The following is a 55,745-nucleotide window of genomic DNA, read 5'->3' on the forward strand; positions in this document are numbered from 1 at the left end:
GCTCGCCCGGGCGGGTGTTCAGAGGCAGCTCCACCCCCGCGGCCCCCCCCCCGCCTTTCGACGGGCAAAAACCCTTCACGGACGCCCCCCCCCCCCCGCCCCGGGGTCCGGCGGGCGGGCGGCGGCGGACGCAGGGGTGGGGGGCGGCCGTCAGGGCCGGTGTTCCTCCTGCTCCGCGGCCTGCTTGAGGGCGTCGAGCCAGGTGACGAGCGACGCGTCGAGCGCGGCGGCGAGGTTGTCCCGGTCGGCGTCGACGGGTTCGCCGGCCCAGGACTCCCGGGTGCGGACCACGACGCCGTCGCCGTCCTCGGTGAAGGTCCACTCGTGCACGCCGGTGATGCCGTGTGCGGGACCGCCCCAGAGGATGCGGTGCGCGGTGTCGACCGCGTAGACGGTGGAGTCGATAGACATGCCCGCGGTCACCCAGTGGAAGGTCGTCCCGGGGGCGACCGGGCCGTCGAGCCGGGCCCGGGTGATGGCGGACAGCCATGCGGGCCAGCCGCCGATGTCGGTGTGGAGCTGCCAGATCCGCTCGACCGGGGCGGCGATCCGGATGGTGTGGTCGGCGATGACGGGGGCGTTCTCGTCGATGGTCGTGGGGTACGTCATGGGATGTCTCCTCGCTTTCGGGAGCCCGGGCCGCCGCCCGAGGGGGAGAAGGCGGCGGCCCGGGCGGTTTGGGGGTACCGGGCGGTGCGGCGGTCAGGCGGGTCAGGCGGGTCAGGCGGGTCAGGCGGGTCAGGAGGGCAGGCCGGTGTCGGGGATCCAGTCGCCGTGGATGCCGGCGGGAACCCTGCGGGGCAGTTCGACGGCGGCCACGGTGCTCAGGTCGCCCGCGTCCAGGACGAGCAGCTCCGAGGCGTCGGCCGCGACGTCGCTGACGATGGTGAGCAGGTAGCCGTCGTCCTCCGCGCTCCCGCCCTCGGCGGGTACGAAGACCGCCTCGCCCGGCATCCGGCCCTCACCGTGCGCGAGCAGCGTCTCCCGCCCGGTCCGCGAATCCAGCTTGACGGTGTGGTAGCCCGACAGGCCCGCGCCCGGGAACGCGATGGCGTAGCTGTAGCGGTGGTCCGAGCCGGTGCGGGCCTCGTTGATCGACGGGAACTCCGTGACCAGTTCGCCCAGGGACTCGGCGGTGACCTTGCCCGTGGCCGGGTCGACCGTCCACCGGTGGAAGGTCGACCCGGCGTCGGGGCTGGTGCCGTAACCGGGGGCGCCGACCCACCACTTCCACGAGCTCTCCCAGGCGGACCGGTCGAAGCGCGGTGCTTCGAGCACGATCCGGCCCCGCGGGTCGGTGTGGGCGTTGGCGACGTGCAGCAGCGCGGCCTGCTCGGGCGCCTCGTACCAGGTGGTCCTGCCCCCGGCGCGCGGCACCACGCCGATGCGCAGCGGGACGTCGTCGTGCCAGCGGTAGGGGATGCCGGAGTGCTCCGCGTGGTCGAAGACCACCGGCGAGTTGATGAAGACGACGTGCTCGCGGGTGATCGCGAAGTCGTGCATGAGCGACGGCCCGGAGCCGTCGACCACCTTGGAGCGGACGATCGCGCCGGAGGCGTCGGCCACGTAGTAGGTCAGGAACGGTGCGAAGGGGCTGTAGCTGAAGAAGTGCAGTTCGCCGGTGTGCGGGTCCTCCTTCGGGTGTGCGGTCATCGAGCTGGTGAGCTTGCCGCCGAAGTCGTGGACGCCGATCGTTTCGAGGTCGGCGCTGACCTCCCAGGGCAGGTTGGCCTCCTGGAGGGCCAGGTAGCGGCCCCCGTGGAAGATGATGCTGGTGGCGGCGGCGCTGACTTCGAGTTCGGTCCCGGTGAAGGGGACGCCGTCGAGGAACGGGGTGCGCACCCAGCGGTTGCGGTACCACTCGGCCCGCCCGTCCCGCAGGCGCACCCCGTGGAGCATGCCCTCGCCGCGGAACCAGTGGGTGGGCGTGACGCCCGGCTTCGGGTTGTGGCCGTTGCGGAAGTAGCGGCCGTTCAGCTCGGGCGGGAGGGTGCCACGCACCTTCAGATCGCGGCCGGTGATCTCGTCGGTGACGGGGGCGAAGTGGTCGCTGATGTACGGCTTGGCGAGTGACATGGTCAGGCCTTTCGGGTGGAGAGGGCCGAGATGATGAGCGTCAGGGCGGCGCAGGCCAGGAAGGCCGCACCGGAGGAGGGGAGCAGGGTCAGGAAGGACAGGCCGACGGCTCCGCCGATCTGCCGGGTGGCGTTGACCAGCCCGCCCGCCAGGCCGTTGTCGGCGGCCGGCACACCCGTGGAGGCCGCCGCGGTGAGCCGTACGAAGGAGGTCCCGAGGCCGGCGCCGACCAGGAGCGAGGGGCCGAGCAGGTTGGCGATGAAGGTGCCGTCGGCCGGGGTCCGCGAGAGCCAGGCCAGTCCGGCCGCCAGGGCCAGCAGGCCGAGGGGGAGCACGCGCCGGGAGGAGACCCTGCCGGTGAACCAGGAGGAGAGGGTGATCACGAGGGCGAGCGGCAGCTGGGTCAGCCCCGCCTCCAAGGGCGAGTAGCCGAGGGTGCGTTGCTGGTAGAGGGGCAGGAAGTAGAACAGCCCGAGCCAGACCGCGCCCAGCAGCGCCATCAGTACGCTGGGCGCCGCGACCACGCGCATCCTGGCCGGCAGCAGCGGGGCGGCGGACCGCCGCTGGAGCACCGCGAACAGGCCGAGCAGCGCCGCGCCGGCCACGGCCGCCGGCCAGGGGCCCGACAGGCCGTAGGCCAGGGCGAGGAGCCCCGCCGTCACCGTCACCGTGCCCGGCACGTCCAGGGTTCCGCCGCGCGGCCGGTCGGCCCCGACGAGCAGCCGGGTGGCCACCAGTACAGCCGCGGCGAGGGGCACCATCACGAGGAACACCGCGCGCCAGCCGTACAGTCCGGTGAGCAGGCCGCCCAGCAGCACGCCCGCCGCACCGCCGGCACCGGAGACCGCGCCCCACACTCCGAGCGCGGTGCCGCGCCGGTCCCGGCCGGAGTAGAGCGTCAGGACGAGGGCCAGTGCCGTGGGTGCCAGCAGGGCCGCGCCGGTTCCCATCGCCGCCCGGAAGGCGATCAGCGCCGTAGCCGTGGGTGCCAGGGCCGCGCCGAGGGCGGAGAGGGCGAACAGGCCGGTGCCGAGCAGGAACACGCGGCGGAGCCCGTACACGTCGCCCGCCCGGCCGCCCGGCAGCAGCAGCGCGCCGAAGACCAGGACGTAGGCGTTGACGGTCCACGCCTGGCCCGTGTCGGACAGGCCCAGCCCGGCCCGGATCTGCGGCAGGGCGACGTTCACGATCGAGGTGCTCAGCACGACCAGGAACTGGGCCGTGGCCAGAACTCCCAGCGGCAGCCAGCCGGTGGTGGCGGTTCGTCGCAGTGCGGTGCGGGTCATGGGTAGACCTTCGCAACGGGCGACCACCGCTCGCGTCGGCAGTCATCACCTACACGCCCCACGGCCCCTTGCACAGGACCCGTAGGCGGAACACGGCCGCGCCGCAGGGGCGTTCACACCGCGGCGGCACCGCCGGGCGGTGATCATCCCCGGTTCCCCCACGGCCCGCGACCGCATAGGTTTTCCGACATGCCCACGACACACACGGATGTGCTGATCGGCCGTCAGGACGAGACGGACCGCCTCGACGCACTGCTCCAGGCGGCACGGGAGGGCCAGGGCGGCGCCCTCGTCCTGCGCGGCGAGCCGGGCATCGGCAAGAGCGCGCTGCTGCGGCACCTGGAGCGGTCCGCGCCCGGATTCCACGTCATACGCGCGTCCGGCACGGAGTTCGAGACGGAGCTGCCGTTCGCCGCACTGCACCAGCTGCTCACGCCCGTGATGGGCGGGCTGACGGCGCTGCCCGCGCCGCACCGCAAGGCGCTGGAGATCGCCTTCGGCCTCGACACCGGCGCACCCGATCCGTTCCTGGTCGCCATGGCGGCACTGGGCCTCCTGGTCGAGGCCGCGCAGGAACGCCCGGTCCTCTGCGCCGTCGACGACGCGCAGTGGCTGGACCAGTCGTCGGTCAAGGCGCTGGCGTTCCTGGCCCGACGCGTCTCGGCCGAGCCGGTCGCCCTCGTCCTCGCCGCCCGTGAACCGGTCCTGCGCCCCGAACTGGACCAGCTGCCCGGCCATGCGCTCCGGAGCCTCGGCGAAGCGGACGCCCGGGCGCTGCTGGCGGCCGCGGTCCGCGCCCCCCTCGACGAGCGGGTGCGCGACCGCATCCTGGGGGAGGCGCGCGGCAACCCCCTCGCGCTGGTGGAGCTGCCCAGGACCGCCGGACTCGCCGGCATGGCGGGCGGATTCGCCCAGCCCGACACGGTCCCCGGCGTGATCGAGCAGAGCTTCCGCTCCCGCCTGGAACTCCTGCCGCCGGCGGCGCGGCTGCTGGTGACCCTCGCGGCCGCCGAACCGATCGGCGACCCCGGTCTGCTCTGGCGTGCCGCCGAACTCCTGGGCATCGACGCGACCGCCGTCGCGCAGTCCGTTCCGCTGGTCGACTTCGGCACCCGCATCCGCTTCAGCCACCCCCTCGCACGCTCGGCGGCCTACCTCGCCGCGGCACCGGAAGAACGCCGCAGGGCGCACGAGGCGCTGGCCGCCGTGACCGACCCGGAGACCGACCCCGACCGGAGGGCCTGGCACCGCGCCCAGGCCAGCGCCGGACCGGACGAGCAGGTGGCCGCCGAGCTGGAGGCCTCCGCCACCCGCGCCCGCGAACGCGGCGGCATCGCCGCGGCAGCGGCCTTCCTCGAACGCGCGGCCGAGCTCACCGCCGACCCGGCCCGACGTGCCGAGCGGGTCCTCGCCGCCGTCGAGGCCACGCTCTCGGTGGGCGACTTCGACACCGCGGCCGGCCTGCTCACCACCGTCCGCACCGATGACCCCGGCCAGGAGGCCAGGGCCGACCTGCTCCGCGGCAGACTGTCGTTCGTCCGCCGCCGCGGCGACGAAGGCCCCACCGCGCACCTCCTCCGCGCCGCGGCACGCCTGGCCGCCACCGATCCCGGCCGGGCGCGCGAGTGCTACCTGGACGCCTTCGAGATGGGCCTCCTCCTCGGCGGCCTCGACCAGGTGGCGGAGGCCGCCGGGAACACCCCGCCGGAGGACGGTTCGCCCACCACGGCAGCAGCGGTCCTGACGGGCCTGATCAGCCTGGTCGGCGACGGCCACCAGGCCGCGGGAGAGATCCTCCGACCGGTGGTCGCCGACGCCGACGACGAGGTGTGGGCACGACGGCCCTCACTGGGCTTCATGCTGGCGACCGAACTGTGGAACTTCGACACCCTGCAAGGCGTCGCCGCCCGCGCCGTCGCGGCCGGCCGCGAGTCCGGCTCCTTCCACGCCCTGCCCATCGGACTGGCCATGCGGGCCACGGCGAAGGCGCACACCGGCGACTTCGGCTCCGCCATGGAGCTGATCTCCGAAGAGGAGGCCATCGCCGACGCCACCGGGGCGGCACCGCTCGTCTACCCGCGCCTCCACCTGGCAGCACTGCGCGGGCGCCGCGCGGAGGCCCTCGAACTCTTCGCCTCGGTCGAGCACCGGATGAGCCTCAGCGTGCAGTGGGCGACGGCCGTGCTCCACAACGGCCTGGCCGACTACGCGACCGCGCTCCGGGCGGCGAAGCGCGCGGTCGACCACGGCGCGGTCGGCACGGCGGGCCTCGCCCTGCCCGAGCTGGTCGAAGCAGCCGTACGGTGCGGCGAGCCCGAAGCCGCCGCCGAGGCCCTCGCCGCCCTCCAGGAGCGCACGCGGACCGGCCGGCACGCCTGGGGCCTCGGCGTCGAGGCCTACACGCGGGCCCTGGTGACCGGGGACGAGGCCGCCTACCGGGAAGCCCTCGGCCTGCTCGGCGACGACCGGCTGGTCGTCTACCGCGCCCGCGCCCACCTGCTCTACGGGGAGTGGCTGCGCCGCCAGGGCCGGCGCCGGGACGCCCGTTCCGCGCTGCGGCAGGCGCACGGGTCGCTCTCCGCCCTCGGCATGGAGGCCTTCGCCGAGCGGGCCGCCGGCGAGCTGCGCGCCACGGGAGAGCAGGCCCGCAGCCGCACCTCCGAGGCCTCGGACCAGCTGACCGTGCAGGAGGTGCACATCGCGCGCCTGGTCGCCGACGGCGCCACCTCCAAAGAGGTGGCGGCGAAGCTGTTCCTCAGCCCGCGGACGGTCGACGCGCACCTGCGCAACATCTTCCGCAAGCTCGGGCTCACCTCACGCAGGCAACTGCGGGACCTGCCCGGCATCCGTTAGGCACAGGGTGGTCGCCGCCGCCTCCGGTCCGTTGACCGACGCCACGGGGCCCGGCCAGCAGAGTCCGTACTTCGCCCGGTAGGCCTCCGAGACCCGCCGGACGAGCCCGGAGTCGCCCACCGGCCGCAGGGCGACGGGCAGCCGGCCCGACGCGGTCTCGATCCGGACGTCCGCCCGGCCCAGGACCCGGCGGTACCAGGCGCTGCGCCGCCCGAACGCGGACCGGACGTAGGCCCGTCCATCGACCAGCACCATCCAGAGCGGCCTGGCCGACCACCGGCCGTCCTCGTGCCGTGTCCACAAGACGATCTCCACGGGGTCCTCGAAGGTGTCCATGTCCCCACCTTCACGGCAGGGCACCCGCGTACGCGTCGGTGGTCATCGCCTAGATGCCCGGCCGGGCCCCGGGGCCCGGCCGGACCGGGGGCTCAGGAAGGCCGGGGTCCCGCCGCTCGGCGGAGGCGGTTGGCGATCGCCAGTCCCAGCCCCTCCTCCGCCGGCAGGGACGCGACGATGAGGTCGCACCCCCGGTCGTCCAGCTCGCGCAGGAACCCGTACAGCCCGCGCGCGTAGGCGGCCGGCGAACCGGGGACCTCCACCACGGCGTGGGCCTTAACGTCGGAGCTGTCGAGGGGCCGCGGAAGGAGCAGGCCCACCCGGTGCCCCTGCTCCTGCGCGCGTTCCGCTTCGGCGACGACCGTGCCCGGCTCGACCAGGACCACCCGCGCGCGGGGCGCGTAGTGCGAGGGATGCTGGCCGGGCACGCGCACCTCGCTCGTCGAGGGCACGGCGAGCGGGAAGCCCAGGACCGCTTCGAGGTCCTCGCGCGTCACCCCGCCGGGCCGCAGGATGCTCGGAACGTCGCCGGTGACGTCCACGATGGTCGACTCGACGCCGACCTGGCAGGGGCCGCCGTCCAGCACGCAGTCCACGGCCTCACCGAGTTCCGCGGTGACGTGGTCCGCCGTGGTGGGGCTGACTGAGCCGAAGCGGTTGGCCGAGGGGGCCGTCACCCCGCCGCCGAAGGCCGCCAGCAGTTCCAGCGCGACGGGGTGGTCGGGCACGCGCACGGCAACCGTCTCCAGCCCGCCCGTCGCCTCCAGGGGCACCCGGTGGCCGCGCCGCAGCACCAGCGTCAGCGGCCCCGGCCAGAAGTTCTCCGCCAGCAGGCGCGCGGTCGGGGACACCTCCTCGACCCAGTCGTCCAGCTGCTCCGCGCCGCCGATGTGGACGATCAGCGGATGGGAGGACGGGCGTCCCTTGACCTCGAAGATCCGGTTGACCGCGTCGGCGTTCTCGGCGTCGGCACCGAGACCGTAGACGGTCTCGGTCGGCAGGGCCACCAGGCCGCCGGCGCGCAGCACACCGGCCGCCGCGGCGATATCAGTCGTTCTCGTCGTCACCCTCGCGATTCTCCCACCACCGCGCACCCCTCCGTCCCGCGCCCCGGGTGCCTCCCGCTTTCGAGCAGGCCCGAGCCCGAGCAGGTCACCGGCGGGGGAGACACCCGATCGGCCCCCGGGACGGGGCTGCCGGCGGAGGGCGGTGCGACGCTGGGGGTGAGGAGGCGCGTGCGGTGGCTGTCATGGACTCCCTGGTGCTGTTCGCCCCGTTCTTCGTGCCCGTGATCAGCGGCCTGGTGGGCGGGGCCAGCCTCCTCATCCGGGACCGGCGCGAGGCGCGGAGCGCCGACCACCACTACCGCCGGCAGCTGGAGAAGGCGCAGCTGGAGATCCAGTTCATCACCGGCTGGATGCAGGCCAGGGACCAGGCGGGGACCACCGTCCCGAATCCGGATGCGGCCCCGGACCCGATCACCTGGCTGGACGACTGCTACGCATCGGTGCACCGCGCCAAGACGGACACGGGGGCCCGCCACCGGACGGGGCCGGTATCGCTGCGCCGCCTGCTCCTGCTGGGGGAACTGAGCGGCCCCGCGAAGACCATGCGGGTCGTGTACTGGATCTCCCTGGCTCTGTTCAACGCGGCGCTCGCCTGGTGGGTGAACGCACTGGTCTCCGGTGTACCGGGCTTCATGCACGACGAGGGCGTCGACGAGTCCGAGGAGATCGGGTCGTACCTGGCGGTGGCGTGCTTCTTCTTCGTGCTGTCGGCCGTCATGTGGGTGTGGACGGTGCACCTGGGCGCGGCGGAACCGGAACAGGTCTACCGCAAGCGCATCGACTCGGACGCCTGGGCCCGGCAGGAGGACCAGAGGCGCGAGGCCGCCCGCGCAGACACGGATCGTGCGGACACGGATCGTGCGGACACGGATCGTGGCGGGCCCGCGCACTGATCCGCGCGACGCGTCAGCCGGTGGTCGAGGCCCCGTCACCGAACGCGGCGGCGAGTGCTCGCGCGATGAGTTCCGGGAGCTCCGTCTCTCCGTCGTCCTCGGCCCAGCGCGTCAGTGCCGTGTGCATCGCGGCCAAGCAGGCGCCGGTCACGGCCTGCGCGTCGAACAGGGCGTCGTCATCTGCGGTGTTGATGGCGAGGGCGTCCACGACGGCCTGCTGCAGCGCGTGTTGGCTGTCCAGGTGCCGGGCCCGCAGTGCGGGAGTGGAGGTCATGAGCCGGAGGCAGTCCAGCAGGAACCGGTCGTCCGCCACCGGTCCGGCCCCCCGGCTCCCCGTCAACGCCGCCGCCGCGTCGACGAGGGCGCCGCCGACGCGTCGCACGAGGGGATCCGCCGTCGACGATGCGGCGACCCGCTCGGCGATGGCCCGCGCCGGCTGCTCCACGAGGACGAGGTCCTCCTTGGTGGGGAAATGCCGGTACACGGTCATGGCCGAGACACCGGCGGCCGCTGCGACTTCGGCCACCGTCACCGCGTCGTAGCCGCGCTGGGTGAACAGTCGCACCGCGTGCTTCTGGATCGCGCCCCGCGTCTCGGACCGCCGTCGTTCCCGCAGGGTTGGCTGACTTTCCTTCATATGGTAGACACTACCACTATGTTAGTGACTAACACATGCGAGGGGGTGGCATGCGGGGTCTGACCGGCAGGACGGCTCTGGTGACGGGGGCGTCGCGCGGCATCGGGCGGGCGATCGCGGCCCGCCTCGGGGCCGAAGGGGCCATGGTCATCGTGCACTTCGGCACGGACGGGAGCGGGGCGGCGGCAACCGTCGAGGAGGTGGAGCGCGCCGGCGGGACCGCACGGGCCGTCCGGTCCGAACTGGGCGTGGACGGCGACGTCGAGACGCTCTTCGCCGGAGTCGGGGCCGCCCTGGCCGGCCGGCCCCTCGACATCCTCGTCAACAACGCGGCGGCGGCGCCGGCCGGCCCGCTCGGCGTGACGACCAGGGCGGAGTTCGACCACCTGTTCGCGGTGAACGTGCGGGCGCCGTACTTCATCGTCGAGCGCGCGCTGCCCCTGCTGCGTGACGGCGGCCGGATCATCACGGTCTCGTCGGTGGCGACCCGGATGGCCAACCCGGCCCAGACCTCCTTCGCGATGACGAAGGCCGCGGTCGAGACGATGAGCAGGACGCTGGCCCAGCAGACCGGGACCCGGGGGATCACCGTGAACGCGGTCGCTCCCGGTGCGACCAGGACGCCGGACAACTCCGCGGTCTTCGACGACGTGCCGGACCTCGCCGAACGGATCGCCGGCATGACGGCGCTCGACCGGCTCGGCGGGCCCGGCGACGTCGCCGACGTGGTCGCCTTCCTCGCCTCCGACGACGCCCGCTGGATCACCGGCCAGGTCATCGACGCGAGCGGCGGTCTGTTCCTCGGCCCGCGCCTCTGATCAGCCGAGGCCGGTGGCCGGCTCGGTCGCGTAGCGGCTCATCGCGTCGATGGCGGCCCAGGGCGTCAGAGGCCGGCCGGCGGCGAGCTCCTCCTGGAGGTCGCGGAAGTACTGCACGTACAGGTCGGGGGTGAACGTGCTGAGCATGACGGCGGGTTGGCCGGTCAGGTTGGCGAAGGTGTGCGGGACGCCGGGCGGAACCACCACGAGCGTGCCCGTGGCGGCGTCGTGCTCCTCGTCCCCGACGGTGAACCGCACCGTCCCGGACAGGACGTAGAAGCCCTCGTCGTGCCGCCCGTGCCGGTGCTGCGGCGGCCCCTGGGTGTGTGGGGCGAGGACCGACTCGGCGATCGCGAGGCGGTGCCCGGTGTTGCTGTCGTCCTCCAGGACCCGCATGCGCGTGGTGCCCAGAACGATGATCTCGCCGTCGCCGGGACCCACCACCGATACGGCGGGGACGGGCTGCGGCGCGTGGGCCTTCTCTTCTCCAGTCATGCCCACCAGTGCACCGCCGGGGTGCCACCCGCGTCCAAGACCCGTCCCGCGGCGCCGATACCGCACGGGTACCGTCGCAGGGTGGAGCTACGGACCCTGCGCTACTTCGTGGCCGTCGCCGAGGAACTCCACTTCGGCCGCGCCGCCACCCGACTGCACATGAGCCAGCCGCCCCTGAGCCGGGCGATCAAGCGCGGACCTGGCCGCGGTCCCGCTGGCCGACATGACGCCGAGCCGAGTGGTGGCGGTGTGCAACGCGGGCGACACCAACCCGTTGATCCGGTCCTTCATCGACACCGCGGCAGCCGCCTACCGCCGCTGAGCGCCGCCGGCCGGCCCTGCCACCGCTCCTGAACCCTTCACGCCGTGGGACAGTGGCCCCATGACGTGGTCGCCCGATCCCGACGCCCTGCGCGGACGCGTCGCCGTCGTGGCGGGAGCGACCCGCGGCGCCGGCCGGGGCTTCGCGGCGGCGCTGGGCGAAGCGGGCGCGACGGTGATCTGCACGGGCCGCAGCAGCGTCAGGGGACGGGACGGCTCCGACTACGACCGGCCGGAGACGATCGAGGAGACGGCGGACCTGGTCTCGGAGCTCGGCGGAACCGGCATCGCCGTCCAGGCCGACCACCTCGACCCCGAGCAGGTCCGGCGTCTGGCGGGGCGCCTCCGGGACGAGTACGGACACATCGACGTCCTGGTCAACGACATCTGGGGGGCCGAACTCCTCAAGGGCGGTCCCGCGCAGTGGAACACACCGGTGTGGGAGCACGACCTCGACGACGGCCTCCGGATCCTCCGGCTCGCCGTCGACACGCACCTGATCACCGCCCACCACCTCCTGCCGCTGCTCATCGCCCGGCCCGGAGGCCTGCTGGTCGAGGTGACCGACGGAACGACCGGCATCAACGCGTCCTGGTACCGGATCTCCGCCTTCTACGACCTGGCCAAGGCGGCGGTGAACCGGCTGGCGTTCTCCCTGGGGCACGAGCTCGCCCCCTACGGAGCCACCGCCGTCGCCGTCACCCCCGGCTGGCTGCGGTCGGAGATGATGCTCGACAACTTCGGCGTCACCGAGGCCACCTGGCGCGAGGCCCTGGCACCGGGCCGGGCCGGCGGTCTTCCCACCGCGCCTGAAGGCTTCGCACGGTCCGAGTCGCCGCGCTACGTGGGACGCGCGGCCGCGGCCCTGGCCGCCGATCCGGAACGCGCCCGCTGGAACCAGAGATCGGTCACCTCGGCCGAACTCGCCCGGGCCTACGGGTTCACCGACATCGACGGCAGCCGGCCGGACGGCTGGCACGACGCCTGATCCCGCCGGAGTTGGGCGCAATGCCCCCGATCGTCCCTGTACCGATCCTGCGGGCTTCCTTAGGGGAACCTGAAGAACCCCCTCCGCGGCACGATGTGCCCTGATCACCGGCCTAGGCTCGGCCGTACTTCCCGTCCCCTCTCCAGTGAGGTGTTACCGGCATGAGCCGCAGCCGTACCCCCGCGACCCCGTCCCGTGCAGAGGCCCGCCGGAAGAAGGCGACGCGCACCCGCATCGTCCTGTCCGTCACCGCGGCCGCCGCGGTGGTGGCGGTCGGGGTCGCGGTGGCCGACTCGGGCGGTGACGACCGCAAGGACCGGCAGGCTTCCGGAGCCGCGTCCGATGCGGGACCGTCGCAGCCGAAGACGGACACCAGCGACCCGGCCCCGGCCGGGAGCCCCTCGGCCCCGGCGTCGGCGAGCGCGAGCCCCAGTACGAGCGCGAGTGCGAGCGCGAGCCCCGGCCCCGGCTCCTCCGGGCCGGCCGCACCCGGCGACGGCACGCGGCCCGAGAGCGCGCCCGATACCTCGGGGGCCGACCGGCCCGCCAAGCCGGCGCAGGGATCCGCCCCCACCAAGGGCAGCGGCTCCGCCGGGACTTCCGGCGGCTCGGGCTCCGGCTCCGGTTCGGGGTCCGGTTCGGGCTCCGGCTCCGGCTCCGGTTCGGGCTCAGGCACCGTCAACGGGGACGCCGAGTCCGCCGTCCTCGCCCTCGTCAACAAGGAGCGGGCCGCCGCCGGATGCGGTCCCCTGACGGTCGACGCGAAGCTCAGCTCGGCGGCCCGGGCGTACAGCGACACGATGGCCCGCAGCGGCGTCATGTCGCACACCGGGCCCGACGGGTCCACCATGACGAGCCGGGTGGAGGCGGCCGGCTACAAGTGGTCCGGCCTCGGCGAGAACATAGCCCGCGGGCAGAGCGACGCCGCCGCGGTCATGTCGGCCTGGATGAACAGCTCCGGCCACCGCGCCAACATCCTCAACTGCTCCTTCAAGGAGATCGGGATCGGCGTCCACAAGGGCGACGGCGGCCCCTGGTGGACCCAGGACTTCGGCACCCCGAGGTAGTCCGTCCCGCCCGCCCCTCACCCCCCACTCCCAGAGACCTCCACGCGCCCGCCCCACGGGGCCGTGGACGTCCACGTCCCCCTGCTCCGGCGGTCAGGGGGACGTCGGCGTTCACCGGGCACGCCCCGGCGCGCGACCGTTGCCGCAGCGAAGCCGGCACGGTGGAGGCGGCGCCGGTTACGCGCCGCGCCGCGCGTCGGCCACTATGGGGCCCGTGCCCCGAACTCCGCGCTACCTGCTCATATGGCTGTCGTGCACCGCCGCCAGCGTGACCGCCGTCCTCGCGACGGTCCAGTTCGTGGTCGGGTCGACCAGCCACAAGCCCCCGGCCGCGCGTTCGGCCCCGGTCGTCATCGACACGCCCCCCGCATGGCAGGCGGGGAGCCCCGGCCCGGAGCAGGCCTCCCCGACCGCGAGCCCTTCCACCAGCCCCTCGCCGTCCGCGACGCAACAGCCCCCACCGACGCCCCCCTCGCCCAGCCCCGTCCCCGCCAAGGCCTCCACCGAGGCCCCCCTGACCGGCGCGCCCCGGCCCGGCGTCGACTGCGAACGGGGCGGGGCGGGTCTGCACACCGTTCCCTCGCAGGGCGGCAAGGTCACCGTCCGGTACGGGAGCCGGGGCGTGTGCCTGATCTCCGCGGTTCCCGGCCTGGGCTTCAGGACGACCACCGCGCAGACCTCCGACGACACCCTCACCGTCACCTTCAGCAACGACGGCCACCGGTCGGAGATCACGGCGACCATCACACCGTCCGCCAAGGCGAGCGTCCGCGAGAGCTCCTTCTGACGGCCCTGCTGCTCCCTGGGACGGGGTGCGGTGCAGCGGAAGGTGAGCTGTTCCTTAGGGGAACCTGAAGATCGCCCCGAGCCGGTTCCACGGGGCCCCGGCGGCCCTATGCTCGCGTCAGCCGAGCGGCCGCCGGCGCCGGGGCACGAGTCCCCGTGCGACGCCGGCCCCGGTTTCACCGCGCCGGGACGCGCCTCGCCGTCCCGTCTTCCCAACCTGCCCTGGGGTCTTCGCCATGAGCTCTCGCATGCTCCGAACCGTCCGCTCCGGACATCGCACGACGTCCTCTCCCTCACCCCTCGCCCGGCGCCTCCCGCTGGTCGCCGCCGCCGTGGTCGTGGCCGGACTGGCCACCGCGTGCGGCCCCTCCCCGGCACCCGCCGGCTCCGCCGCGCGGGCCGGCACCGGGACGTCGGCTCCGGCCCTGCCCGCGGACGGGACGGCCCCGGGCGCGTCCCCCGAGACGTCCACCACCGCCTCCGCCCCGCCGTCCCCCTCGGCCTCCGCCTCCTCTGCCTCCTCCGCCCCGGCATCCGCGTCCGCCGCCGGCGCGTCACCGGGCACCACCCGTGGCGGCGGCGGCAGCGCAACAGGCTCCGGTCCGGGTTCCGGTGGCGCCAAACCGGCCTCCGCCGCCCCCGCGCCCGCCAAGGTGCCCGGCCCCGGCTACGACGGTTCGGCCGACGCCCGGGCACTGATCGACGCGGCCCTGCGCGCGGCCAAGTCCGACGGCCGGATGGTCCTGCTCGACTTCGGGGCCAACTGGTGCGGCAACTGCAAGGCCGCCGACAAGGTGTTCGCCCAGCCCGCCACCACGGCCCTCCTCGCGGACGGCTACCACCTCGTCAAGGTCGACATCGGAGGCAACAGCTCCGCCAACTCCGCGCTGCTGCGCAAGTACAGCCCCTCGGGCGGGACCTACACGATGCCCGTCCTGGTGGTCGTCTCCCCGTCCGGCAGCACACGCGTCGACACCCACGCCACGGGCAACCCGCCGCTGACGGCCGACGGCATCAACACGTTCCTGCACAAGTGGGCCCCGTGAGACGGCGGGTGCGCACGGCCGTCCCGGTCGCGGTCCCGGTCGGCGTCGGCCTGTCGGTGGCGGCGGCCCTGCTGCTGACCGGCATCGCCACGGACGGCTCCGCCCCCGCGGCCGCCGGACCCCCGCCCGCCGCCGGACCCCCGCCCACGGCGCGCTTCTCCGAGAACGGCGTCACCGTCACGCTCTCCGTCTCCGGCTGGCAGGCCGCGAAGGGGACCGGGACCCTCACCGCCGTCTTCGCCCCCGAAGCCGCCGGGTTCCACCTCTACAGCACCGCCCTGCCGCCCGCCGGCGTCGAGGGCGTGGGCCGCCCGACCGCCGTGACCGTCACCGGAACCCTCGCGGCGGACGGCCCGCTGACGGCGGCACAGGCGGAGCGGACCGTCCGGCTGCCGGGGGTCGGCGCCCCGGTCCCCGTCTACCCCGACGGCCCGGTCACCACCACCCTCCCCCTCCGCGCATCGGGCAGCGGAAGCGCGACGGTCCTGATCGGCTACGCGAGCTGCAGCACGCGGGACGGCTGCACCATCCCGGTGTCCGACCACCCCGTCCGGATGCGCGTCACCAGCGAGGGGCCGGCCTTCGTCACGCCCTGACCGCCTTCCCCACCGGGCCCAACCTCTAAGGTGTCCGCATGCCGAGCGTCCTGGTCGTGGAAGACGACCCCAGCATCCGCCAGTCACTGATCGAGGTCCTGGCCGAGCAGGGGTACGCCGTGCGCAGCGCCGCCGACGGCTTCGGCGCACTGCGCGAGGTCACGCAGGCCCCCGTGGACGCGGTGGTCCTCGACCTCGGACTGCCCGACCTGGACGGCGGGGACGCCCTGCGCATGATCCGCGGCATCTCCTCCGTACCGGTGCTGGTGGCGACCGCCCGCGACGACGAGTCCGAGATCATCAGCATCCTGAACGCGGGCGCCGACGACTACCTGGTCAAGCCCTTCTCCGGGGGCCAGCTCCTCGCCCGGCTCGCCGCCGTCCTGCGGCGCACCGCCGGCACGGCCCCCGCCGCCGCGGTCGGCGGCCCGGCCGGACCCGCGCCCGCGCAGGCTGGGGACCCCCTGCGGCCCACCGTCGTCGGCGAGCTGGCGGTGGACCCGGGCGCGCGCACCGCGCACCTGGCGGGACGGGAGCTGCGCCTGACCCGCCGGGAGTTCGACCTGCTGGCCTTCCTCGCGCACCACACCGGCCGGGTCGTCTCGAAACGGCGTCTGCTGACCGAGGTGTGGCGCGAGCCCTACGTGGACGACCAGACCGTCGACGTGCACCTGTCCTCCCTGCGCCGCAAGCTCGGCGAACGGGCGGCCGCCCCCCGCTACCTGCTCACGGTCCGCGGGGTCGGCATCAAGCTGGTGGCACCGCGTTGAGACGTTCCCTGGCGGGTGTGGCCCTCGCCGTGACCTCCATGGTCGCCCTGTCCTTCCTCATACCGCTGGCCGCCCTGGTGATGTCGCTGGTCAAGGAACAGGGAGTGTCCGCCGCCCAGCAGCGCGGCGCCGCCCTGGCGCCGGTGCTCGCCCTCACCACGGACCCGGACGCGCTGCGCGAGGCCGCGGCCGGCCTGGACGCCGCGGACCACCTGATCGTGCACCTGCCGGGAGCGGGCGCCCCGGTCCGTTCCAAGGCTCCCCGCACGCTGCTCGAACGGGCGCAGCGGGGCCGGGAGTCGATCTCGCAGGAGGTACCCGGCGGATGGGTCTGCCTGCAGCCCGTGGTGCTGCCGGGCGACGAGGTCGCCGTCATCGAGAACTTCGTGCCCGAGGAGGAACTCACCCGGGGGGTGGCGCAGTCATGGGCGGTGATGTGCTTCCTCGCGGTGGGGCTGATCGCCGGCTCGGTGCTGGTCGCCGACCGGCTCGGCGCCAAGGTGGTCCGCTCCTCGAAGCGGCTCGCGCAGGCCTCGCGGGCCCTCGGACTGGGCGACCTCGACGCCCGGGTGGAGCCCATGGGCCCCCGGGAACTGCGTGACGCGGGCGTCGCCTTCAACGCGATGGCCGAGCGCATGAACGAACTCCTCGCCGTCGAACGCGAACTCGTCGCCGACCTCTCGCACCGGCTGCGCACCCCGCTGACCGCGCTCCACCTGGCATCGGAACGGATGGCGGGCACACCGGAGTCGGCCAGGGTCGAGGCGGCCGTCTGCGAGCTGGAGACCGAACTGCAGGCCATCATCGCCGCGGCGCGCACCCCGCTCGCCGTGGGACCCATGGGCCAGGGCCTGCTGGGTACGGAACGGGCCCCGGGAGGCGGGGCCGCCGCGGCGGGAGCCGGGGGACCGGGCAGCGAGGTGGCGGAGGTCGTGCGCCGCCGGACGGCCTTCTGGGCGGTCCTGGCGCAGCAGCAGGACCGTGCCTGCCATCTGGACGTCACCCAGGAGCCCACGGCCGTCGGGCTCCCGGACGACGACGTGGCCGCCGTGGTGGACGCCCTCATCGGCAACGTGTTCCGCCACACCCCGGAGGGGACCGCGTTCGCCGTCGGAGTCCGGCGCACGGCCCAGGCCGTGGAACTGGTCGTCGAGGACGGCGGCCCGGGCATCCCGGAACCGGACCGTGCCCTGTCCCGCGGCAGCAGCACCGGCTCCACGGGACTGGGCCTCGACATCGCGCGCCGGGCCGCGACCGCGACCGGCGGCACGGTGGGCGTCACGCGCGGACCGCTCGGCGGGGCGCGCATCGCCGTGACCTTCGCCCTGGCGGCCCCGCCCCCGTCAGGCCACCGCACCCGCCTCGCCCGCCGCCGCAGACGCTGAAGGCCACGTCAAGGGCGCACGACGATGGTGCCGGCCTTGCGGCCGCTGCCGACCCGGTGACGGCCCGTGGCGATGTCCTCCGGGCCGACGGCCACGACCTCCGCGCGCTTCACGTGCCGGTTCAGCCGATGGCGCCGAGGACCTCGCCCAGGTCGACGAACTTGAAGCCGGTGGCCTCGCGGTCGCCGTCGCCGGGGGTCTCCTTGCCGTCCTGGACGACCAGCAGGCCGTGCGGGTAGCGCGCGCCGAGGGGCGCGTTGAGGGCGGCCGCTCCGTCGCAGACCTCGGAGCCGTCGAGGCCGGCGGAGGCCGCGGTGATGCGGAAGGCGCCTTCGAACTCGTTGTGGTCGCCGCGTTCGCGGTCGTAGGCGACGAAGGTGTCGTCGCCCTGGCTAGAGGCGAGCAGGTAGCCGTCGCCGTCCGGCTCGGTGACCAGGGTGAGGCCCTCGACGTCGGCCGTCAGGCGCTTGCCGCCGAAGCCGGGGTCGGCGCCGGGCGTGCACTCCTCGGTCTGCGGGTCGTAGGTGCCGGGGACCCCGTACTCGCGGACCTTGTCGATCAGCTTCGGCGTGCCGGTGAGGCCCGCGTCGATGCGCCAGATGCCGACGTCCTCCTGCCCCGCGTACAGGGTGCCGTCCGCGGGGTCGACGACCATGCCCTCGACCTGCGGGAGCTCGCCCGGTTCCGCGCACGGCGCCCACGTGGTCCCGTTCGGCATGCGGAAGGAGGACGGCAGGTCGATCGTCCGCACCTGACGGTAGCCGACCGTGCCGGCCGGGGTGGGGAGCAGTTCGAGCAGGGCGATCCGGGTGCGGTTGCGCTGGCTGACCAGGGCGTAGGAGCGGCCGGTCTTCCGGTCGGTCCAGGTGGCCAGGCCGTAAGCGGTCTTCTGCTCGTTGATCTCCGCCTGGCCGGCGGAGAAGACCGGGCGCACGCCGGGGTCGGTGATGTCGGTGAGCGGGCCGCCGGGCCGGTCCCGGTCGATCCGGTAGATGCGCAGCCGGTCGTTGCCGCGGTCGCTGACCACCGCGACATCGGCGGGGCCGCGGGCCAGACGCAGGCCCTGGACCAGGTCGACGTTGTTGAAGCGGCCGGGAGCGTCGTCGGTGCCCGGTCCGGCCGGGGCGGGGATCGACTGCACCTGGCGCGCGTCCAGGTCGTAGACCCGCAGGCCGCCCTGCTTGGCGGTGGCGACCACCAGGCTGCGGCCGGGGTCGGCGGCATTGCGCCAGATCGCCGGGTCGTCCGCGTTGGCGTCCCCGCCGGCCTCGTCGTCGTACAGCGGCGCGGTCTCGGCCTTCGGCCGGACGCTGCTGATCGATGCGGCCTGTGCGGGGAGCGCGAAGGCGGTGGAGAGCGCCGTGCACAGCGCGAGCGCGGAGACGCGAGCTGACAGTCGTGTCGTCATCGTTCTTCCTTTATAGGGTGTTTGCCCTGATAAGGAAACTCTCGGGGGAGTGCTTGTCATGTACACGACCGAAGCCTTGCCGGTAGTTGAACTCGCCGCGAAACCCTGCCCGATGCCCTCAGTACTGCCAGAGGAACGCCGCCCAGCTGCCCGAGGACGTGGTTGCGGGGCCGGGCTACAGGGACGCGACGGTGAAGTGCCGCACCTGGAGCGGGGCCACGAGGTACTCGTCCTCGCCGGGCAGCACCACGGGCCGGTCACGCCAGTGCTCGCCGGCGTAGCCGACCAGATCCCGCTCGCTGCGCCAGCGGCTGACGTACAGCAGCGAATCGGGCGGTGCGATCAGCACCTCGTGGTCCACCAGCCCCGGGTAGCGGCCGGGGAACTCGCGCACCGCGGAGACGATCATGTCGTGGAACGCCTCGAACCGGTCAGGGCGTACGCGTGCCTCACTCACCCGTATGATCACGGACCTCAGGGTGCCACGCACCCGGACACGGCGCCACCGTCGCGGGAGCCTCACGCCCATGACGGAGACTCCGCTGCCAGGGGGTGTCCGACGGGCCCGGTGTCCGCATGCCGGTCCCGGTGTACGCCGGGGCGGCGTCCTCGTCATGATGGGCCCCATGATGCACAGCGACGACCAGCACACCGACTCGCCGGCGATGGCCCTGCTCAAGGAGGTGGGGGCGGAGACCGCCAAGCACTCCGGCGGCACGCTCCTGACCCACCTGCTGCGTGTCGAGGCGCTGCTCGCCTCGTGGGGCGCCCGACCCGTACTGCAGACCGCGGCACTGTGCCACGCCTTCTACGGCACCGACGGGCTGCCGCTGGTACTCCTGGAGCTTTCCGAGCGCGATCGCCTCGCCCGGGCGATCGGTGCGGAGGCGGAGGAGCTCGTGTACTTCTACGCCAGCTGCGACCGCGCGGCCTCCTATCCCGGCTTCGCCGCACCGGACGGTGCGGCGGTGACCTTCCGGGACCGGTTCACCGGTGAGGAGTTCACGCCGTCCTCGCAGCAGCGTCGCGACTTCGCCGAGCTCACCGTGGCCAACGAGCTGGACCTGGCCAAGGTGAACGAGTCGTTCCGCGAGCGCAACGGGGCGGCCCTGCTGGAGCTGTTCACGCGCTGGGCGCCCCTCCTGTCGGAGCCGGCCCGCCGCGAGGTGACCGCGGTCCTCGGCTGACCGCGCCGGCTCAGGCCGCCTCGATGGCGATCAGCGCCTCCCGCGCCGCCCCGAGCAGTTGCTCGTCCATCGGGATGCCGCCGTAGCGGCGGGGTGACGAGGCGACCTCGTGCAGTACGGGCAGGGCCGCCGCCGCCGGCCCGCCGATCGCGCCCAGCACCCGTACGCTCCGCAGGACCAGCGGATCCGCCGCGTGCCGGGCCAGCGGCGCGAGCTCCGGCAGCAGGGCCGCCACGGCCGGCGGCGCCTCTCCGGTGATCCGCCACCAGGCCTCGGCGGCGCCGGTCCGGCTCCACTGCCCGGGCTGCGTCAGCAGCGGCCGTACCGCGTCGGCGTGCGGGGCGGCCAGCGGCCCCAGGTCGGCCAGATATCGCAGCACCGCTTGCCCGAGGCCGGCCCGGGCAGCCGCCCCGCACACCCGCAGGGCGGGTTCCGGGTCTCCCGTGACGCGCCAGTACGCCCAGGCGGCGGTCTGCGCACCACCGTGCCACGCGTGCCGGCCCGGCCCGGGAGCGGCGGTGACGAGGGCGGCGAGCGGACCGGCCGCCCGCCCGGCCGCGGCGGTCGGGCCGATCGCGCCCAGCGCCTCCGCCGCCGCACGGGCGAACGGGGTGTCCAGCAGCCCGACCAGCTCGGGCACCGCCGGCGCGGCCACCGGACCCCACTCGGCGAGGGTGCGCAGGATCCGGGGGAACGCGTGGCTCTCCCGGCCGCGGTCGGCGAGCCGCCGGCGGAAGACCGGCAGCAGCCGCGGGGCCCAGCGTGCGGGCAGCGGGGCGACATCGAGCCAGTGGTTTCCCAGGCGTGCGGCGTACCAGTCGGCGGCCCTGTCGTCGCCCATGCCGACCAGGGCCCGCAATGCGTGGTCGGCGGCGGCCGCGTGGGCGGCGCCCCCGGACCGCTCGACGTGGCGGACCAGCGGGTCCGCGCACGGGGCCGCCGCCGCGCCGCCTCCGGAGAGGACCTCGACCGACACGGAGGCCACGTCGGGCTCGTCGTCGAGTCCGGCCGCGACCGTTGCCCAGAGCTCGGGCGCGGGGTCGCGCCAGTACCGCAGCCGCGCGCCGGCGGTGACCACGGCCACGCGGCGGAGGTCCGCGCTCCGGTGCCCGGCCGTCGCTTCGAGCAGCGCCGCGGACGCGTACGGGTGCGGCGCCGACAGCTCCGCGAAGCGGGGGACCGCTTCATAACCGAGGGGCCACCACGGTACGTGGGGGAGCAGCTGCCCTCCGGCGGCCGCCAGCCCACGGGCGACCGCACGGCCCGCGGCGCCCTCCGCCGTGCCCGTCCCCGCGCCCGGCGGGGCCAGGACGCCCCGCGCGGCGGCCAGCCCGACCAGCGGATGGCCGTGGTCCAGCCAGGGCAGGAGCCACTCCCGGTCCCCGGGGGAGAGCTCTCCGACCGCCAGCAGTTGGGACACGAGCGCCGTCGGATCGTCCTCCACGGCGGCACGCCGCCGCAGCGCGTCGAGCACGGCCGGCTCCGCGCAGCGGATCGAGCGCAGCACCCAGGCAGCGCCGGTCCGCACGCCCGCTGCCGTGTGCGCGACCAGCGGCAGCACATGCGGCCAGGCCCGCGTGAACACCTCGTACGTCCTGCGGTGCACGCCGACCGGGCTGAGGCAGGCGCCGTGACCGCGCCGGGCCAGGAAGTCGAGCGCCTGCACGAGACGGCGTTCGTCGAGCTGCGGGAGCATGACGAAGAGGTGCGCGACGGCGTGGGTGAACAGCGGGGTGTCGCTCTGCCAGCCGAGCTTGTCCTCCAACCGGCGCCACGACGCCTGGCGTTGCCCGAAAGTCACCAGTCCGCGCAGCAGACCCGGCAGCTCCTCCCGGCCCGCGGGCACCCCTTCCAGCACGTCCCAGGCCACCGGCCCGGCCCCCCGTTCGTCCATGCCGAAGATCCTAGATCGTCTCCTTCCGCCCGCGGCGGCCGGCGGCGGCCTTCAGCCCCGGCATACCGGTGGCCGTCGCGTCAGCGGCGTACGGCGGCGTGTTCGAGGACGGCGCGGACCTCGGCGCTGATCGCGCTCTCGTTGCGTTCGAACTCGGGGCCGGTCAGCAGCTGGGGATCGGCGGGCAGACCGGTGAGTACGGGAGTGTGGAGGTGGCCGCCGGGCAGGTGCGGGGCGAGTTCGGCGCGCAGCCGGTTGGAGCGGTAGGCGACCTCGTTGGAGAGGTAGCCGCCACCACCCCCGGCCACGGCGCGCGAGCCGGGTGTCGGGCCGTCGGTCCGGTCGACGGGGCTGGTGCCGCCTGCCGGTATCTCGGTCACATCGGAGTTGAGGAGGACCGGGTACGGGGTCTGGACGGCGGCCGTCACGGCGTCGGCGGGCAGTGTGGTGCGGATGAACTCCGGCCCCGGGCCCAGGCCGGGGGCGGTCACCGGGTGCTCGCGGGTGCCGCCGGACAGGGCGCGCACGTTGTCGGGGTACGGGTCGGCGGACCGTGCCCGCCCCGCCCAGTCCTCCAGGGTGAAGATGCCGGGGTAGCCCTGGCTGACGGTGGTGATGATGTCGGCCTGGGCGGCTCCGGCGGCCAGGCGGGGGGCGAACGCCCGCTCCACGATGCCGGCGTCGAAGTCGGCGTACCGCACGGGCAGGACGACGGCGCGGATCTCGGCCCGGCTGCCGTCGGCGAGGGTCACGTGGCGTCCGTTGAGTTGGAGTGCGGCCGATCCGGAGGGGTTGGCGCGGCGGATCTCCGCGTCGAGCCCGAAGGGGTCGAAGCCGCTGATGAAGACCCGCCGTACGCCGGGCGCGGCCCGGAAGGCGTTGTCGGCGAGGCCGCGGGAGGCGTCTTCGAAGCGGGCGCGGAGCGCGGCCCGGTCGACGGCGAAGGCCGGCTGCCAGCGGGCGAGCGCGGCGGTCATGGAGAGCCGCGCCCAGTACAGGGGGCGGTCGTCGCCGGACGCGAGGTCGCCGCCGGGCCGCTGTCCCTGGGCGCGCCGTACGGAGGCCTGCCACAGGGCCTGGCCCCAGGAGTCGAGGAGCCGTTCGGCTTCGACGGGGGTGCGTGTCGTGCAGAGGGCGGCGGGGAAGCGTCGTACGAAGTCCCCGAACCCGGCCCGCTCGACCAGGGCGGTGGTGCGGGGGTCCGTGAGACGTGCCTGTTCGGCGTCGAGCGGTACGGACGCCGGGGGACGGCAGGAAGGGGCGGCGTCTGCGGCGTGCGCGGGCGCGGCGAGGGTCAAGGGGAGGGCGGTGACGAGGAGGGCGGCGGCCGATGCCGCACGACGTAAGAACATCATGCGATGTGACATTACATAGCAGCCTCCACCCCCACCAGGCGCACCCGTCAGGACACCGGCCGGGGGCCGGGCCCTGAGTCCCTAGACCGATGCCGCACCGGTGATCCCGGTGATCCCGGTGAGGGCGCGGCGCAGGGCGGAGCCGTCCGGCGGGCCGTCCTGCCAGCGGGCGCCGATGTGGCCGTCGGGCCGGACGAGCAGCGCCCCCTGGGCGGACAGGCCGCACAGGCCGGCCTGCTCGCCGGTGAGGGCCTCGACGCGCAGCGGCCACGCCGGGGCGCTCTGCCGCTCCCAGCGGGCGGGGTCCGGCGTGAGCAGGGTGAACCATTCGCCGACCGCGTCGAGGGTGGAACGGTCGCGTGAGAGCCAGAGGTGCGGCATGCGGCGGCCGGGATCCGCGGTGGGGGTGTAGTGGGCATCCGACTCGGCCGGCGGGGAGTCGCCGTTGCCCTCCGCGAGGACGGCGGCGGAGCGGTAGGTGACACCGAGCACGAGACCCAGCTGCGCGAAGTACCGCTCCGACCAGGGCAGTCGGATCGTGCTCGGCGCCGCGCCGCTGGTCCGCAGCTGCTCGCGGCGCAGGCTCTGCGCCTGGAACATCAGGTCGGTGTTGGCCACCGCCTGGCGGAGCGTCTGGTGGGCGACGGGCTGCCGCTCCGCTTCGTACGTGTCCAGCAGGCCCGGCCCGGCCCATCCGCGGAGCACTCCCGCCAGCCGCCAGCACAGGTTGTGCGCGTCGGCGATGCCGGTGTTCATCCCGAGGCCGCCGATGATGGGGATCGCGTGCGCGGCGTCGCCGGCCAGCAGGATCCGGCCGTGGCGGAAGCGTTCGGCGACGAACGCGTTCATCACCCAGTGCTGGACCCGCAGCACTTCGGCGCGGACGCCGGCGCCGGGGCCGAGGGCGCGGGAGACGAGGCCGGCCCAGTCGGCGCGCTCCGGGTCCTCGGGTGTGGGTGCGAGCCAGGCCCAGCCCCCTTCGGGGTAGAGCGGCAGGAACGATCCGTGCGCGGTCACGTAGACCCCGGCGGGCTGGTCGGCGCACCACTGGCTCAGGTCCGCGTCGAACACGACGGTGGTGAAGGCCGCCAGCGCACCGGGACCCGTGGTTCCCGTTCCCAGCCGTTGCCGGACGGTGGAGTTCGCGCCGTCGGCGGCGAGCACGTAACGGGCTCGGACGCGGCTCTCCGTACCGCGTTCCCGGTCGAGGAGCAGCGCCACCACGCCGTCGGCCTCCTCGGCCAGGCCGACGACCTCGGCCCCGAACCGCGCCGGCGTGTCCGCCGCGGCGAGCAGGAGGGGCTCCAGCCGGTCCTGCGAGGTGACCACGCCGGTCACGGGGCTCTCGGGGATCGGCGCGTGGACCCCGACCATCGCGGCGGAGGCGAAGTCGGGGTCGTGAAGGGTGTCGCGGAACCTGACGCGGCCGAACTGCGGCGGGAAGGCGTTGGCGGTGATCCCGGCGGCCAGACCGAGCAGGCGGAAGACCTCCATGGAGCGCGTGTTGACGAGGCGGGACCGCGGAAAGGGGGACAGCTCCCGGCGCTTCTCGACGAGCAGCGTCCGCACGCCCCAGCGTTCCAGCAGCCCCCGCGCCGTGAGCCCGACCGGCCCGCCGCCGACGATCAGCACTTCCACCTCGTCGTCTGCCACGGACATGGGGACTCCTCCGGTGTGCGCGTGTGCCGGTTCCGGCACAACCCTTGTGGTGACGGGCCCGGATCCGGCCCTCGCGCAACGCTAGCCGCACGCACACCACCCGGACGGCGCAAGCCCGTTGTATCCGGCCAAGCCGTTCTCCGGTGTCGCCCGATGGGCGGGTCACCGGGGCAACGGCGGCCGGCCCCCCCGGCGCCTGCGCTACGTTCGCCGCCATGGACATCCTGCGCGAGAAGATCAGCCGCGGCTTCGACCTGCTGGACGCCGACGGCGACGGGGCCCTGACCGAAGCCGACCACGTCATCATGGGAGACCGGGCCGCAGACCAGCTCGGGTACGCACGCGGCTCCGCGGAGCACACCCGCATGGTCAACGCCTACGTCGCGGTCTGGCGCGATCTGCACGCCCCGCACGTCGGAGGCCCTGACGGCCGCCTGAGCAAGGGGGAATTCGTCACCGGCACCCTCACCCTGGCCGGCGACCCCGAGGCCGCCGCCACCACCGTCGGCGCGCTCGCCCGGGCGTTCTTCGCCATCGCCGACGCCGATGCGGACGGCCGGGTCAGCAGGACCGAGTTCGACGCCTTCCAGCGCAGCCACTTCCCGGCGATCGGGCAGGCGGACCTGGACGCGGCGTTCGGCCACCTGGACCGCGACGGCGACGGAGCCCTCGGCCCGGCCGAGTTCGAATCCGCCGTGATCGAGTACTGGTCCAGCACCGACCCCACCGCCCCGGGCAACTGGTGGATGGGACGGCCCGACGCCCGGAGCTGACATTCCCCCTCCCCTCGGTCAGGGCTGCCCGGCCTACTGCCCGGTCTTCGTGGGCACCAGGTCGAAGCGGTCCTCCTGGTACTGGAAGAGCAGGCAGTCCTCTCCCTTCTCGCAGCCGCTCAGATGCGGCTTGCCGGCGGGCAGGCGGTAGTAGGAGCCCGCCGGGTACTGGACGCGCCTGCCGTCGATGTCCGCATAGAAGGTGCCCTTCAGGACGACGGTGGGGAGGTCCTCGCTGTGGACGTGCGGCGGGTTGTCCTTCCCGGCGGGGAAGGAGACGAACGCCTCGTAGCTGCCGCTCCCGGCGAGGTCGCCCCGCACGTTTGCGTACTTCACCCCACCTGTCCCGGGGAGTTCCTTCCACGTGCGGCCGGGTGCGGGGAAGGAGAGGAACTCGGAGCCCCCCTTCTGCGCGGCCGGGCCGGCGGCGACGGCCGTCTCCTTGCCGTCCGGGCCGTCCGCGGCCGCGGAACCGGGGGAGCAGGCCGCCAGCACGGCGATCGCGGTCATGGAAGCGCCGATCGTGCTGGTCTTCCTCACCAGGGCACGCATGGATGTCTCCTCAATCAGGGGAATTCCCGGGCGCACGCCGAAGGCCGGAAAGCCGGTTCACGCAGACGTGCCCGCATGGCGGGACCCGGTGTTGTGTACGGCCCCCATCGTGATCCAGGGGCCACCGGGCCCGCCATGACGATCTCCCGGCAGATCCGGACACGCCGGGCGAGAGGGAGCGGCACCCGTTCGGGGCCGAACCCGAGCGCCGGTACGCGCGTGCTTCTTGCCCGCATTCACGACGCGCTCGGCGTGAGCATCTCCTCTATGCAGCGGCGCAGCCCTTCGCAGGAGTCGACCGGCGAGATCCAGGGCACCTGCTGGAACAGGTCGCCGTGTCGACGGGTGCCGGGGTCGGTGAGGAGGGCGCGGAGCTCGTCGGGGGCCGGGGCATCGACCAGGCACAGCCAGGCGAGGCCCGCGCCGATGCGGACATGCGGTGCCCGGTCAGGGTCCGACCACAGCTCCCGCACCCAGTCGCGCGTACGTACGTCCCGCTGCTCGCGGGCAAGTTGCGCGATCGCGAGTATCAGGCCGACCTGGACCGCCGGCTCGTCCTCCACCACCAGCCGCTCGTGCAGCGCGCAGGAGATGCGGGGCACCTCACCGGTCGCCAGCGCCAGGACGGAGGCGGCCGCGGAGCGGACCTTCGGATCGGGATCGGGGAGCAGCGAGAGCGGCAGGTGCAGGTCGCTCGTGACGGCATCGCGGGCGGCTTGGACCGTCCAGTCCACGGGGCACTCCACGGGCCCGACCAAGAGCGGGTCCTCGGCGACCTGGAGCAGACCCTCACGGCTACCGTCGCCGAGGTGCTGGCAGCGCCCGCTCACTGCGACCAGTGTCAGCGTGTCCGCCCGGAGCGCGGGGTGTCCCGTCGCGGCGATCCGGAGCAGGAACGGCACTGCCAGAGCGGCCACCTCGATCGTGCTGCCCTGGTGGTGCAGCGTCGTCCAAAGGCGCCACAGCGCCCGGCCGGCGGCCTCGGCGTCCTCGGAGGCGAGCATCCGGAGGAGACCGGGTACTTCGGCGCCCGTACCGTAGAAGTGGGGGAACCGTTCCCAGGGGATCTCGTCGTACCGGAACTCGTCCCTGGCCTCCCGCGGAACCGCGGCCAGGACCGTGCGCACGTCACAGTCCGTGCCCACCCATGCCTCTGGCCACTTGCTCCAGCGGTCATCGTCCGCAGCCCGCTCCTCCGACACCACAACGCCTTCCACCTCGCCGACCGCGCGCTCCAGGACGACGTCCTTCGGTTCGCGGGTCGAACGTCACCTGCTCCCGCCACCGTCCCGGACGGAAACCGAGATCCTAACGGCCGACGCCTTCACGCGACGCAGCCAAGGGCCCCAGCGTGGCCGTCCACACGTCAGGACGGACTGCCGGGACCCCCTCCGCCCTCGACATTGGCCACCATCCTGCGCAGTACCTTGAGCGCGGCCACGTACTCCTCGTCACTGATGCCCTGGTGGACCACGGCGCGTACCCCGACCACCAGTTCACGGAGCCGCACTCTGGCAGCCTCCCCGGCATCGGTGAGGTGCAGGCGCTGCCGGCCGTCGACCCCGAGCCATTCGCGGTGGAGCAACTGGTCCACGACCCTGGAGATCTCATCCGGCCCGTCGGCAAGGTGCGTCAGCTGAGCGACGACCTCCTCGCGGCTCGGCGCCGCAGGGCCGCCGTTCACGCGGTTGAGGACCCAGTACTGCGGCTGCGTGACGTCGATCCTGGCCATCGCATCACGCAGGTGCCGGGTGACTGCCGTATGGGCCAGGCCGCTCCAGTAGCCGACCGGCTGAGTGGCCAGCACGTCATCGGTGGCGGCCGGGTTCGCCGGCGCCTGGTCAGTGGCGTTTCCGATCAGTTGCATGATCGCGACGCTATATTTCCCCGGCGCGCCGAACAATCCGGAATGCGGCCTTCAGTACCACTCCTCCCGGGCGCACACCGATACCGACGGCCCGCCCCTGCCGTCAGCGCAGAGCCGCCGCCATGGCCCTGCCGATCTCCGTGGCGACCAACGGCAGGTCCCAGTAGGCCGAATGCGTCCATCCCCAGTTCAAGCCGCTCGCCGGCGCCGGAACGCAGACGTCCTCGGGCGCGCTGCCGTCGTGGAGCCGGAACATCCGGGCAGCGACGAACGCCAGCACGTCCATCGGTTCCCAGAGGTTGGTCCAGCGTCGCAGCGACGGCGGCAGGACGACCGGATCGGCGCCCTCGTACGGAGGGAGCGAGCCCCCGCGCGGGTCGAGGGCGTGGAAGAACGCGGGCTGGGAGCCGAAGGTCACCAGGGACGAGGTCCACAGCGGCTGGGCCGAGGTCGCCATGTCGAAGGCGACCACCCCGCCGAGGCTGTGGGCGACCACCCGCACGGGCCGGTCGCGGGTACGGCCCAGAGCAGGGTCGACACGGTCGACGGTCTCGCGGACCCGGGCGTGCACGCGGTCGCGGTGGCGCTGGTAGACCAGCATGTCCCCCAGGAAACGGGCGGTGCCCGGCGCGGCTGCCGTACGCACGACGGTGTTGACGCGGCCCAGGGCGGCCGAGATCGCCGCGCCCGCCACCCGGTCGAGGGCCTGCAGCCGGTCCCGGAGCCGGGCCCGCAGCCGGCCGTCGGCGTCGTCCCCGTCACGCCCCCGGAGCCCGTCGTAGGCGCCGGACCCGCCATACCGGCCAGATCCCCCGTGCCGGCCGTACCCGCCGTACCCGTCTGCCCGAAGACGCGGCGGACGACCGGCAGCCATTGAGCCAGGAACCCGCGCTCCTCGTACCCCTCGTTGAGCGGGAAGAGCAGCTCCCAGGGCACGATGTGCTGCGCTCCCAGCACCGTGAACGTACTGATCCGGTCGGCCTCCTCCCAGAACTGCCGCTGCACCGCCTCGGGTACGGCCGACCTCCACAGCTCGGCTCCGTGGGCGCGCAGCCTGCGCCGGAGCCGGGCACCGCCCGTCGGACGGCCTGCGGCGGCCTCCGCGGCGGCGTGCGCCAGCTCCCCGAAGATCTCCTCGGAGGCCCTGCGGGGGTCGCCGGCGCGGAAGCTGAACACCTCGGGGGCGTGACACCGGGAGCTGAGCAGCTGGAAGGTGTACGTACCGCTCTGCCGGTCCTTCTCCAGTACCTGGAGGGTGACCTCTCCGGGCTCGAAGGCCAGGGTGGGCAGCGGGGCGGTCCGGGGCCGCCCGTCGCGGGTCGGACCGTCGTGCTCGACGGAGATCTGGCAGCGGACCTCGCCCAGGAAGGTGCCGCCGCGGAAGGCACGCGTGGTGACCTGGTGCAGCCCGGTGACCGCCGTACGCAGGCCGAAGCGGATGACGTCGGAGTCCTGTCCGGGGCGGACCGTCAGCTCCTGCTGCAGATCGCCGAGGGCCACGAGGCCGGGAGCGTGCACGGTGATGTGCAGCCAGGTGCCCTCCGGCGGGATGTCGAACGCGCGCAGCGCCGCTCCAGGTCCGGCCTCCCCGCCGCACACGACCTGTACGTGCAAGGGGACTTCGCGTCCACCGGCGGCCTGCTGCGGCAGTTCGGCGACGAGCCGGCGCTGCTCGGTGGCAACAGCGATGGCGGGGTGCGTGCCGGCGGACGGCGGCGAGGTCGGCACCGGCCCGCCGCGCGTGAGGAGGGAGTGCCGGGAGACCGCCTCCACGAGGACGTCCTCCAGCTCGACGGCCTCCTCGAAGGCGCACGATTCGACGCGCACCCGCCATCGTCCCTTGTCCGGGAAGTGCAGGGTCCCCTCGAAGCGGCCGTCCGGTCCGGTGGGAACCAGGTTGGACTCCCAGCGCACCTCGTCACTGCCCGGGGCCGTGATCCGGATCCGGAGGAAGCGCTCGTCGCGGCCCGAAACGGCGGCCACCGGCATGGTGAGCTTTGCCGGAACCAGGCTGGGCAGGTCCAGGCCGAGGGGCTCGGCCGCCGGCCGGCCGCTCGGGCCCTGCACCGTGGTGGCGCGGGTGAGTACGGCGAGGACCATGGCGTTGGACAGCAGATCGCCCCTGTACCCGGGTACCACCGTGACGTCGGCCTGCTCGCGGTACGCGTCCGGGACCGCCGAGGCGAGCGGAGTGGTGCCGTCACCCGTGTCGGCCCCGGCGTGCACGCGGTAGGTGGTTCCGTCCGGGGTGAGGGACTCCGGCGTCGGCCGGAACGTGCCGGCGATGATGTGGAAGCGGTAGGGGAGGACCCTGCCGGGGCGTGGAGCGATCTCGCCGAGGAACCGGGCCGCGTCGGCCACCGCGTCAGGTGGCGGGCCGGGTAACCCGGCCTCCGTCAGCGACAGGAGCCGGCCGTCCTGCTGGACGCACGGGAACGTGGGCAGCATCTGGTGAGTGGAAGGCCATGTCGCGAAGGCGTCGAGCACGGGGGAGAGGCGGGACCGTCCCGCTCTGAGCATCGTCGTGGCCGCGCTCACCGTGCCCAGGTACGGGGTGCCGACGGTGATCAGTGCGCTCAGTTCCCGGTCACCCCCCAGGACCTCGGCGAAGTAGCGTCCCACCAGCCCGCCTTCGCAGCTGCAGAGCAGGACGACCCGCGCACTCGGGTGTCCCGCTCGCCGCCACTGGGTCAGCCAGCGTTCGACCGCCTCGGCCAGCAGCCGTGCGCTGCGCCGGTGGGACTGCCGCCAGTCGTACGTGAAGTACCGGAGCCGGGACCCGAACTCCTTCCCGAGAAGCTTGTGGAGCTGCCCGTACGGCCCCGGCACCAGTCGGCGGGTGAGCGCCGGGGCAAGCAGGAGTCCGCCCGGCCGGAGGCCGTCCCCGGGCTCGTCGTCACCCAGACCGGGCGGCAGCGCGGTGAACCCCCTGGGCTGCCGCATCTGTGCCAGGATGACGCGACTCCGTAATCCCCACACCGCCCGCCCCGACGCGTCGACCAGCTCGCTGCCGAGCACGCCGGGGACGAACACCACGAGATCGTCCGTCATGGCCCGCACTATTCCACGGTCCGGGCGGCCCGGTCAGCGGAACGGCGACGACGGACCGGGCACCCCTCAGGGACGCGGACGGCCCGAGTGGAGGGCCGCCAGGCCCCGTGCGTGGTCGAACGCCGCTGCGGCGTCCCGGGCATCGGTCCAGGGAGCGGCCCCGCACCATCCGCCGATGAGGCGGAACTGTGCCAGGGCCTCCGCGTACCGCCCCGTTTTCACGAGTACCGCGGCGTACAGGTGCCGTATCGCGGGAAGCCGGCGGTCCTCCGGACGGGCCTGCGCCAGGTCGGCCTGCACGCGGGCGAGCGCGGTCTTGGTGACCCAGGTGCGGTAGGCCGCGTCGCCGTCCTGGAGGGTGGCTTCGTACACGGCGTGCAGGTAGACGCCCGACAGCAGGCTCCCGGCCGGAGCGGACGCCGCCGACTGCTTGGCGAAGTCGAACATCAGCCGGTGGGAGCCGTGCCACTTGGCGCACCAGTACTGAAGGGCGTGCCAGTGCGCGTCGTAGTGCTGCGGCGCACGGCGCGTGACCTCGCTCCACAGGCCGCGGAACTCGTCGTGGGACAGCCCGAGCCCACGCGCGGCGGCGACCATCGTGACCCACGGGGACGGATCCAGGGGCGCCAGCCTGGCCGCCTCCTGCGCCGCGTACATGGCGGTCGGCAGCAGCTCCCTGAACAGCGCCACCTGCTCGGCGGAGGTCTGGTCGATGGTCCTCTCGCCGCGCGCCGCCCAGGCACGGAGCAGCAGGGCGTGGGCGTGGACGACGACGGGGTCCGCGTCCTGCGGCCGCTTGGCGCGCCAGATCCGCAGCCAGCGCTCGTCCGCCACGGCCAGGTCCGCGAAGGCCTCGACGACCCGCCAGCGCTCCGCCCAGTCCTGGCGTTCCGCGGTGTCCGCGAGCAGTCCGGCCGCGGGCTCCCACTCGCCGCGGAGGGCGGCCTCGACGGCGGAGTGCAGCGCGGGCTCGTCGGAGGGCGGGCCGGAGCGCCGGCAGTCGAGCCGCTCGCGGGGGACGAGGCCGTAGGCGGCGGCGTCGAAGTTCCGGGCTTTCCGGTTGCGTACGGCGAGGCGGGTGGTGTTTACGACCGCCCAGAGGAGGACGAGCAGACCGACGGCGGTGATGATGTTCGTGAGCACGAAGCGTCATCATGCCTGGTCAGGATCACGACAAGCGAACGCTGCGGCAAAGCGCCGGACTCGTTTCGGTCTCGGTTCACGCAGCCCCGGGCCCCGCGGCGCCGGGCACCGGACCGCGTACGGGGTTGCTCCCGCGGTTCACCGGACGGCCCCCGGGCCCAGGCCGGCGATGACCTCACGGGCCGCCCGGGCTCCCGAAGCGAGCGCTCCCTGGACCGAGCCCGTCGCGCGGTGGTCCCCGCAGACGTACCGGCCGGGAGCGAACCGGCTGGTGCGGCTGAGGCGAAGCGGCGGCGCCATGGCGGGCAGGGCGCCGCGTACGGTCACGCGGTGCACCGGCTCCCAGGTTCCGGTGTCCGTGCCGTACGCCTCCGCGAGGGCCTTGAGCACGGCGGCCTCTTCCAGCCCGGCATCGGTGTGCACCAGCACCCCGGGGGTGAACGGTCGCAGGAAGAGGGAAGCCAGGTCCAAGCGGATGCCCCCAACTCCCCGCCCGCGTCACGGGCGCAGCGACTGCCGCCAGGCTACGCACGGACGGCCGCCTCCCGGGGCCGGACGCGCCGGTGCTCCGATCGCACTCGGCGGCCGTCCGGCAGCACCGGACGGCGCGGAAGTGCGACCCGAGCCGCCCGGTGCGCTACTTGGCGAAGCGCCAGGTGACGTCGATCTTGCCCCTGTCGAGCGGAGCGAGGGCCTTGAACGCGCCGGGGGTGAGGTCGAGACCGTGCCTGCCCGCGCCCGTCGCCTCGTCGAGGACCGTCGCCGTGACGGACTTCCCCTTGTACGTGATGACGACCTTCCGCCCGCAGTTGCTCGACGGGTACGCGGCCCCGAACGTGACGGGGTCGAGCGCGACGGCGAGGTCGCTGTCCTTGATCACCTTGCCGCACGCCCCCAGGCCGGGCGAGTAGAAGGTCGCCGACCCCTTGTACGTCTCACCCGGCTTCCCCGGCTTGCCCGGCTGCGGAGACGCCGTCGTGGTCTTCCCCGGCTTCGGGGGCGTGGTGGTCCTGCCCGGCTGCGGGGTGCCCGACGGAGCGGTCGTCCTGCCGGGCTTCGGGGGCGGCGCCGTCGTCCCGCCCGCCTGCGGAGCGAGGACGGTGGCGGCAGGCTCGGCCGCCACCGTGACACCCGGCTTCGCGGCGACCGTGGCGCCCTGGGCGGAGACGCTGGTGGCGTCGACCGTCTCCGAAGCGGAGGCGGTGGCGACGGTGATCACGGCGCCCGAACCGGCGGCGAGTACGGCAACTGCGACGGCAGCCGTGGCGATTCTTGCTTTCATCGCTCTCTCTATCCATCTCTGAGTATCGCTTTCCGAGCGGGTCCGCGGCACGACCGTGACGGTGCGCCGACGCGCACCACCGCGAGCGGACAACACCCGCGCCGACCACCGGAATCGGCCGGCGGTCGCAGCCGACCCAGAATCACGAACTCCGCTAACACACCGCTAACGCCCGCCGGCCGCCCCCAGCCCTACCGGCTCAGCTCAGACCATGCGCCAGTCGAAGTACTGCGAGGGGCTGCCGTTGCACTCCCACAGCTGCAGCTTCGTTCCCGACGCGATGATCCCGTCGGTGACGTCCAGGCACATGTTCGTCCCCAGGTTGCGCAGCCTGTTGCCGGTGCCCTCGTGGACCCAGCGCTGCGCGACCGTGCCGTTGCAGCCGTAGGTCTGGATCTTGGTGCCCTTGGCCGCGACGCCGCCCGCCACGTCGAGGCACTGGCCCAGGGCGCGGAGCTCGAACCCGTCCAGGGCGTCGTCGACGGGCACGCGCCGCCATGCCTGCGAGTTGGACCAGTTGCACCCGTACAGCTGGACGGGGGTGCGGTCCTCGGTACGTCCCCCCTCGACGTCGAGGCACAGGCCGCTGCTCGCGACGTTCCAGTCGACCGCCCGGTTGGTGTCGTTGACGAACCGCTCGGCCTCGCGGTTGCTGTAGCCGATCCAGTCCGTCGAGATCATGTTCGGCATCCGGCCGAGCGTCTTCGGCTCGCACGCCTTCACCGAGCGGTAGAAGTCGTCGTACGAAACCGCGGAGAAGTTGTTGTCGAAGAACAGCTTCTGGAACGCGCGGGCGTTGCCGTTGGCGTGGCTGTTGGGGCCGTCACCATTGGCCCAGGTCGCCTTTCCCAGCTGGGTGGAGATCCCGTCGCCCTTGCGGTCGTTGCAGGCGCCGACGCCGTCGTTGTAGTGGTTCTGTACCGTCCACTCCTTCATGGGGAAGACGTTCAGACCCTGCTTGTCGTACCTCCCCGACAGCATCAGCAGGCGCTTGTTCGCGTTGACCATGTCCTCGACCCTGGGCCAGCCCTTGTTCCAGACGTCCCACCTGTTGGGGTCGAACGCCAGGTCCTGCAGGCCCGGCACCAGATCGAACTCCTGCTGGAGCTGGGCGGTGTCGGTGTAGTCCTCGAAGGTGAGGACGAAGACCTCGTGGGGATTCCTGCGGAGGAAGTCCACGATGGTCTGCATGTGCAGGAACAGCCGCTTGCCCCCAGTCCAGTCAGGGGCTCCGTGCTGGACCCACACCCCGCTGCCGGTGCCCCAGATGTCGAGCTCCGTGGCCCGTACGTTCAGGCTGTTCAGCTGGTCGTGCAGGGAGTAACTCTGGTTCTGCGCGAAGTTGACGCCGTCGGCGCCGTTGGAGAATCCGTTGTGGCTGCCCAGCAGAGTGATCTCGTCGAGGTGGCGGTTGTTCCAGCCGTCCGGCGGAGCGGCCTGCGCGGGCGTGGGAGCCAGGACGGCCCCCAGAGCGAGCAGGAACGCCACCATCGCCCATGCCACGGCCGGCAGCCCCTGCCGTCGGCCCCTTGGAATCACGTGCATGTGATGCGACTCCTTGTCCCCCCTCGTCCGCCCCGTTTCGCCGCGGGTGTGGCGTGGGCGGCAAGGACTCGAAGAGCATGCAAAACGGAGATCAACGTTCATTAAACGGACACATGGTGAGCCGCTTGACCTCCACCAAACTTGAGGTTCTACGGTCGTGCACATGACGAATCAGACGCACCACGAGACGGTCTCCACGACACCTGAGCGCTACCGCACGGCGGTGGTCCCGCACATCGCGGTCGCCGACGCGGCCGAGGCGCTCTCCTTCTACGTACGGGCCTTCGGGGCGATCGAGGACTTCCGCCTCGACGCGCCGGGCGGCGGCGTGCTGCACGCCGAGATCCGGATCGCGGAAGCGGTCCTGATGCTCGGAGACCTGGCCGAGGGCCATTTCGCCTCTCCTGCCGCCCTCGGCGGCACTTCGGCCGCCCTGCACGTGTACGTCCCGGACGTGGACGCCCTCGTCAGCACGGCCGCGCAGGCCGGGGCGGAGCTGCTGCAGGAGCCGGCGGACCAGTTCCACGGCGACCGCACCGCCGTCCTGCGTGACCCGTCGGGGCACGTATGGGTGTTCCTGACGCACCTGGAGGACGTGTCCGGGCCGGAGCTGGAGGCACGACTGGCTGCCGCCCAGGAGGTGTCCGCACACTGAGGGCTGTCCCGCAGCGACCGCTCATGGCTCCGGGAACGGCGGGGTGCCGTCCATCACCCGCAGCAAATTCCGAGCAGGCGCCGCCTCCTCCGGCCGCACGGAGGAGGCGACGCTCTCGATGACCCCCCGGCCTGCGTACACGGCTGCCCGTGCGGCCGCCTCCCAGCCGGGTTGCCGCCGCCAGACCGCGTCGCGCTTGCGGTCCTGGGTCGCCGCGGCGGCGGAGTGCCACTGGTCGGTCCGGCAGATGCTTCCCAGCAGGTCCAACAACTCAGCCTTGCAGGCCACGTGCGGGAACCCGACCAGTTCGAGAAGGAACGGGACCATGCGATCCGGGACAGCAGAACGGTCAGCCAACCGGCCGTGGCCGCGGGGCCCCACCCGTGGATTCCGCGTCGGCGTCGTCGGCGTCGTCGGTGCCGACCGGGCCGCGGGGAAGCATGCGGTCCAGCCACTTCGGAAGCCACCAGTTGGTCCGGCCGAGGAGCGTCATGGTCGCCGGCACCAGCACCATGCGTACGACCGTGGCGTCGATGAAGATCGCGGTGGCCAGGCCGAGCCCGAACATCTTGGCGGAGGGGTCATCGGCGACGGCGAAGGACAGGAAGACCGCCACCATGATGAGGGCGGCCGAGGTGATGATCCGGGCGGTGCCCGAGACGCCCTCGACGATCGCCGTGCCGTTGTCGCCGGTGCGCAGGTACTCCTCGCGTACGCGCGAGAGGAGGAACACCTCGTAGTCCATCGACAGGCCGAACAGGATGGCGAAGAGGAACATCGGGATGAACGACACGATCGGGACCGTCGCTTCCAGCCCGATGAGTGCGCCTCCCCAGCCCCACTGGAAGACCGCGACCATGATGCCGTAGGCCGCTCCGATGCTCAGCAGGTTCAGCAGTACCGCCTTGAGCGGTACGAGTATCGAGCGGAACACCAGCATCAGCAGCAGGAACGACATCGCCAGCACGGTGGCGACGAACACCGGCAGGCGCTGGCTGGTGCGTCGGCCCACATCGGACAGGCTCGCGGCGGCGCCGCCGACGTGGGCCCTGGCCGGGCCGTGCCCGATCGCCGTGGGCAGTACGTCGGCGCGCAGCCGGGCGATGGTGGCGGCCGTGGCCTTGTCCTGAGGGCCGGTGGCCGGGAACACCACCAGGGTCGCGATACCGGTGGCCCGGTCGACGTGCGTCGGCGCGACGGACGCGATGCCCGGATCCGCCGCGACCGCCCCGACGAGCCGGTCCAGCACCCCCGGATCACCGGCGGGGTCCGCGGCGATGACGAGGGGACCGTTGATGCCCGGGCCGAATCCCTCGGCGACGAGGTCGTAGGCCCGGCGCTCGGTACGGCTGTGGGGCAGTGAGCCGTCGTCGGGCAGGCCGACGCGCAGGCCGAGCACGGGCAGCGTAGCCGTCAGCAGCAGCACCGCCGCGCCGACCGCGTACAGCACCGGGTGCCGGCTGACGTGCCCGATCCAGCGCCGCCAACCGGCGGCGGGGACGGCGTCCGGCACCGAGCCCCGCCGTCGCAAGAGCCGCCCGGCCCGAAGCGCCCGGCCGATCCGGCCGGCCCGGGCCAGGCGCGGGCCGGCGGCGCCGAGGAAGGCCGGCAGCAGCGTCACCGACGCGAGCACCATGATCAGGACGACGATCGAGACGGCGATCCCGCCCACCGTCATGAACGGCACGTTCGCGACCGCCATGCCGAGGATCGACACGACGACGGTTCCGCCGGCGAAGACCACCGGCCGCCCCGCCGTGGCCACCGCTCGTCCGGCCGCCTCGTGCGGATCGAGCCCGCGTGCGAGGTACTCCCGGTGCCTGGCGAGCACGAACAGCGCGTAGTCGATGCCCACTCCGAGCCCCACCATGCTGCCCAGGACCGGTGCGAAGGAGGGGACGTCCGTGACCCCCGCCAGTACCGTCATCGTGGCGACCCCGACGGTCAGTCCGAAGACCGCCATACCGATCGGCAGCGCGGCGGCGACGAGCGAACCGAACGCCAGGAACAGGATCGCGGCCGCGGCGAGGAGGCCGATCAACTCGCTCACACCGCCGTCGGGATCGGAGAAGGCATAGAAGAGGTTCCCGCCCATCTCGATGCGCAGGGGCAGTTCGGCCCGCAGCCGGTCGCCGAGATCGACGAGGGCGTGGAGGTCGTCGGCCGACAGCCGGCTCTGGTCGGGGTACTGCACCCGGACCACCGCGATCCGCCCGTCGGCCGAGACGAGGCCGCCGCGCACGGCGGTGTCCCCTCCCGCGTCGAGTGCCCCCGTCGGGTCGCTCGTGCCGAGCACGTGCGGCAGCCGCTGCACCTCGCTCTGCAGCCGCGTGAGAGCGGTGCGCGCGCTGTCGTGATCGAAGAACGTCGCAGCACCGTCGCGGGGGGTGACGACCACTTGGGCGGTCATCCCCTCCTGACCGGTGCCGGCCCGCTCGATCAGTTCCGCGGCCCGCTGGGAGTCCAGTCCCGGAGCGGTCATCGAATCCGCGTTCCGCCCGCCGAAGGCGATCGCGGCGAGGACGGCGAGCGTGGCGGCGACCAGCCATGCCGCGATCACCCGCCAGGGATGACGGGCGGCGCTTGCGCCCAGGCGCAACAGGGCTTTCGAGAGCATCGGGTCCTCCAACCACCTCGTCGGCCGTCCTTGTACGGCCGCCGATGCAGAGGCTCGTCGCCACGGCGCTCGGCGGCATCGGCCCGCGGGCCGCGGATCCGTCGGCCCCAGGGCGGAGTGACGACCCGTCCTTTCGGCCGATGCGCGGCACGCCGCGGTCCCTACGCTGGAAACCGTGCTACGAGACGACCTGCGAACCCTGTGGACCGAACCCCGGCCGCCCGCCGCGCCCGCCCGTGTGCGGCGGGACTGGGCGCTGCTCGCCGTGGGCCTCGCCGGTGTGGCGCTGGAGGCCACCCTGCGCGAGAACGTCGTGTGGCGGCCGGTGGCGGTGGCGTTCGCCGTATGGCTGTGCCTGCTGACCCTGTGGCGCCGGACCCGCCCGCTGGCGGCGGTGACGCTGGCGTTCGGCTCGGTGGTCCTGCTTCCGGTGGCCTCGCTCGTCGCCGCACTGCGCGAGCCCGTCGGCCTGTACACGGGCACGGTCGTGCTCGTGCTGGTGTACGCGCTGCCCCGCTGGGGATCGGGACGCGAGGTCGTGCTCGGCGGCGCGGTGATCCTCGCGGCCGGCGCGCTGTGTTCCGTCACGGACGAGACCCCGCTCGTCGAGAACCTCGTGGGCTTCGTCTTCCTGTTGCTGCCCGGCGTGGTCGGGGCCGCCGTGCGGTTCCGGGTGACCGCTCGCGATCGGCAGCTGGAGCAGGTGCGCTCCCGCGAGCGCGAGCAGCTCGCCCGGGAACTGCACGACACGGTGGCCCACCACGTGTCGGCCATGGTGATCATCGCCCAGGCGGGCCGGGTGCTCGCGGGCACCGACCCGTCCGCCGCCGTCGAGGCGCTGGAGCAGGTCGAGGAGGAAGGGGCGCGCACGCTGGAGGAGATGCGCGCCATGGTCGCCGCGCTGCGCGACCGCGGGGTCGGCGCCGAGCTGGCGCCCCCTGCCGGAGTCGCGGATCTGGAGCGCCTGGTGCGCACCCCGCGTGGTCGCCTCAGGGTCGACCTGGGACTCGACGGCGAACTGGACGCGCTGCCCCCGGCCGTGGACGCGGCCGTCTACCGGATCGTGCAGGAGTCGGTGACCAACGCGCTGCGCCATGCGGTCGACGCGACCGAGGTCGCCGTCCGGGTCGCCGCGGAACGGCACACGGTAAGGGTGAGCGTGCGCGACAACGGCCGGCGCACCGGCCGGGGCCGCGACGGATACGGACTTACCGGACTGCGCGAGCGCGCGACCCTGCTCGGTGGCACACTACGAGCCGGCCCGGGTACCGACCGGGGCTGGCATGTCGAAGCCGAACTGCCGAGAGCGAGGAGCGAGAGCGGTGTCCATTCGCGTCCTCGTCGCTGACGACCAGACGATCATCCGCATGGGGTTGCGGATCATGCTGGACGCCCAGCCCGGCATCGAGGTGGTCGGCGAGGCCGCCGACGGACTGGAAGCGGTCCGTCTGGCCCGCGAACTGCGCCCGGACGTCTGTCTGTTCGACATACGCATGCCCGCACTCGACGGGCTGGAGGCCACCCGGCTGCTCGCCGGCCCGGGCGTCGCCGACCCGCTGGCCGTGGTCGTCATCACCACCTTCGACCTCGACGAGTACGTCTACGGCTCACTGCGTGCCGGCGCCCGCGGATTCCTCCTCAAGGACACGGGACCGGACCTCCTGGCCCAGGCCGTACGGTCGGCGTCCGACGGTGAGGCGCTCATCGCGCCCAGCGTCACCGTCCGCCTGCTCCAGGCATTCGCGGACCTGCCCGCCGGCCGGCCCGCGGCCCAGCCGGTCTCTCCCGTGACCGCCCGCGAGGAGCAGGTGCTCCTCGCCGTCGCCCGCGGGCTGACCAACACCGAGATTGCCGATGCGCTGCACATCAGCCTCAGCACGGTGAAGACGCACCTGGCCAGCCTGATGTCCAAACTCGGCGCCCGCAACCGGGTCGAGATCGCGATGTGGGCCTACGAGACGCGCCGCATCCTCCCCGGAACCTGAGCCGGGCACCGCGCGGCTGGGGGAGCCCCTTGGCCGAGCGGCAGCGACACCGCGCCCCGCACCTTCGCCGCGCTCGCGCCGCCTGCGGGACACGAATCGACGCCTACCTGAAGTTCGGTGCCTACGGAGGGACGGCCGACGGTCTCACGATCGACTGCCGCCGGGGGCAGGAATCCTACGGCGCGATCGGACGCTTCTTCGACGAGACCGCGCCCCCACCGATGCCCTGAAACGGGCCTGAACAAGTACCCGGAGGTCAGGTCGGCCCTGGACGCACTGGACCGCGGCGAAGCCCCGCCACCTCCGCACCAGGCAAACCCGCTGGCCCTGCGCCTCCGTTCGCTGATCGTGCAGGCGAACACCCACCGGGACGACCGTCGCAGATGGGCCGCGGAGAAGATGGTCCACGGAATCTGGGGCTCGCCCTACAGGCCCGTGTGCGAGAGCGCGAGCATCCGCGGCGACCTCACCACCGACTGGCGTACAGATCTCCACGCCGACCTGGGCAACCCGCCACTCCCACCCATACCTGACGACCGCTTCTGGGCGACCCTGCGCAATCCCGCCATCGACTCCAGCTGGCACGCGGCTCAATGCGCCCAGAACCAGGACCAGGACCGGCCCCAGGGCTCCGGTTCCACCTGAGAACCCGTTGCCGTACCGATCACGGAGCCTGTCGATCGAACGGGAACCTCGGCCGGGTGATCGCGGGCACTGCCCGGCGTGAGGCCATGACCTGGCGGTATACGGGGAAAATCCAGGAGAGCGGACGCCCGCGCGCTGCTACGGTCGGGCGCTATGAGCTGGCTCCCCGACAACTTCGTCCATCCCGTCCTCGTACCGCTGCCGGGTGGTGGTCATCACCTGCGGCCGATCCGGGAGGCGGATGCCCCACTCGACTATCCGGCCGTGATGGGTTCGCGCGAGCGGCTGTGGACCATCTTCGGCCCAGCCTGGGGCTGGCCCGCGGCCACCATGACCTACGAGGCCGACCAGGCCGACCTGTTGCGGCACGAGAAGGAGATCGCCGCACACCAGTCCTTCAACTACGCGCTGCTCGACGCGGCGGAGACGGCTCTGCTCGGCTGCGTCTACATCGACCCACCGGAGAAGGCCGGCGCGGACGGCGAGATCTCCTGGTGGGTGGTGGACGAGCTGGTGGGCAGCGAGGTCGAGCAGGCCTTCGACGAGCTGGTGCCGCAGTGGATCGCCGCCGACTGGCCGTTCGAGCAGCCGCGTTTCCTCGGCCGGGAGATCTCCTGGTCGGACTGGCTCGCCCTGCCGGAACACCCCGACGCGTAAGCTGTCGGAGGTCCCGACGATTCCGCACCGTACGTCCGCCTCGTGGCGGACCCGGTTACCGAGATCGCGTCCCGCCGGCCCGTCTCCGTCGACCTGCTGGCCGCAGTCTCCTGGGCACCCGGGCAGGAGCGGGCTGGGCGGTCCGCACGTTCAGCCCCACCCCCCCCCTACAGGGTCCTGGCCCCTGGCGGCCCGGTTCCCCGCCGGCGTCACGGCCGACCTCCCGAGCGCCTCCCGGCCTCATGAGCTTCGGCCCCCCCGGCGGGGTGCCTCCACGTTGAGCGATATACGGCGCGCGAAAACACCGGATACGCCGTCCGGACGTCCGGCCGTCCGGCCGCCATGAACGCATTAGAGACCCCGTCTCCATGGAGTTCGGAATTCAGTCGTGAGGGCATGACTTCGCCAAGTAAGTCAAGACTTACTTTCAGGGTGCAACGGACCGTAAGGTATGGCTCGAATCGAAGGAGCCTTCCTGTTGTCGAACACAAATGACGCCACTGCGCGGGCAGTTGCATCAGAGCGCGAATATGTGTCCTCCCTGTACGAGGTACTCACCGACCGCCTTTCCGAGGCCCGCGCAAACCGGGCGAGCGTCCTGAAGGCCCCGGCGGACAGTGCCGGCGAGGCGTACGAGCGGGAAAACGCCGCCGAGCGTCTGGCCAAGGAAATCGGCCGCCTGGAGGGCGCCGAAAAGGGCCTGGTCTTCGGCCGCATCGACAGGACCGACGGCACGGCCCTGCGCATCGGCCGGATCGGACTGCACACGGACGAGGACGACCTGCCGCTGCTCGTCGACTGGCGCGCGAACGCCGCCCGGCCCTTCTACGAGGCCACCCCCGTCCACCCGATGGCCCTGCGCCGGCGCCGGCACCTGCGCCTCGACGAGCGCACGGTCGTCTCGGTGAGCGACGAACTGCTCGACGGGACCACCCCGACCGGCGAAGACGTCGTGGGGGACGGCCCGTTGACCGAGGCCCTGTCGGCACGGCGCACGGGCAGGATGCACGCCGCCGTCGCGACGCTGCAGGCCGAACAGGACGAGATCGTCCGCTCCGCCCACCGCGGGGTGACCGTCGTGCAGGGAGGTCCCGGCACCGGCAAGACGGTGGTCGCCCTGCACCGGGCGGCGTACGTCCTGTACGCGTTCCCGCGCGCCGCCGAGGAGGGGGTCCTGGTCGTCGGTCCGAACTCCCGCTTCCTCGACTACATCTCCCAGGTCCTCCCCTCGCTCGGTGAGAACGACGTCGTTCTCGCGACCTGCCGCGAACTGGCCGGAGTCTCCGCGGAGATCATGACGGACCCGTTCGAGACGGCGCGCATCAAGGGTTCCTCCCACCTCGCCGACGCCCTGGCCGGCCTGCTGCGCGTCCACCAGGCCCCCGCCGGCGACTTCACCGTGCGGGTCGGACGGCAACTGGTCCACCTCTCCGGCGAGGAGGTCGCCGCGGCACGCGACGCCGCCCTGGCGGCCGCCCCGGGGCACAACCCCGCACGCCAGGTGTTCACGGAACTCCTGGTCGACGCCGTAGCCGACGCGACGCGGCGGGACATGGGCGACCTCCTGGAGCGGATCGACGCCGATGCCGCCCTGATGACGGGCATGGACCTCGACCGGTTCACAGGAGCCGACCGGCGCCGCACCGAAGGCGCCGCCGACCCGGACCCGGTCCACGAACTGGACCTGGACGCCCTCCGGGCCGATCTCCTCGACGACGCCGGCGTCGACCGGGCGGTCGAGGCGCTCTGGCCGCGCCTGGTACCCGGTGACCTCGTCAAGGCGCTCCTGACGGACGCCGGCGCCCTCGCCGAGCACCTGCCCCGCCTGACCGCCCAGGAACGGTCACTCCTGCTGCGCGGTCCGGACGGCCCGTGGACCGATGCCGACGTGCCGCTGCTGGACGAGGCGGCGAGCCTGGTCGACGGCCCACCCGAGCGGACGTACGGGCACGTCGTCGTCGACGAGGCCCAGGAACTGACCGCCATGCAGTGGCGGATGATCGTCCGCCGCTGCCCGGCACGGGCGATGACGCTGGTGGGCGACTTCGCCCAGGCGGGCCCGGTCGCGACGGCACGCGACTGGAAGGAAGCACTGGGCCCCCACGTCGGACCGCGGTTCCGACTGCACCACCTGACCGTCAGCTACCGCACCACGCAGGAGATCCTGGAGAGCGTCCGGGACCTGCTCACGCGGATCGCGCCGGACCAGGAACACACGCGTTCGCTGCGCAGCGGTGAGCACCCCCGCACCGTGGCCACGCCCCCCGGCGGGCTGGTCGCCGCCGTCCTGCAAGAGGTCCGCGCCCAGAGCACCGCCCACCCGGGCGAGCTCCTGGGAGTGGTCTGCGCGGACACCAGGGTGGACGAGCTGGCGGCCCGGGGCATCGGCGAACACGCACGCATCGTGCCGGCGTCCGAAGCGCGCGGCCTGGAATTCGACGGGGTCGTCGTCATGGACCCGGAGGAGATCACCGCGTACCGCCCGGGTGGGGAGAGGGACCTGTACGTGGCCCTGACCCGGGCAACCAAGCGCCTCTGCACCATCACCGTCCAGCAACTCGGAGACCCGGCCCTCACCACCCCTGCCCGGTGACCACCCTGAGCGGCCGTTGCCCCGGGCGAAGAGAGCGGCAGCACTGCGTCAAAAGATGACCCAGTGGCAAACCACGCCACTACCGACAGGTAGTCTGCCGGAGGTCCGCCGTGCGGCCGCCGACCGGCGAGCAGCACGGCCGCGGGTGGAGAGGGCACGGAGCCCCGGCAGTGACAGCCCCTGCCCCGACTACGGCGCAGCCCCCGCAGCCCTGCCCCGGATGACCCCGGTCCGGCAGCAACCGCGCCCCCGAACGCACCCCTGTCGCAGCCGTGCTCACTGGCGGCAGGGCCCCGACCCAGGCAAAGGACCACCGACTCATGTCCCACCCCCCGTACGGGCAACAGCCCGGCCACGGCCACGGCTACCCCGGCCCCCAGCAGCAGTGGGGCCACGCTCCGCAGCCCGGCGGCTGGGGCCCGCCGCCCAAGAAGTCCAAGGGACCGATGATCGCGGCCATCGTGGGCGGCCTTTTCGTGCTCGGGCTGCTCGGCGCCATCGTCGGCCCCGACGACACCGCCACCACCAACACGGGCAGCAGCACCCCGACGGCCGCACTGTCGTCCCCGCCACCGCCCATAACCCCGCACATCACTGCCACCGGCACCATCACCCCGGCGACCACCGCTCCGGCCCCACCCACCGGCGCCCCCGCGAAGACCGGCGCGCCCGCGGACACCTCCGCCGGCGCCGGGGCCGCATCCAGCACGGGCAGGCTGCCGAACTTCGTGGGCCGGCAGCTCCAGGCCGCCCAGGACGACGCCCAGGCAGCGGGGTTCTACCTCCTGTCCAGCACCGACGCGACCGGCGCGGGCCGGATGCAGGTGCTCGACCGGAACTGGAAGGTGTGCGGGCAGAGCCCGGCACCCGGCACCCACGACGTCACGACCCGCGTCACCTTCTCCACGGTCAAGACCGAAGAGTCCTGCCCCTGACGCCCGGCCCCGACCACCGCTGACTCAGATTCGGCGGCTCGCCGCGTTGCGGACCCGGCGGGTGCGCCCGTGCTCGGCCAGCAGGCCGAGGGCGGCCGGCGAGGTGACGAGCTGGGCGGCGGCGGCCGTGCGCTGGAACCAGTCGGACGCGGCCAGCAGTTCCTCGTCGGTCCAGGGCTCGTCCAGCACGATGGACCTGAGCAGAGTCCACTCGCGCAGGCGGCGGGCGAGGAAGGCGCGGTCGCCGATGACCGTGGCCATCATCGCGGCCCAGGCGGGGAACCGGGAGCCGGTCAGCTGCTCCGCCGCCCGGCGTTCGAGGTGATGGTTCACGGCGCTCTCGGCCATGACCGCGTCGTCGTCACGAAGGACGGTGGCCAGCAGCCCGGCCTCGTCCGCCTCCGCGACGCCCTCCAAGGCCCGCAGGTATCCGGCATAGCGCCGGTGCTCGGGGGGTTCGTCGTCATCGTGAGGGCTGGTCATGCGGCAATCACACCATTCCCCTCGACCAGCCGGCGAAGGGAGGGTCGCCGCGTCGGTGCGGCGATCCTCCTCAGCGGAGGCGGACCGCGATGGCCGCGACCGGGCAGGCCTGTGCGGCATCGCGCACCAGGGGGTTGCCGTTGCCGTCCTCCCGGCCGGGCAGCACCTCGCCGAATCCGCTGTCGCCCTGGGTGAACACGTCCGGGGCGGTCAGGGCGCACTGGCCGGCTCCGATGCAGCGACTGGTGTCGACCGCGATGTGGACGGGACCGACGGGACGGCCGGGACGCACGGCGCTCACCACGCCACGGGCAGCTGGACGATGCCCTGGATGGTGTCACCCGGCTTGAACGGGATCTCCTGCGCGGGTGCGTCCAGCCGCAGCCCGGGAAGCCGGGCGATCAGGGTGCCCAGGGCGATCTCCATCTCCGCGCGGGCCAGGTTCTGCCCGAGGCACTGGTGGATGCCGAAGCCGAAGCCGACGTGGTGGCGCGCCGAGCGCTGCCAGTCGAGCACGTCGGGGTCCGGGTAGACGCTCTCGTCGCGGTTGACGAGGGAGAGGGAGAAGACCACTCCGTCGTCCTTGCGGATCGTCTCCCCGGCGATCTCGATGTCCTCGACGGCGACGCGCAGCATCCCTTCGACGATGGACAGGTACCTCATCAGCTCCTCGACGGCCGTCGGTACGAGCGAGGGGTCCGCCCGCAGCTCGGCCAGCCGTTCGGGGTGCTCCAGCAGGGTGTAGGCGCCCAGCGAGACCATGTTGGCCGTGGTCTCGTGGCCGGCGATGAGCAGGATGAACGCCAGCCCCGCCAGTTCCTCGGCGTCGAACTCGCCCCCGGCGGTCTGCTCGCGGATGATGTCGTCGAGCATGCCCTCGCCCGGCTCCGCCCGCTTGGCCTCGATCAGCACCCGCAGATAGTCCTCCAGACGGTCCCTCGCGTCCTCCACATCGGACAGCTCGGGGCCGCGCAACAGCCGGCGCGACTGCTCCTCGAAGAAGGAGTGGTCCGCGTACGGCACGCCGAGCATCGAGCAGATGACCTTCGACGGCATCGGCAGGGCGAAGTCGCCCACCAGTTCCGCCGTCGGGCCCTTGGCGATCATGTCGTCGATCAGCTGGTCGACGATCTCCTGGATTCGCGGGCGCATCGCGTGGGTGCGCTTGAGCGTGAAGCCCGGGATCAGGAGCCGGCGCTGGCGGTTGTGCTCGGGGTCGTCGACGCCCAGCAGCGGCGTGCGACGGCGCAACAGCCCGACGTAGCGCTCGGACGGCACGGGGAACGCCTCGTTCTCGCTGTCGCTGGACAACCGCGCGTCCCCCAACAGCGCCCTCGCGGCGGCGTGTCCGGTCACCGCCCACACCGAACGGCCGTCGAAGAACGTCACCCGCTTGAGCGGGGCACCACCCCGGAGCGGGTCATAGGCGGCTGGCGGGTGGTACGGGCAGGTGCGGTCCTTGGGGAACGCGACGGGCTCGGTCATCAGGCATCCTCACGCAGACGGGCGACGTACGGCGGGCGGCACACCCGCCGCCCGCAGCGTGCCCCCCACCGCCTGCGTGACGCTGAAGCGGCACCAACAGACGTACCTGCGAACCCTCGTCACGTGGCCAACGGTCAGACGCCGAAAGCAGGGAACACCCGTAGGGACGCCACGTCCGTAAGCCGCCCGTCCGGCAGCTCAGCCCGCGTGCCCGGCCGTCAGCCGCTCGCGCAAGGCCCGCCTCGCGTCCGGCCACTCGGGGCGCGTGAGGGCGAAGACCACCGTGTCCCGGACATGGCCGCCGCGCATCACCATGTGCTGGCGCATGATCCCCTCCTGGGTCGCGCCGAGGCGCGCGATCGCGGCCCGCGAAGCGGCGTTGCGCACGTCCGTCAGCAGCTCGACCCGGTTCATCCCGAGGTTTTCGAAGGCGTGCGTGAGCATCAGCAGCTTGGCCTCGGTGTTCACCCCCGTGCGCTGCCAGGTCCGGCCGAGGAAGGTCCAGCCGATCTCCAGCCGGCGGTGCACCGTGTTGATCATCATCAGCCGGGTCGAGCCCGCGATCCTTCCCGTAGCCAGATCCACGGTCGCGTACGCCAGCTCCCGGCCGGCCTCGCGCGCCGCGACGGCGTCGGCTATGAAACCGCGCACATTGCTCGGGTGCGGCACCATGGTCACCCCGAGCTCCCACAGGTTCCCGTCATGCACCGCCTCGCACAGCCCGTCGTGGTGCCGCTCCTCCAGGGGCTCCAGCCGCACCGCCCACCCACCAGTTCCATGCCTGACCTGCCCGCTCTCTCGAAGATCCACTGCTGCCGGCCACCACCTCGGTGCTGGACGGTCACCCCCGCGGCTTCCTGCGGCTCGACCTGCGCTGATGGTTCGTCAATGTCCACTCCGCAGACCCCGTCTGCCGTCGCCGCCGGGCGAGTGCCAGGATGCCGCCATGACACAGATCATCAAGGGGGGAAACCTTCCGCTGAGCGGTGAGCCTGTCCGGGTCGCCGTCGTGTGCCGGTCCGGTGGGCCGGGCGCACCGGAGGTCGACGCGGCCGCGCTGCTGGTCGACGCGGGCGGCAAGGTCAGGGGGCAGGAAGACCTGGTGTTCCACAACCAGCCCGAGCACGCGGGGAGCGGCGTGCGGCTGGTGGGAAAGGTCGAGGGGGACGACGGGGCCGTCGGGGACTGGCTGGAGTTCACCCCCGCCGGGTCGAGCAGGCCGTGGAGCGGATCGTGATCGCGGCGTCCTGCGACGGCGGGACCTTCGGGGAGGTCGCGGAGCTGTACCTGCGGGCGGTGAGCGCGGCCACCGGGGCCCAGCTGGCGCTGTACGAGATCGAGGACGCGACGACGGAGGCGGCGATCCTGCTGGGCGAGTTCTACCGCAGGGACAGGGGGTGGAAGTTCCGCGCGGTGGGCCAGGGGTACGCCTCCGGACTCCCGGGCCTGGCCTCGGACTTCGGCCTCTCGGCCCCCTCAGGACTCCCCGCCCTCGCATCGCCCGCCGGCCCCGTACCCGCTCCGGGTCCCGTATCCGTCCCGGTCGTGAAGACGGACGGGCCGGCGCCGAACACCGCCTCCCACCCCGCACCGCCCGCCGCCGCCCGGCACGTGCCCGTACCCGCGCCCGTACCGGCCCCGTGCCTGGCTCCGGTGCCCGTCCCGGCCGCGCAGGCCGACGGGCCGGCACCGGGTGCCACGCCCTCCCTCGTACCCACCGCCGCCTCACCCCTGACCCCCGCCTTCGTGCCCCTAGGCCCGCCCCTGAGCGTCCTCCTGGAGCGGCGCAACGACCTCACGGAGCGGTATGGCCCGGAGTTCCCGTACTTCGAGTACGCGGGGCAGGGAACGGAGGACGTGGAACCCGGCCTCACCCTGACGGACGGCTACGTGGTGGTCGACGTGATGAGGGAGGGAGGCGGACTGATCGAGGTCACCTCGGGCGCCATGCACACCCGTCACTGGCGGAACGTCCTGAGCAGCCGGATCCCGGATCTGCACGGCATGGGCGTCGTCTACCAGGACCAGGACGAGCCGTTGCGGCTGCGAGTCCACGCGAGCGGCCGGTGGATGATCCGGCTCCGCCCGGTGACGACGCTGCGTCCCTTCGACGGCCCGGTGGAGGGCTTCGGACCGGAGGTCCTGGCCCACACCGGGCCGGAGACGGACGTCAGGTACCGCTTCCAGGGCGACGAGAACAAGGAAGGCTCCTTCGACGTCAGGCTCCACCGCCGCGGCGGGCACACGGACCGCGTGTGCAGCCAGGAGGGCCGGGGCCGGGGCAGCGGCTCCATGTCCCAGGGCCCGCGCCTGCTGGCCGTCCGCGCCGCCGGCGGCTGGTCCCTGGACCCCCGCCCGCCGGGCAGCAACTTCTGGAGCCGCCGCTGAAGGGTGTTGCAGAAGGTCTGCTGCGGGAAGGCCTGAGCGGCGCTTGACCGGCTGTTTCACCCGGCGAGGGTGAGGTCGTGCATGGTGGCGACGGCCTGGACGGCCTGGTGAGAACCGGTAGTTGCGGGAGGAGGCGGCGGACCTGCCGGTCGCGGACCGGGATGAGGGTGCCGTCCATGATCCACAGCCGGTCCATGACCTGGGCGAACGCGGGTGCGTCACCGGCCTGGCCGGGCGTGATGACGAAGGCCAACGGCCTGCAGCGGCCGTCGGCAACGAGGTGGATCTTCGTGGTCAGTCCGCCGCGGGAGCGGCCGAGGGCATGGTAGGCGGGCTCGCCGCCCGGGGCCCCTTCGCGCGGGCCCCGGCCGGGTGCTTATGCGCACGCACGATCGTGGAGTCGACCGCGACGACCCAGTCCAGGTCGCCTTCGGCGTCGGCCTGCGCGAGCAGAGCGCTGAACACCTTCGCCCACGTGCCGTCCGCCGCCCATTTCCGCAGCCGGTTGTGGGCGCCCTTCCACGGCCCGAAGTGCTCGGGCAGGTCCATCCACGGAGTCCCGGTGCGGTACTTGAACGCGATCGCGTCGATCACCTGCCGGCAATCCCACCACCGCCCACCCCGCTTCGGCGTCCGGTCCAGCAGCAACGGCACTCTGCGGGCCCACTGGGCATCAGTCAGCGACACACATCGACCAACGGTCCGATGATCTGAACGAAACGCCTAGCTGCGGGTGCCTGCGCCCCGCGGCACGCTCGAACCCTTCCTCCGCCTCGCTAGTCCAGCTCGTGTGGTCCAAGCCCCCGCCCGTACCGCAGAACGTGCCGTAGGCCCCCCCGAGGCTCCGGTTCCGTCCAACGGGCCCTGCCCCGCACCGCCTCCCCGCTGCGTTGGTTCCCCAACCTCATCTCCGCCCGCTTCGACGAGGTCATCACCATCGACGCCAAGGACCGAATGCCCTCCACCGCCTCCGACGGGTACGCCCTCAGCAACGCCGCCGTGCAGGCTGGCCTGCTCTTCACCGGCCTGCACGTCCCGGCCTCGCTGTACTACGTCCTCGGCGACGGGGCGGCGCACCTGCGCGCGGCCGCGACCCCGTGGCGCAGCCGCGGAAAAGGTAACGGGGGGCCGGACGCTCGCCGTTTGAGGTGAACACTGTGGCTGGTGCGTATGCGGCGGAACGTGAGCTCACTTACCATGACCATGCGTGCACACTCCGTTAGCACGTTCCGCGCGTTCAGACCCTCAAGTGACAGGACTGAGTCATGCCGCCCGTCATCACCGAACTGAGCCTGTACTTCGCCGACGTGGCGGGCGGTGAAGAAATGACTATCACCGGATCGGGATTCACCGGTACCAGCAGGGTGTATTTCCGGGATCAGAATCGCAAGGAAACCAATGCCAGGACCTTCCGCGTGAACAGCGACTCGCAGATCACTGCGACCACGCCTGCCGTCGATAGCGGCTCGTACCACGTATACGTGGTGGTCGGCGGCAGTAAGTCCACCACGCCGTCAACTATGGTGCTTGCACCCGACGGGGACAGCCTGGCCGCAACGGGGACGCAAGGAGTCAATGTGACTTCGGCCCCGTCCGACGCCAATCAGATGCGATTCCACACTCCAACTGGGCAAATGGTCGGGATTCAGGACGGCTCAAAACTGTTCGGTGGTCTTGGAGGCTTGGTCGGCGGTTCTGGCGGCGGCTCGACCACCGACGCGGACGACAACTCCTAGGCCAGCGGCTGCCCCAGTCCGTGTTGTTCACAGTCCGCCAACTAATCCGGGGCCCTTCAAAGCCCAGGTGTTGCAAGATCACCGGAATCCGACCGGCATTCCCCGAAGTGTGAGCCGCGCCTGCGGCGTCGGCTGCGGGTAGGCGCTGTCCGGGCGAGGACGAGTCGGCCACGGTCCGTGCCCGCGGCTGCGTGCCTTCACCTGATCGGGCGGCCGTAAACGCCGGCCCACCGGTCCCGCCCCGGTCACGGCGGGTACCGACCCGCGCTGGTGCGGGTGGGGAGCGGGTCTCCGGGTCTGGTTCCTGGCGTGATCACCGCGGTGGACCGCGAGCCATGGACCCCAGAGCAAGGCCGGGCCCCTGACTACGGCTCAGCCCTGCGCCGCCCTGACCGCGAGCCAGCCGCCGTGTAGCGGCCCCGAGACTGCGCCCGCGACCACGTCACAGCACCGTTCGTGCCCTGGCGCCAGCCGCGCAGGTTCCCCCAAGGAGGCCGGCGCCGCCCCGGAGCGTACGGACTAGTTACTCCACAGGATCTGGTCGTTGTCGAGGTCGTACACCTCGCGCTGATGAGGATCTGCGAAAAACTTTCAGCGAGCCTCATCACAGCCGCTGAGGCCGGCCCCGATCGGACTGCCCTGACGGCCAGCAGCGGACTCGAACCCAACCAAGCGCGCTTACTTCTCACCAACACCGAGTGACGAACACAGCCCCCCGTGCTCTCCAAAGCCGCCGACAGCCGCTCTCAGAACACGAGAGCACTTGTCGGTGGGTTTCGGCATCACGCCGTGATCGAAGAGCGCGTGAATGTTGGTGGGAAGTAAGAGCACCCCGAGTGGCGGGGAGCTCGATCGTGGGTGCGGGGCCAGCTTCGTTTGTGGCAGGATGGCGGAATGTTGATCAGAAAGGGCGATGCCGCGTAGGCGCCCGAAGGCCGTCCGTGCTGAGCTGTGGCGGCCTCGCAGACACGTTGTAGTTCGGCGGATCGGGGGCGTTTCCGCGAGGACTCGTGCAGCTGTCCGCCGCGTCGAGGATGAGCGGATGTGGCCTGGTGCGGTTGCTGACGCGATCGCCCGTTTCGAGTGGGCGTTCCGGCAACCCGGCCGTTACCTGAACGCATCCCCGGTCTGGCAGCCCGGGCTGGAGGTGGAGTATGCCCGCGATGATCTGGAAGAGGTCATGCTTCACCTCCCTCGCGGTGCCCGGCGCGATCTCGGCTGGCTGATTGCTCGTATCGACGATGAGTTCGAGCGCCGCACTCTGCCGAATCCTGGGCCGGTGAACGCATTCACGGTGGGCGGCTGGTGGTGGTCAAGGAGCCGTGAGCACTGACGATGCTCACGCAGCCTCGTGCGCCCAGGTCAGCTCCTGGCCAGCTGTTGTTCAGCGCGGGCGCGGGTGGTGGCGAGGCGGTAGGAGTCGGCGCCGGTCTCGATGATGGTGCCGCCGAAGGTGAGACGGTCGACGATGGCGGCGCAGAGGCGGGGGTCGGTGAAGGTCTTGGTCCAGCCGGAGAAGGACTCGTTGGAGGCGATGGCGACGCTGTTCCTCTCCTCGCGCTCGGTAAGGACCTGGACGAGGAGTTCGGCGCCGCGGCGGGGGAAGCCGGCGGCCTTGATGCGGTGCTCTGAGCGGCGGCGGGCCCGGTCGTCGCACCCGGCCAGGAGGAGTTCGGCGAGGAAGCCGAGGTTGGACATCTGCTCGCGGCCGGCGGTTTCGGCGAGCTCGGGGAACTGGGACCGGATGGTGGGCAGTCTCAGCATCCGACGTGCGTGGTCGATCGCTGCTGTGGCGGCCTGCTCGGTGGGTCCTCGCTGGCGGGGGATGGACACGTTGCTCTCATTCAGAGGGTGGGGCGGTCGGGGCGGAGCCGCGAGCTGGTCGTAGTGGGCGACGGAGGGCAGGGGGCGTTTGTCGGCTGGCAGGCGGGCCCGGACGGCAGCCGGCAGCGGGGCGATGCTGGTCCGGCTCCCTGCAGAGGTTCCGGGACTTCGACGGGAGCGGTGTCGGCGTTTGCTGCCGTGCGGGCTTCAAGAGCGACGGCGTCCGCGGTTAGTGCCCCGGTCTTGAGTGCGGCGGCCAGGCCGGTGACCAGGTGCTCGTGTGGCAGGTGCCGGCCGAGGAGAAGGACCTTCGATGAGTGCGCGGGTGCCGTCCCGCTCGCCGTGGGCCTTGACGGCAGCGTTTCACCAGGCGTCGTGGACAGGAGTGAACCGGCCAGCAGAGCGGGCCTGTTCGAGCGCGGTCGCTCCAGGGAGGGCGCCAGGCTTGCGCACGAGAGCTTCCAGGTAGTGGTCCAGCTCAAGGCGGGTGCCGCCTTTGGCGATCAGCCGTTCGTGCCGGGCCACTTCGTCCCGGCCGTCGTAGACCACGAGCTCGGAGGCGTGCAGCATCGCGCGGACGTGCGGCCGATCAGCCGGACGGGCACTGAGTAGCGGTTGGTGCGGACGCTGATCTGGCTGTAGCGGTCGACCCGTAGGGTGAAGAGTCGACCCGTCTCGACGGGCTCCTGCGGCAGCGGCGCCAGCAGCGGCTGCTCGGCCGCGAAGTACTCGCCGATCGTGCGAGGGCGGGACCGGATCCGGCGGTTCTCCTCCTTCTGGTCCCATCGGTCGATCATCGCGTTCAGCTCGGCGAGCGTCGCGATCTCGGGCACTGGGACGAGGTGGTTGCGGCGGAACCAGCCGATCTGCCCCTCGACCCAGCCCTTCTCGTGGGCACCCATGTCGCGGGAAGCAGCACGGCTGAGGAACCTGGTTGAGTTCGTAAGGCCGACCGGGGACACTCGCACGATGAGTCGTAGCGCATCGCCCACGTCGGTCGAACGAGGTTGGGACGAGCCGTGGTATCGGGTTCGAACGGACGCCTTCGAGGCATTGTTCCTGCCAAGCCCGGACGAGGACCTGGACGCGGTGTGCAACGTCGACGTCTTCGTGAACCTGAAGGACGGCTCCCGTTGGACCGCGACCGTGTTCACGGTCGCGGAGGTCGAACGCTTGATGAAGACCTGGGCCGGAAGCGGCGAGGCTCTCGGTGGCCGCTACTTCTGGGTCTCGGACGGCCTGATCGTCAGGGATCCCGGTATCGAGAGCATGACCCACGTCATCGTCGGACTGATCGAGACCGACGAGTTCACCACGATCTTCCAGCGACTCGAAGACGACTGACCAAGCCCTCGGCCACTTCTGCGAAGTGGTCTATCAGGCTACGTCTGTGTCCCGCTCGATGGCCTTGAGCCGGTTCTTGAGGCGGTAGCTGGGGCCGTTGATGGAGATCACGTCGCAGTGATGCAGGAGCTGGTCGAGGATGGCAGTGGCGAGGACTTCGTCGCCGAACACCCGTCCCCATTCGCTGGCTTTGAGGTTGCGGACCATGTCGCCGAGGCTGGTGAAGTAGACCGAGTAGCCGACCCGGCAGGCCGCGACCGCGAGGGCGACGGCGATGTGCGTCTTGCCCACCCCCGGCGGACCCAGAAGAGCGGCGTTCGCCTTGGCCTCGACAAACGAGAGCGTCGAGAGGTCTTTGACCTTGCGCGGGTCGAGGTCGGGCTGGAACGAGAAGTTGTACTCATCGGGCGTCTTGTGGTGCGGCAGCCGGGAGACATCCGATCGGCTGGGAACACGCCGCCGCCGCCGCCGTCACCACCTCCTCCGGCAGCCCCCGCCTGCTGCCCGCCTCCAGGGGACTGGCCACCCTCGCCTTCCTCGCGGGCATCCTGCTCCTCTTCGCAGGAGCCGAGTCCGAGGCCGTCCACGTCAGCGACATGCACGACCCCAAGCGCGGCTACCACAAGGCCATGTGGTTCGGCGCCGCCCTCACCCTGATCTCCGCGATCTACCTCGTCACCGCCAACGTGTCCACGGCCTTCTTCCTCATCTCCGCCATGACCGTCTCGCTGTATCTGGCGGTGTACCTGCTGCTGTACGCCGCAGCGATCCACCTCCGCCGTACCCGCCCCGACCTGCCCCGCAGTTTCCGCGTCCCCGGTGGCATCTCGGGTATGTGGCTGGCGCCGGAACCGGGTTCACGGCCGTCGCCTTCGCCCTCGTCCTGGCCTTCGTACCACCCGCCCAACTTCCCATCGGCATCCCCGCCCTCTACACCGGCCTCGTCGTCTTCACCGCGGTCCCCGTCCTCCTCAGGCCGTCACACCCCCGGCACCGGCACGGCACCGGCACCGGCCCGGCACCGGCACCGGCCCGGCACCGGCACCGGCACGTGCTGCGGGCTCGCCGCAGCGAGCGCTTGGGGTCCGGCGGGTCACCATGCTCGCTCGCCCCGCACGGCGGCGTCGGCCCCGCCGTCGATGAAGACGACCTGACCGGTGACATGGGTGTTCTCGGGCGAGGTCAGGAAATCGAGGAGCGGGGCGATCTGCTCGGCGGCGGCGTGGCCGTGCAGGGGCATGGGGATGGCCGCGTCGAGGACC

53 protein-coding genes and 5 pseudogenes (1 of these 58 running past the window's edge) are annotated in these 55,745 nt (G+C 72.7%); 26 read left to right on the plus strand and 32 right to left on the minus strand.

What is annotated here, in order from left to right:
* Positions 1-150 precede the first annotated feature (150 nt).
* From AC07A6_RS25170 to AC07A6_RS25180, 3 genes are all read right to left on the minus strand, one after another.
* Positions 151-609 carry an SRPBCC family protein gene (locus AC07A6_RS25170; protein ID WP_386275143.1) on the minus strand — a complete coding sequence of 153 codons (459 nt, stop codon included), beginning with the start codon at positions 607-609 and terminating at the stop codon, positions 151-153.
* A 129-nt stretch (positions 610-738) separates the two neighbouring features.
* Entirely contained in the window at positions 739-2,076 is a 1,338-nt protein-coding gene (locus AC07A6_RS25175) for a carotenoid oxygenase family protein (protein WP_478778615.1), read from the minus strand.
* A gap of 2 nt (positions 2,077-2,078) precedes the next feature.
* Positions 2,079-3,362, minus strand: coding sequence for an MFS transporter (locus AC07A6_RS25180; protein ID WP_478778616.1), 1,284 nt, complete (start codon positions 3,360-3,362; stop codon positions 2,079-2,081).
* 189 nt (positions 3,363-3,551) lie between these two features.
* Here AC07A6_RS25180 and AC07A6_RS25185 point away from each other — a divergent pair, with 189 nt between their 5' ends.
* Entirely contained in the window at positions 3,552-6,215 is a 2,664-nt protein-coding gene (locus AC07A6_RS25185; RefSeq protein ID WP_478778617.1) for an AAA family ATPase, read from the plus strand.
* Here AC07A6_RS25185 and AC07A6_RS25190 read toward each other — a convergent pair.
* A complete protein-coding gene (locus AC07A6_RS25190; RefSeq protein WP_362460259.1) occupies positions 6,177-6,551 on the minus strand; it encodes a DUF2255 family protein in 375 nt (124 codons plus the stop codon). The genes AC07A6_RS25185 and AC07A6_RS25190 overlap by 39 nt on opposite strands.
* A 92-nt stretch (positions 6,552-6,643) precedes the next feature.
* Positions 6,644-7,618, minus strand: coding sequence for an L-threonylcarbamoyladenylate synthase (locus tag AC07A6_RS25195; protein WP_478778618.1), 975 nt, complete (start codon positions 7,616-7,618; stop codon positions 6,644-6,646).
* 173 nt (positions 7,619-7,791) lie between these two features.
* Here AC07A6_RS25195 and AC07A6_RS25200 point away from each other — a divergent pair, with 173 nt between their 5' ends.
* Positions 7,792-8,511 carry a hypothetical protein gene (locus AC07A6_RS25200; RefSeq protein WP_478778619.1) on the plus strand — a complete coding sequence of 240 codons (720 nt, stop codon included), beginning with the start codon at positions 7,792-7,794 and terminating at the stop codon, positions 8,509-8,511.
* Positions 8,512-8,524: 13 nt separating this feature from the next.
* Here the strand turns inward: AC07A6_RS25200 and AC07A6_RS25205 are convergent, their stop codons facing one another.
* Complete coding sequence (locus tag AC07A6_RS25205; RefSeq protein WP_478778620.1) at positions 8,525-9,076, minus strand: TetR family transcriptional regulator; 552 nt, start codon at positions 9,074-9,076, stop codon at positions 8,525-8,527.
* Positions 9,077-9,198: 122 nt separating this feature from the next.
* Between AC07A6_RS25205 and AC07A6_RS25210 the strand changes: the two genes are divergently transcribed.
* The gene (locus AC07A6_RS25210; RefSeq protein WP_478778621.1) at positions 9,199-9,966 is read left to right on the plus strand and encodes an SDR family oxidoreductase; all 768 of its coding nucleotides are present in this window, start codon (positions 9,199-9,201) and stop codon (positions 9,964-9,966) included.
* Here the strand turns inward: AC07A6_RS25210 and AC07A6_RS25215 are convergent, their stop codons facing one another.
* The gene (locus AC07A6_RS25215; protein WP_478778622.1) at positions 9,967-10,461 is read right to left on the minus strand and encodes a cupin domain-containing protein; all 495 of its coding nucleotides are present in this window, start codon (positions 10,459-10,461) and stop codon (positions 9,967-9,969) included.
* A 57-nt stretch (positions 10,462-10,518) separates the two neighbouring features.
* Here AC07A6_RS25215 and AC07A6_RS25220 point away from each other — a divergent pair.
* The 8 genes and pseudogenes from AC07A6_RS25220 to AC07A6_RS25255 form a co-directional block, all read left to right on the plus strand.
* Positions 10,519-10,656 (plus strand): annotated as a pseudogene (locus AC07A6_RS25220) (LysR family transcriptional regulator); the annotation flags it as partial.
* 187 nt (positions 10,657-10,843) lie between these two features.
* Complete coding sequence (locus AC07A6_RS25225; protein ID WP_478778623.1) at positions 10,844-11,770, plus strand: SDR family oxidoreductase; 927 nt, start codon at positions 10,844-10,846, stop codon at positions 11,768-11,770.
* A 161-nt stretch (positions 11,771-11,931) separates the two neighbouring features.
* The gene (locus tag AC07A6_RS25230) at positions 11,932-12,837 is read left to right on the plus strand and encodes a CAP domain-containing protein (protein WP_478778624.1); all 906 of its coding nucleotides are present in this window, start codon (positions 11,932-11,934) and stop codon (positions 12,835-12,837) included.
* 214 nt (positions 12,838-13,051) lie between these two features.
* A complete protein-coding gene (locus AC07A6_RS25235; protein ID WP_478778625.1) occupies positions 13,052-13,624 on the plus strand; it encodes a hypothetical protein in 573 nt (190 codons plus the stop codon).
* Positions 13,625-13,871: 247 nt separating this feature from the next.
* Positions 13,872-14,669: a thioredoxin family protein gene (locus tag AC07A6_RS25240; protein WP_478778626.1), complete on the plus strand. Its 798-nt coding sequence runs from the start codon at positions 13,872-13,874 to the stop codon at positions 14,667-14,669.
* A complete protein-coding gene (locus tag AC07A6_RS25245; protein WP_386273843.1) occupies positions 14,666-15,265 on the plus strand; it encodes a hypothetical protein in 600 nt (199 codons plus the stop codon). Before AC07A6_RS25240 ends, AC07A6_RS25245 begins: the two co-directional genes overlap by 4 nt.
* 38 nt (positions 15,266-15,303) lie before the next feature.
* Complete coding sequence (locus AC07A6_RS25250) at positions 15,304-16,035, plus strand: response regulator transcription factor (protein WP_478778627.1); 732 nt, start codon at positions 15,304-15,306, stop codon at positions 16,033-16,035.
* Complete coding sequence (locus tag AC07A6_RS25255) at positions 16,032-17,420, plus strand: HAMP domain-containing sensor histidine kinase (protein ID WP_362460298.1); 1,389 nt, start codon at positions 16,032-16,034, stop codon at positions 17,418-17,420. The genes AC07A6_RS25250 and AC07A6_RS25255 overlap by 4 nt, the downstream gene beginning before the upstream one ends.
* A 121-nt stretch (positions 17,421-17,541) precedes the next feature.
* On the opposite strand, the gene AC07A6_RS25260 is transcribed toward AC07A6_RS25255, so the two are convergent.
* Complete coding sequence (locus tag AC07A6_RS25260; protein WP_478778628.1) at positions 17,542-18,828, minus strand: phytase; 1,287 nt, start codon at positions 18,826-18,828, stop codon at positions 17,542-17,544.
* Positions 18,829-19,003: 175 nt separating this feature from the next.
* Positions 19,004-19,285: an antibiotic biosynthesis monooxygenase gene (locus AC07A6_RS25265; RefSeq protein WP_478778629.1), complete on the minus strand. Its 282-nt coding sequence runs from the start codon at positions 19,283-19,285 to the stop codon at positions 19,004-19,006.
* Positions 19,286-19,454: 169 nt separating this feature from the next.
* Here AC07A6_RS25265 and AC07A6_RS25270 point away from each other — a divergent pair, with 169 nt between their 5' ends.
* The gene (locus tag AC07A6_RS25270; RefSeq protein ID WP_478778630.1) at positions 19,455-20,015 is read left to right on the plus strand and encodes a DUF6817 domain-containing protein; all 561 of its coding nucleotides are present in this window, start codon (positions 19,455-19,457) and stop codon (positions 20,013-20,015) included.
* Positions 20,016-20,025: 10 nt separating this feature from the next.
* Here AC07A6_RS25270 and AC07A6_RS25275 read toward each other — a convergent pair whose 3' ends face one another.
* From AC07A6_RS25275 to AC07A6_RS25285, 3 genes are all read right to left on the minus strand, one after another.
* Positions 20,026-21,909 (minus strand): hypothetical protein, encoded by a 1,884-nt coding sequence (locus AC07A6_RS25275; protein WP_478778631.1) that lies wholly within the window; start codon positions 21,907-21,909, stop codon positions 20,026-20,028.
* A gap of 80 nt (positions 21,910-21,989) precedes the next feature.
* On the minus strand, positions 21,990-23,261 hold the full coding sequence (locus tag AC07A6_RS25280; RefSeq protein ID WP_478778632.1) for a pyroglutamyl peptidase: 1,272 nt from the start codon (positions 23,259-23,261) through the stop codon (positions 21,990-21,992).
* 84 nt (positions 23,262-23,345) lie between these two features.
* On the minus strand, positions 23,346-24,923 hold the full coding sequence (locus AC07A6_RS25285) for an FAD-dependent monooxygenase (RefSeq protein WP_478778633.1): 1,578 nt from the start codon (positions 24,921-24,923) through the stop codon (positions 23,346-23,348).
* A gap of 215 nt (positions 24,924-25,138) precedes the next feature.
* Between AC07A6_RS25285 and AC07A6_RS25290 the strand changes: the two genes are divergently transcribed.
* Positions 25,139-25,696, plus strand: coding sequence for an EF-hand domain-containing protein (locus AC07A6_RS25290; RefSeq protein ID WP_478778634.1), 558 nt, complete (start codon positions 25,139-25,141; stop codon positions 25,694-25,696).
* 33 nt (positions 25,697-25,729) lie between these two features.
* Here the strand turns inward: AC07A6_RS25290 and AC07A6_RS25295 are convergent, their stop codons facing one another.
* The 9 genes and pseudogenes from AC07A6_RS25295 to AC07A6_RS25335 all read right to left on the minus strand — a co-directional run bounded on the left by AC07A6_RS25295 (position 25,730) and on the right by AC07A6_RS25335 (position 35,136).
* Positions 25,730-26,248, minus strand: a complete 519-nt coding sequence (locus AC07A6_RS25295; protein WP_478778635.1) for a cupin domain-containing protein — start codon at positions 26,246-26,248, stop codon at positions 25,730-25,732.
* Positions 26,249-26,484: 236 nt separating this feature from the next.
* Positions 26,485-27,375, minus strand: a complete 891-nt coding sequence (locus tag AC07A6_RS25300; RefSeq protein ID WP_478778636.1) for a hypothetical protein — start codon at positions 27,373-27,375, stop codon at positions 26,485-26,487.
* 239 nt (positions 27,376-27,614) lie between these two features.
* The gene (locus tag AC07A6_RS25305; RefSeq protein WP_478778637.1) at positions 27,615-28,115 is read right to left on the minus strand and encodes a MarR family winged helix-turn-helix transcriptional regulator; all 501 of its coding nucleotides are present in this window, start codon (positions 28,113-28,115) and stop codon (positions 27,615-27,617) included.
* A 103-nt stretch (positions 28,116-28,218) separates the two neighbouring features.
* Complete coding sequence (locus AC07A6_RS25310; RefSeq protein ID WP_478778638.1) at positions 28,219-28,587, minus strand: hypothetical protein; 369 nt, start codon at positions 28,585-28,587, stop codon at positions 28,219-28,221.
* Positions 28,530-31,166, minus strand: coding sequence for a hypothetical protein (locus tag AC07A6_RS25315; protein ID WP_478778639.1), 2,637 nt, complete (start codon positions 31,164-31,166; stop codon positions 28,530-28,532). The genes AC07A6_RS25310 and AC07A6_RS25315 overlap by 58 nt, the downstream gene beginning before the upstream one ends.
* 66 nt (positions 31,167-31,232) lie before the next feature.
* Positions 31,233-32,309 (minus strand): hypothetical protein, encoded by a 1,077-nt coding sequence (locus AC07A6_RS25320; RefSeq protein ID WP_478778640.1) that lies wholly within the window; start codon positions 32,307-32,309, stop codon positions 31,233-31,235.
* 138 nt (positions 32,310-32,447) lie between these two features.
* Positions 32,448-32,705, minus strand: a pseudogene (locus AC07A6_RS25325) (FAD-dependent oxidoreductase); the annotation flags it as partial.
* A gap of 241 nt (positions 32,706-32,946) precedes the next feature.
* A complete protein-coding gene (locus tag AC07A6_RS25330) occupies positions 32,947-33,591 on the minus strand; it encodes an RlpA-like double-psi beta-barrel domain-containing protein (protein ID WP_478778641.1) in 645 nt (214 codons plus the stop codon).
* A gap of 204 nt (positions 33,592-33,795) precedes the next feature.
* On the minus strand, positions 33,796-35,136 hold the full coding sequence (locus AC07A6_RS25335) for a ricin-type beta-trefoil lectin domain protein (protein ID WP_478778642.1): 1,341 nt from the start codon (positions 35,134-35,136) through the stop codon (positions 33,796-33,798).
* 163 nt (positions 35,137-35,299) lie between these two features.
* Between AC07A6_RS25335 and AC07A6_RS25340 the strand changes: the two genes are divergently transcribed.
* Positions 35,300-35,791 carry a VOC family protein gene (locus AC07A6_RS25340; protein WP_478778643.1) on the plus strand — a complete coding sequence of 164 codons (492 nt, stop codon included), beginning with the start codon at positions 35,300-35,302 and terminating at the stop codon, positions 35,789-35,791.
* A 21-nt stretch (positions 35,792-35,812) separates the two neighbouring features.
* On the opposite strand, the gene AC07A6_RS25345 is transcribed toward AC07A6_RS25340, so the two are convergent.
* Positions 35,813-36,118: a hypothetical protein gene (locus tag AC07A6_RS25345; protein WP_478778644.1), complete on the minus strand. Its 306-nt coding sequence runs from the start codon at positions 36,116-36,118 to the stop codon at positions 35,813-35,815.
* 22 nt (positions 36,119-36,140) lie between these two features.
* Complete coding sequence (locus AC07A6_RS25350; RefSeq protein WP_478778645.1) at positions 36,141-38,408, minus strand: MMPL family transporter; 2,268 nt, start codon at positions 38,406-38,408, stop codon at positions 36,141-36,143.
* Between the two features lie 175 nt (positions 38,409-38,583).
* Here AC07A6_RS25350 and AC07A6_RS25355 point away from each other — a divergent pair, with 175 nt between their 5' ends.
* The 6 genes from AC07A6_RS25355 to AC07A6_RS25380 all read left to right on the plus strand — a co-directional run bounded on the left by AC07A6_RS25355 (position 38,584) and on the right by AC07A6_RS25380 (position 45,223).
* Entirely contained in the window at positions 38,584-39,756 is a 1,173-nt protein-coding gene (locus AC07A6_RS25355; protein ID WP_478778646.1) for a sensor histidine kinase, read from the plus strand.
* Complete coding sequence (locus AC07A6_RS25360) at positions 39,731-40,393, plus strand: response regulator (protein WP_478778647.1); 663 nt, start codon at positions 39,731-39,733, stop codon at positions 40,391-40,393. The genes AC07A6_RS25355 and AC07A6_RS25360 overlap by 26 nt, the downstream gene beginning before the upstream one ends.
* A 348-nt stretch (positions 40,394-40,741) precedes the next feature.
* Positions 40,742-41,038 (plus strand): hypothetical protein, encoded by a 297-nt coding sequence (locus AC07A6_RS25365; RefSeq protein ID WP_478778648.1) that lies wholly within the window; start codon positions 40,742-40,744, stop codon positions 41,036-41,038.
* 153 nt (positions 41,039-41,191) lie between these two features.
* Positions 41,192-41,695, plus strand: coding sequence for a GNAT family N-acetyltransferase (locus tag AC07A6_RS25370; RefSeq protein WP_362460361.1), 504 nt, complete (start codon positions 41,192-41,194; stop codon positions 41,693-41,695).
* 532 nt (positions 41,696-42,227) lie between these two features.
* Entirely contained in the window at positions 42,228-44,288 is a 2,061-nt protein-coding gene (locus AC07A6_RS25375; protein WP_478778681.1) for a HelD family protein, read from the plus strand.
* 320 nt (positions 44,289-44,608) lie between these two features.
* Entirely contained in the window at positions 44,609-45,223 is a 615-nt protein-coding gene (locus tag AC07A6_RS25380; protein WP_478778649.1) for a hypothetical protein, read from the plus strand.
* A gap of 24 nt (positions 45,224-45,247) precedes the next feature.
* Here AC07A6_RS25380 and AC07A6_RS25385 read toward each other — a convergent pair whose 3' ends face one another.
* From AC07A6_RS25385 to AC07A6_RS25400, 4 genes are all read right to left on the minus strand, one after another.
* Entirely contained in the window at positions 45,248-45,706 is a 459-nt protein-coding gene (locus AC07A6_RS25385) for a hypothetical protein (RefSeq protein WP_478778650.1), read from the minus strand.
* A 70-nt stretch (positions 45,707-45,776) separates the two neighbouring features.
* Positions 45,777-46,007, minus strand: a complete 231-nt coding sequence (locus AC07A6_RS25390; RefSeq protein WP_478778651.1) for a ferredoxin — start codon at positions 46,005-46,007, stop codon at positions 45,777-45,779.
* Complete coding sequence (locus AC07A6_RS25395; protein ID WP_478778652.1) at positions 46,004-47,191, minus strand: cytochrome P450; 1,188 nt, start codon at positions 47,189-47,191, stop codon at positions 46,004-46,006. The genes AC07A6_RS25390 and AC07A6_RS25395 overlap by 4 nt, the downstream gene beginning before the upstream one ends.
* Positions 47,192-47,389: 198 nt before the next feature.
* Positions 47,390-47,950 carry a GNAT family N-acetyltransferase gene (locus AC07A6_RS25400; protein WP_478778653.1) on the minus strand — a complete coding sequence of 187 codons (561 nt, stop codon included), beginning with the start codon at positions 47,948-47,950 and terminating at the stop codon, positions 47,390-47,392.
* Positions 47,951-48,137: 187 nt separating this feature from the next.
* Here AC07A6_RS25400 and AC07A6_RS25405 point away from each other — a divergent pair.
* Positions 48,138-49,579: pseudogene (locus AC07A6_RS25405) on the plus strand (TerD family protein).
* 184 nt (positions 49,580-49,763) lie between these two features.
* Here AC07A6_RS25405 and AC07A6_RS25410 read toward each other — a convergent pair.
* Positions 49,764-50,266, minus strand: a pseudogene (locus AC07A6_RS25410) (IS5 family transposase); the annotation flags it as partial.
* A gap of 267 nt (positions 50,267-50,533) precedes the next feature.
* Here AC07A6_RS25410 and AC07A6_RS25415 point away from each other — a divergent pair.
* From AC07A6_RS25415 to AC07A6_RS25425, 3 genes are all read left to right on the plus strand, one after another.
* Positions 50,534-50,731 (plus strand): hypothetical protein, encoded by a 198-nt coding sequence (locus AC07A6_RS25415; protein WP_478778654.1) that lies wholly within the window; start codon positions 50,534-50,536, stop codon positions 50,729-50,731.
* Positions 50,732-50,844: 113 nt separating this feature from the next.
* Positions 50,845-51,315, plus strand: coding sequence for an IPT/TIG domain-containing protein (locus AC07A6_RS25420; RefSeq protein WP_478778655.1), 471 nt, complete (start codon positions 50,845-50,847; stop codon positions 51,313-51,315).
* Positions 51,316-52,357: 1,042 nt separating this feature from the next.
* On the plus strand, positions 52,358-52,648 hold the full coding sequence (locus AC07A6_RS25425) for a hypothetical protein (RefSeq protein WP_478778656.1): 291 nt from the start codon (positions 52,358-52,360) through the stop codon (positions 52,646-52,648).
* Between the two features lie 29 nt (positions 52,649-52,677).
* On the opposite strand, the gene AC07A6_RS25430 is transcribed toward AC07A6_RS25425, so the two are convergent.
* Together AC07A6_RS25430 and AC07A6_RS25435 are read right to left on the minus strand one after the other, a co-directional pair.
* Positions 52,678-53,148 carry an ATP-binding protein gene (locus AC07A6_RS25430; protein ID WP_478778657.1) on the minus strand — a complete coding sequence of 157 codons (471 nt, stop codon included), beginning with the start codon at positions 53,146-53,148 and terminating at the stop codon, positions 52,678-52,680.
* A 494-nt stretch (positions 53,149-53,642) separates the two neighbouring features.
* Positions 53,643-54,041, minus strand: a complete 399-nt coding sequence (locus AC07A6_RS25435) for a Mu transposase domain-containing protein (RefSeq protein ID WP_478778658.1) — start codon at positions 54,039-54,041, stop codon at positions 53,643-53,645.
* Between the two features lie 67 nt (positions 54,042-54,108).
* Here AC07A6_RS25435 and AC07A6_RS25440 point away from each other — a divergent pair, with 67 nt between their 5' ends.
* Positions 54,109-54,483, plus strand: a complete 375-nt coding sequence (locus AC07A6_RS25440; RefSeq protein WP_478778659.1) for a hypothetical protein — start codon at positions 54,109-54,111, stop codon at positions 54,481-54,483.
* A gap of 33 nt (positions 54,484-54,516) precedes the next feature.
* Here the strand turns inward: AC07A6_RS25440 and AC07A6_RS25445 are convergent.
* Positions 54,517-54,951: pseudogene (locus tag AC07A6_RS25445) on the minus strand (ATP-binding protein); the annotation flags it as partial.
* A gap of 128 nt (positions 54,952-55,079) precedes the next feature.
* Between AC07A6_RS25445 and AC07A6_RS25450 the strand changes: the two are divergent.
* A complete protein-coding gene (locus tag AC07A6_RS25450) occupies positions 55,080-55,637 on the plus strand; it encodes an amino acid permease (RefSeq protein WP_478778660.1) in 558 nt (185 codons plus the stop codon).
* Here the strand turns inward: AC07A6_RS25450 and AC07A6_RS25455 are convergent.
* Positions 55,577-55,745, minus strand: the final stretch of a protein-coding gene (locus AC07A6_RS25455; protein WP_478778661.1) for an SDR family oxidoreductase. 620 nt of this gene lie beyond the right edge of the window; the window shows 169 of its 789 coding nt (coding positions 621-789); the start codon falls outside the window, past its right edge — the gene reads right to left on this strand; it ends in the stop codon at positions 55,577-55,579. The two genes, AC07A6_RS25450 and AC07A6_RS25455, sit on opposite strands and share 61 nt — an antisense overlap.

The organism is Streptomyces sp. NPDC044002, from assembly GCF_056434525.1.

Bases quoted from the DNA above. Each gene is read 5' to 3' on its own strand.
- AC07A6_RS25170 (WP_386275143.1), bottom strand. From the start codon at position 609: ATGACGTACCCCACGACCATCGACGAGAACGCCCCCGTCATCGCCGAC.
- AC07A6_RS25175 (WP_478778615.1), bottom strand. From the start codon at position 2,076: ATGTCACTCGCCAAGCCGTACATCAGCGACCACTTCGCCCCCGTCACC.
- AC07A6_RS25180 (WP_478778616.1), bottom strand. From the start codon at position 3,362: ATGACCCGCACCGCACTGCGACGAACCGCCACCACCGGCTGGCTGCCG.
- AC07A6_RS25185 (WP_478778617.1), top strand. From the start codon at position 3,552: ATGCCCACGACACACACGGATGTGCTGATCGGCCGTCAGGACGAGACG.
- AC07A6_RS25190 (WP_362460259.1), bottom strand. From the start codon at position 6,551: ATGGACACCTTCGAGGACCCCGTGGAGATCGTCTTGTGGACACGGCAC.
- AC07A6_RS25210 (WP_478778621.1), top strand. From the start codon at position 9,199: ATGCGGGGTCTGACCGGCAGGACGGCTCTGGTGACGGGGGCGTCGCGC.
- AC07A6_RS25215 (WP_478778622.1), bottom strand. From the start codon at position 10,461: ATGACTGGAGAAGAGAAGGCCCACGCGCCGCAGCCCGTCCCCGCCGTA.
- AC07A6_RS25225 (WP_478778623.1), top strand. From the start codon at position 10,844: ATGACGTGGTCGCCCGATCCCGACGCCCTGCGCGGACGCGTCGCCGTC.
- AC07A6_RS25230 (WP_478778624.1), top strand. From the start codon at position 11,932: ATGAGCCGCAGCCGTACCCCCGCGACCCCGTCCCGTGCAGAGGCCCGC.
- AC07A6_RS25240 (WP_478778626.1), top strand. From the start codon at position 13,872: ATGCTCCGAACCGTCCGCTCCGGACATCGCACGACGTCCTCTCCCTCA.
- AC07A6_RS25250 (WP_478778627.1), top strand. From the start codon at position 15,304: ATGCCGAGCGTCCTGGTCGTGGAAGACGACCCCAGCATCCGCCAGTCA.
- AC07A6_RS25260 (WP_478778628.1), bottom strand. From the start codon at position 18,828: ATGACGACACGACTGTCAGCTCGCGTCTCCGCGCTCGCGCTGTGCACG.
- AC07A6_RS25270 (WP_478778630.1), top strand. From the start codon at position 19,455: ATGATGCACAGCGACGACCAGCACACCGACTCGCCGGCGATGGCCCTG.
- AC07A6_RS25275 (WP_478778631.1), bottom strand. From the start codon at position 21,909: ATGGACGAACGGGGGGCCGGGCCGGTGGCCTGGGACGTGCTGGAAGGG.
- AC07A6_RS25280 (WP_478778632.1), bottom strand. From the start codon at position 23,261: ATGTTCTTACGTCGTGCGGCATCGGCCGCCGCCCTCCTCGTCACCGCC.
- AC07A6_RS25285 (WP_478778633.1), bottom strand. From the start codon at position 24,923: ATGTCCGTGGCAGACGACGAGGTGGAAGTGCTGATCGTCGGCGGCGGG.
- AC07A6_RS25290 (WP_478778634.1), top strand. From the start codon at position 25,139: ATGGACATCCTGCGCGAGAAGATCAGCCGCGGCTTCGACCTGCTGGAC.
- AC07A6_RS25295 (WP_478778635.1), bottom strand. From the start codon at position 26,248: ATGCGTGCCCTGGTGAGGAAGACCAGCACGATCGGCGCTTCCATGACC.
- AC07A6_RS25305 (WP_478778637.1), bottom strand. From the start codon at position 28,115: ATGCAACTGATCGGAAACGCCACTGACCAGGCGCCGGCGAACCCGGCC.
- AC07A6_RS25315 (WP_478778639.1), bottom strand. From the start codon at position 31,166: ATGACGGACGATCTCGTGGTGTTCGTCCCCGGCGTGCTCGGCAGCGAG.
- AC07A6_RS25330 (WP_478778641.1), bottom strand. From the start codon at position 33,591: ATGAAAGCAAGAATCGCCACGGCTGCCGTCGCAGTTGCCGTACTCGCC.
- AC07A6_RS25335 (WP_478778642.1), bottom strand. From the start codon at position 35,136: ATGCACGTGATTCCAAGGGGCCGACGGCAGGGGCTGCCGGCCGTGGCA.
- AC07A6_RS25340 (WP_478778643.1), top strand. From the start codon at position 35,300: ATGACGAATCAGACGCACCACGAGACGGTCTCCACGACACCTGAGCGC.
- AC07A6_RS25345 (WP_478778644.1), bottom strand. From the start codon at position 36,118: ATGGTCCCGTTCCTTCTCGAACTGGTCGGGTTCCCGCACGTGGCCTGC.
- AC07A6_RS25350 (WP_478778645.1), bottom strand. From the start codon at position 38,408: ATGCTCTCGAAAGCCCTGTTGCGCCTGGGCGCAAGCGCCGCCCGTCAT.
- AC07A6_RS25370 (WP_362460361.1), top strand. From the start codon at position 41,192: ATGAGCTGGCTCCCCGACAACTTCGTCCATCCCGTCCTCGTACCGCTG.
- AC07A6_RS25380 (WP_478778649.1), top strand. From the start codon at position 44,609: ATGTCCCACCCCCCGTACGGGCAACAGCCCGGCCACGGCCACGGCTAC.
- AC07A6_RS25385 (WP_478778650.1), bottom strand. From the start codon at position 45,706: ATGACCAGCCCTCACGATGACGACGAACCCCCCGAGCACCGGCGCTAT.
- AC07A6_RS25395 (WP_478778652.1), bottom strand. From the start codon at position 47,191: ATGACCGAGCCCGTCGCGTTCCCCAAGGACCGCACCTGCCCGTACCAC.
- AC07A6_RS25415 (WP_478778654.1), top strand. From the start codon at position 50,534: ATGCCCTCCACCGCCTCCGACGGGTACGCCCTCAGCAACGCCGCCGTG.
- AC07A6_RS25420 (WP_478778655.1), top strand. From the start codon at position 50,845: ATGCCGCCCGTCATCACCGAACTGAGCCTGTACTTCGCCGACGTGGCG.
- AC07A6_RS25425 (WP_478778656.1), top strand. From the start codon at position 52,358: ATGTGGCCTGGTGCGGTTGCTGACGCGATCGCCCGTTTCGAGTGGGCG.
- AC07A6_RS25435 (WP_478778658.1), bottom strand. From the start codon at position 54,041: ATGGGTGCCCACGAGAAGGGCTGGGTCGAGGGGCAGATCGGCTGGTTC.
- AC07A6_RS25440 (WP_478778659.1), top strand. From the start codon at position 54,109: ATGAGTCGTAGCGCATCGCCCACGTCGGTCGAACGAGGTTGGGACGAG.
- AC07A6_RS25450 (WP_478778660.1), top strand. From the start codon at position 55,080: ATGCACGACCCCAAGCGCGGCTACCACAAGGCCATGTGGTTCGGCGCC.